At 64.4% G+C, this 55840-nt stretch carries 57 protein-coding genes (1 of these 57 running past the window's edge); 37 read left to right on the plus strand and 20 right to left on the minus strand.

The window, feature by feature from the left end; translation table 11 throughout:
- Positions 1 to 9: 9 nt before the first annotated feature.
- Positions 10 to 753, minus strand: coding sequence for an SDR family oxidoreductase (locus AC07P1_RS10490; protein ID WP_494695740.1), 744 nt, complete (start codon positions 751 to 753; stop codon positions 10 to 12).
- Between the two features lie 98 nt (positions 754 to 851).
- On the opposite strand from AC07P1_RS10490, the gene AC07P1_RS10495 reads away from it, so the two are divergent.
- Positions 852 to 1760: an AraC family transcriptional regulator gene (locus AC07P1_RS10495; protein ID WP_494695741.1), complete on the plus strand. Its 909-nt coding sequence runs from the start codon at positions 852 to 854 to the stop codon at positions 1758 to 1760.
- 24 nt (positions 1761 to 1784) lie between these two features.
- Here the strand turns inward: AC07P1_RS10495 and AC07P1_RS10500 are convergent, their stop codons facing one another.
- From AC07P1_RS10500 to AC07P1_RS10515, 4 genes are all read right to left on the minus strand, one after another.
- On the minus strand, positions 1785 to 3149 hold the full coding sequence (locus AC07P1_RS10500; RefSeq protein ID WP_494695742.1) for an amino acid permease: 1365 nt from the start codon (positions 3147 to 3149) through the stop codon (positions 1785 to 1787).
- 73 nt (positions 3150 to 3222) lie between these two features.
- Entirely contained in the window at positions 3223 to 4443 is a 1221-nt protein-coding gene (locus AC07P1_RS10505) for an ATP-binding protein (protein ID WP_494695743.1), read from the minus strand.
- Positions 4444 to 4454: 11 nt separating this feature from the next.
- Positions 4455 to 5348, minus strand: a complete 894-nt coding sequence (locus AC07P1_RS10510) for a tetratricopeptide repeat protein (RefSeq protein ID WP_494695744.1) — start codon at positions 5346 to 5348, stop codon at positions 4455 to 4457.
- Complete coding sequence (locus AC07P1_RS10515; protein WP_494695745.1) at positions 5345 to 5848, minus strand: hypothetical protein; 504 nt, start codon at positions 5846 to 5848, stop codon at positions 5345 to 5347. The genes AC07P1_RS10510 and AC07P1_RS10515 overlap by 4 nt, the downstream gene beginning before the upstream one ends.
- 115 nt (positions 5849 to 5963) lie before the next feature.
- Between AC07P1_RS10515 and AC07P1_RS10520 the strand changes: the two genes are divergently transcribed.
- From AC07P1_RS10520 to AC07P1_RS10530, 3 genes are all read left to right on the plus strand, one after another.
- Positions 5964 to 7223 carry a cyanophycinase gene (locus AC07P1_RS10520; protein WP_494695746.1) on the plus strand — a complete coding sequence of 420 codons (1260 nt, stop codon included), beginning with the start codon at positions 5964 to 5966 and terminating at the stop codon, positions 7221 to 7223.
- A gap of 10 nt (positions 7224 to 7233) precedes the next feature.
- A complete protein-coding gene (locus AC07P1_RS10525; RefSeq protein ID WP_494695747.1) occupies positions 7234 to 9585 on the plus strand; it encodes a GH92 family glycosyl hydrolase in 2352 nt (783 codons plus the stop codon).
- 147 nt (positions 9586 to 9732) lie between these two features.
- Positions 9733 to 10152 (plus strand): hypothetical protein, encoded by a 420-nt coding sequence (locus AC07P1_RS10530; RefSeq protein WP_494695748.1) that lies wholly within the window; start codon positions 9733 to 9735, stop codon positions 10150 to 10152.
- 70 nt (positions 10153 to 10222) lie between these two features.
- On the opposite strand, the gene AC07P1_RS10535 is transcribed toward AC07P1_RS10530, so the two are convergent.
- Positions 10223 to 10927, minus strand: coding sequence for a PEP-CTERM sorting domain-containing protein (locus AC07P1_RS10535; RefSeq protein ID WP_494695749.1), 705 nt, complete (start codon positions 10925 to 10927; stop codon positions 10223 to 10225).
- Positions 10928 to 11234: 307 nt separating this feature from the next.
- Here AC07P1_RS10535 and AC07P1_RS10540 point away from each other — a divergent pair, with 307 nt between their 5' ends.
- Together AC07P1_RS10540 and AC07P1_RS10545 are read left to right on the plus strand one after the other, a co-directional pair.
- Positions 11235 to 11687 (plus strand): hypothetical protein, encoded by a 453-nt coding sequence (locus tag AC07P1_RS10540; RefSeq protein WP_494695750.1) that lies wholly within the window; start codon positions 11235 to 11237, stop codon positions 11685 to 11687.
- Between the two features lie 59 nt (positions 11688 to 11746).
- Positions 11747 to 12214: a hypothetical protein gene (locus tag AC07P1_RS10545; protein WP_494695751.1), complete on the plus strand. Its 468-nt coding sequence runs from the start codon at positions 11747 to 11749 to the stop codon at positions 12212 to 12214.
- A 62-nt stretch (positions 12215 to 12276) separates the two neighbouring features.
- Here the strand turns inward: AC07P1_RS10545 and ppk2 are convergent, their stop codons facing one another.
- Positions 12277 to 13122: a polyphosphate kinase 2 gene (ppk2, locus tag AC07P1_RS10550; RefSeq protein WP_414646019.1), complete on the minus strand. Its 846-nt coding sequence runs from the start codon at positions 13120 to 13122 to the stop codon at positions 12277 to 12279.
- A gap of 256 nt (positions 13123 to 13378) precedes the next feature.
- On the opposite strand from ppk2, the gene AC07P1_RS10555 reads away from it, so the two are divergent.
- Positions 13379 to 13798, plus strand: a complete 420-nt coding sequence (locus tag AC07P1_RS10555) for a hypothetical protein (protein WP_494695752.1) — start codon at positions 13379 to 13381, stop codon at positions 13796 to 13798.
- Between the two features lie 62 nt (positions 13799 to 13860).
- Here AC07P1_RS10555 and AC07P1_RS10560 read toward each other — a convergent pair whose 3' ends face one another.
- Entirely contained in the window at positions 13861 to 14595 is a 735-nt protein-coding gene (locus AC07P1_RS10560; RefSeq protein ID WP_494695753.1) for a GntR family transcriptional regulator, read from the minus strand.
- Between the two features lie 227 nt (positions 14596 to 14822).
- On the opposite strand from AC07P1_RS10560, the gene AC07P1_RS10565 reads away from it, so the two are divergent.
- The 13 genes from AC07P1_RS10565 (at position 14823) to AC07P1_RS10625 (ending at position 26827) form a co-directional block, all read left to right on the plus strand.
- A complete protein-coding gene (locus AC07P1_RS10565; protein ID WP_494695754.1) occupies positions 14823 to 16457 on the plus strand; it encodes a methyl-accepting chemotaxis protein in 1635 nt (544 codons plus the stop codon).
- 108 nt (positions 16458 to 16565) lie between these two features.
- The gene (locus tag AC07P1_RS10570) at positions 16566 to 17525 is read left to right on the plus strand and encodes a helix-turn-helix domain-containing protein (protein ID WP_494695755.1); all 960 of its coding nucleotides are present in this window, start codon (positions 16566 to 16568) and stop codon (positions 17523 to 17525) included.
- Between the two features lie 288 nt (positions 17526 to 17813).
- Positions 17814 to 18542 carry an alpha/beta fold hydrolase gene (locus tag AC07P1_RS10575; RefSeq protein WP_494695756.1) on the plus strand — a complete coding sequence of 243 codons (729 nt, stop codon included), beginning with the start codon at positions 17814 to 17816 and terminating at the stop codon, positions 18540 to 18542.
- Between the two features lie 41 nt (positions 18543 to 18583).
- Positions 18584 to 18991 carry a DUF1330 domain-containing protein gene (locus AC07P1_RS10580; protein WP_494695757.1) on the plus strand — a complete coding sequence of 136 codons (408 nt, stop codon included), beginning with the start codon at positions 18584 to 18586 and terminating at the stop codon, positions 18989 to 18991.
- 82 nt (positions 18992 to 19073) lie between these two features.
- On the plus strand, positions 19074 to 19655 hold the full coding sequence (locus tag AC07P1_RS10585; RefSeq protein ID WP_494695758.1) for a YceI family protein: 582 nt from the start codon (positions 19074 to 19076) through the stop codon (positions 19653 to 19655).
- Between the two features lie 85 nt (positions 19656 to 19740).
- On the plus strand, positions 19741 to 20721 hold the full coding sequence (locus AC07P1_RS10590; RefSeq protein WP_494695759.1) for an amidohydrolase family protein: 981 nt from the start codon (positions 19741 to 19743) through the stop codon (positions 20719 to 20721).
- Between the two features lie 71 nt (positions 20722 to 20792).
- Entirely contained in the window at positions 20793 to 21887 is a 1095-nt protein-coding gene (locus tag AC07P1_RS10595) for a porin (RefSeq protein WP_494695760.1), read from the plus strand.
- Between the two features lie 84 nt (positions 21888 to 21971).
- Positions 21972 to 22451, plus strand: a complete 480-nt coding sequence (locus tag AC07P1_RS10600) for a cache domain-containing protein (RefSeq protein WP_494695761.1) — start codon at positions 21972 to 21974, stop codon at positions 22449 to 22451.
- A 143-nt stretch (positions 22452 to 22594) separates the two neighbouring features.
- A complete protein-coding gene (locus AC07P1_RS10605) occupies positions 22595 to 23530 on the plus strand; it encodes an alpha/beta hydrolase (protein WP_494695762.1) in 936 nt (311 codons plus the stop codon).
- A gap of 51 nt (positions 23531 to 23581) precedes the next feature.
- Positions 23582 to 24163, plus strand: a complete 582-nt coding sequence (locus AC07P1_RS10610) for a YceI family protein (protein WP_494695763.1) — start codon at positions 23582 to 23584, stop codon at positions 24161 to 24163.
- 74 nt (positions 24164 to 24237) lie between these two features.
- Complete coding sequence (locus AC07P1_RS10615; RefSeq protein ID WP_494695764.1) at positions 24238 to 25098, plus strand: intradiol ring-cleavage dioxygenase; 861 nt, start codon at positions 24238 to 24240, stop codon at positions 25096 to 25098.
- 49 nt (positions 25099 to 25147) lie between these two features.
- Positions 25148 to 25744, plus strand: coding sequence for a malonic semialdehyde reductase (locus AC07P1_RS10620; RefSeq protein ID WP_494695765.1), 597 nt, complete (start codon positions 25148 to 25150; stop codon positions 25742 to 25744).
- A 15-nt stretch (positions 25745 to 25759) separates the two neighbouring features.
- Positions 25760 to 26827 (plus strand): maleylacetate reductase, encoded by a 1068-nt coding sequence (locus tag AC07P1_RS10625; RefSeq protein ID WP_494695766.1) that lies wholly within the window; start codon positions 25760 to 25762, stop codon positions 26825 to 26827.
- Between the two features lie 99 nt (positions 26828 to 26926).
- On the opposite strand, the gene AC07P1_RS10630 is transcribed toward AC07P1_RS10625, so the two are convergent.
- From AC07P1_RS10630 to AC07P1_RS10645, 4 genes are all read right to left on the minus strand, one after another.
- Positions 26927 to 27496 (minus strand): YceI family protein, encoded by a 570-nt coding sequence (locus AC07P1_RS10630; protein WP_494695767.1) that lies wholly within the window; start codon positions 27494 to 27496, stop codon positions 26927 to 26929.
- Positions 27497 to 27546: 50 nt separating this feature from the next.
- On the minus strand, positions 27547 to 28413 hold the full coding sequence (locus tag AC07P1_RS10635) for a hypothetical protein (protein ID WP_494695768.1): 867 nt from the start codon (positions 28411 to 28413) through the stop codon (positions 27547 to 27549).
- Positions 28414 to 28602: 189 nt separating this feature from the next.
- Entirely contained in the window at positions 28603 to 29172 is a 570-nt protein-coding gene (locus tag AC07P1_RS10640; protein WP_494695769.1) for a cytochrome b, read from the minus strand.
- 23 nt (positions 29173 to 29195) lie between these two features.
- Entirely contained in the window at positions 29196 to 29993 is a 798-nt protein-coding gene (locus tag AC07P1_RS10645) for a dioxygenase family protein (protein WP_494695770.1), read from the minus strand.
- Between the two features lie 195 nt (positions 29994 to 30188).
- Here AC07P1_RS10645 and AC07P1_RS10650 point away from each other — a divergent pair, with 195 nt between their 5' ends.
- The 15 genes from AC07P1_RS10650 to AC07P1_RS10720 all read left to right on the plus strand — a co-directional run bounded on the left by AC07P1_RS10650 (position 30189) and on the right by AC07P1_RS10720 (position 43658).
- Positions 30189 to 31097: a LysR family transcriptional regulator gene (locus AC07P1_RS10650; RefSeq protein WP_494695771.1), complete on the plus strand. Its 909-nt coding sequence runs from the start codon at positions 30189 to 30191 to the stop codon at positions 31095 to 31097.
- 102 nt (positions 31098 to 31199) lie between these two features.
- Positions 31200 to 31655 carry a cache domain-containing protein gene (locus AC07P1_RS10655; RefSeq protein WP_494695772.1) on the plus strand — a complete coding sequence of 152 codons (456 nt, stop codon included), beginning with the start codon at positions 31200 to 31202 and terminating at the stop codon, positions 31653 to 31655.
- Positions 31656 to 31681: 26 nt separating this feature from the next.
- The gene (locus tag AC07P1_RS10660; RefSeq protein ID WP_494695773.1) at positions 31682 to 31855 is read left to right on the plus strand and encodes a hypothetical protein; all 174 of its coding nucleotides are present in this window, start codon (positions 31682 to 31684) and stop codon (positions 31853 to 31855) included.
- 225 nt (positions 31856 to 32080) lie between these two features.
- Positions 32081 to 32944 (plus strand): VOC family protein, encoded by an 864-nt coding sequence (locus AC07P1_RS10665; protein WP_494695774.1) that lies wholly within the window; start codon positions 32081 to 32083, stop codon positions 32942 to 32944.
- Complete coding sequence (locus tag AC07P1_RS10670) at positions 32941 to 33639, plus strand: class II aldolase/adducin family protein (protein WP_494695775.1); 699 nt, start codon at positions 32941 to 32943, stop codon at positions 33637 to 33639. Before AC07P1_RS10665 ends, AC07P1_RS10670 begins: the two co-directional genes overlap by 4 nt.
- Positions 33636 to 35123 (plus strand): 2-hydroxymuconic semialdehyde dehydrogenase, encoded by a 1488-nt coding sequence (locus tag AC07P1_RS10675; RefSeq protein WP_494695776.1) that lies wholly within the window; start codon positions 33636 to 33638, stop codon positions 35121 to 35123. Before AC07P1_RS10670 ends, AC07P1_RS10675 begins: the two co-directional genes overlap by 4 nt.
- A 7-nt stretch (positions 35124 to 35130) precedes the next feature.
- Positions 35131 to 35910 (plus strand): 2-oxopent-4-enoate hydratase, encoded by a 780-nt coding sequence (dmpE, locus tag AC07P1_RS10680; protein WP_494695777.1) that lies wholly within the window; start codon positions 35131 to 35133, stop codon positions 35908 to 35910.
- Positions 35911 to 35918: 8 nt separating this feature from the next.
- Positions 35919 to 36707: a 2-oxo-3-hexenedioate decarboxylase gene (gene dmpH / locus AC07P1_RS10685; protein WP_494695778.1), complete on the plus strand. Its 789-nt coding sequence runs from the start codon at positions 35919 to 35921 to the stop codon at positions 36705 to 36707.
- 18 nt (positions 36708 to 36725) lie between these two features.
- Positions 36726 to 36917 (plus strand): 2-hydroxymuconate tautomerase, encoded by a 192-nt coding sequence (gene thmT / locus AC07P1_RS10690; RefSeq protein WP_494695779.1) that lies wholly within the window; start codon positions 36726 to 36728, stop codon positions 36915 to 36917.
- A gap of 22 nt (positions 36918 to 36939) precedes the next feature.
- Positions 36940 to 37878, plus strand: coding sequence for an acetaldehyde dehydrogenase (acetylating) (locus AC07P1_RS10695; RefSeq protein WP_494695780.1), 939 nt, complete (start codon positions 36940 to 36942; stop codon positions 37876 to 37878).
- 1 nt (position 37879) lies between these two features.
- Positions 37880 to 38890 (plus strand): 4-hydroxy-2-oxovalerate aldolase, encoded by a 1011-nt coding sequence (gene dmpG / locus AC07P1_RS10700; RefSeq protein WP_494695781.1) that lies wholly within the window; start codon positions 37880 to 37882, stop codon positions 38888 to 38890.
- Between the two features lie 33 nt (positions 38891 to 38923).
- Complete coding sequence (locus tag AC07P1_RS10705; RefSeq protein ID WP_494695782.1) at positions 38924 to 40273, plus strand: MFS transporter; 1350 nt, start codon at positions 38924 to 38926, stop codon at positions 40271 to 40273.
- Positions 40274 to 40298: 25 nt separating this feature from the next.
- Entirely contained in the window at positions 40299 to 41390 is a 1092-nt protein-coding gene (locus AC07P1_RS10710) for a porin (protein WP_494695783.1), read from the plus strand.
- A 119-nt stretch (positions 41391 to 41509) separates the two neighbouring features.
- Positions 41510 to 42610 (plus strand): MBL fold metallo-hydrolase, encoded by a 1101-nt coding sequence (locus tag AC07P1_RS10715; RefSeq protein ID WP_494695784.1) that lies wholly within the window; start codon positions 41510 to 41512, stop codon positions 42608 to 42610.
- A 106-nt stretch (positions 42611 to 42716) separates the two neighbouring features.
- Positions 42717 to 43658: a LysR family transcriptional regulator gene (locus AC07P1_RS10720; protein ID WP_494695785.1), complete on the plus strand. Its 942-nt coding sequence runs from the start codon at positions 42717 to 42719 to the stop codon at positions 43656 to 43658.
- Here the strand turns inward: AC07P1_RS10720 and AC07P1_RS10725 are convergent.
- From AC07P1_RS10725 to AC07P1_RS10760, 8 genes are all read right to left on the minus strand, one after another.
- Positions 43655 to 44497, minus strand: coding sequence for a Rossmann-fold NAD(P)-binding domain-containing protein (locus AC07P1_RS10725; protein WP_494695786.1), 843 nt, complete (start codon positions 44495 to 44497; stop codon positions 43655 to 43657). The two genes, AC07P1_RS10720 and AC07P1_RS10725, sit on opposite strands and share 4 nt — an antisense overlap.
- A gap of 14 nt (positions 44498 to 44511) precedes the next feature.
- The gene (locus tag AC07P1_RS10730) at positions 44512 to 45561 is read right to left on the minus strand and encodes an alpha/beta hydrolase (RefSeq protein WP_494695787.1); all 1050 of its coding nucleotides are present in this window, start codon (positions 45559 to 45561) and stop codon (positions 44512 to 44514) included.
- Between the two features lie 49 nt (positions 45562 to 45610).
- Positions 45611 to 46735, minus strand: a complete 1125-nt coding sequence (locus tag AC07P1_RS10735; protein WP_494695788.1) for an MBL fold metallo-hydrolase — start codon at positions 46733 to 46735, stop codon at positions 45611 to 45613.
- Between the two features lie 86 nt (positions 46736 to 46821).
- Positions 46822 to 47391, minus strand: coding sequence for a TetR/AcrR family transcriptional regulator (locus AC07P1_RS10740; RefSeq protein WP_494695789.1), 570 nt, complete (start codon positions 47389 to 47391; stop codon positions 46822 to 46824).
- Positions 47392 to 47529: 138 nt separating this feature from the next.
- Positions 47530 to 48510 (minus strand): aldo/keto reductase, encoded by a 981-nt coding sequence (locus tag AC07P1_RS10745; RefSeq protein WP_494695790.1) that lies wholly within the window; start codon positions 48508 to 48510, stop codon positions 47530 to 47532.
- A 57-nt stretch (positions 48511 to 48567) separates the two neighbouring features.
- On the minus strand, positions 48568 to 50109 hold the full coding sequence (locus AC07P1_RS10750; RefSeq protein ID WP_494695791.1) for a class I SAM-dependent methyltransferase: 1542 nt from the start codon (positions 50107 to 50109) through the stop codon (positions 48568 to 48570).
- Between the two features lie 232 nt (positions 50110 to 50341).
- Positions 50342 to 51322 carry a 2-dehydropantoate 2-reductase gene (locus AC07P1_RS10755; RefSeq protein ID WP_494695792.1) on the minus strand — a complete coding sequence of 327 codons (981 nt, stop codon included), beginning with the start codon at positions 51320 to 51322 and terminating at the stop codon, positions 50342 to 50344.
- A 100-nt stretch (positions 51323 to 51422) separates the two neighbouring features.
- On the minus strand, positions 51423 to 52760 hold the full coding sequence (locus AC07P1_RS10760) for an MFS transporter (RefSeq protein WP_494695793.1): 1338 nt from the start codon (positions 52758 to 52760) through the stop codon (positions 51423 to 51425).
- 135 nt (positions 52761 to 52895) lie between these two features.
- Here AC07P1_RS10760 and cyoA point away from each other — a divergent pair, with 135 nt between their 5' ends.
- Together cyoA and cyoB are read left to right on the plus strand one after the other, a co-directional pair.
- Positions 52896 to 53891 (plus strand): ubiquinol oxidase subunit II, encoded by a 996-nt coding sequence (gene cyoA / locus AC07P1_RS10765; protein WP_494695794.1) that lies wholly within the window; start codon positions 52896 to 52898, stop codon positions 53889 to 53891.
- A protein-coding gene (gene cyoB / locus AC07P1_RS10770; RefSeq protein WP_494695795.1) for a cytochrome o ubiquinol oxidase subunit I crosses the window boundary here: on the plus strand, positions 53888 to 55840 show its 5' portion. It continues 60 nt past the right edge of the window; only the first 1953 of its 2013 coding nucleotides appear in the window; it begins with the start codon at positions 53888 to 53890; its stop codon lies beyond the right edge, outside the window. The genes cyoA and cyoB overlap by 4 nt, the downstream gene beginning before the upstream one ends.

Raw genomic sequence — 55840 nt, forward strand, 5'->3', positions numbered from 1 at the left:
TTGCTCCGTTCATCTCGACTGTGCCAGCGCCATCGCGTCGGCGCCCGCCGGGAACCGAAGCTGTCCGGTGGTGTCGTTCGCCGCCCGCCACACCATCCCGGCAACGTCCGACTCGGTCGTCACCGCCGCCGGCCGCGCGTATCCGGCGAAGATGGGCTCCGCGAACGGCATATAGGCTTCGGGTATCAGCCCCGCCATCCGCGCGCCGCCGTTGCTGGCGAAGTTAGTCGTCGGGCCGTAGCCTGGCTCCACCAGTTTGGCCTGCACGTTGAAGTACGCCAGCTCGAACGCGAGCGAGCCGGTGAACCCTTCGATGGCCGCCTTGCTGGCGGTGTACGCGGCGGCCAACGGCATCCGCGCCAAAGTCGCGCTGGAGGTTACGTTCACGATCACGCCGGACCTGCGCGCGCGAAATTGTGACAGCACCGCTTGCGTCATCGCCATTGTGCCGAAGGTGTTGGTCTCGAATACCTCGCGCACGGTGGTCATCGGCGTGGCTTCGAAGGCGCCGACGACGCCGATTCCCGCATTGTTGACCAACACGTCGATGGGCCCGCAGGCGTCGAGCACCGACGCGATGCTCTCTGGCCTGGTGACGTCGAGTGCCAGGATGCGCAGCCGGTCCGAGCGCGGCATCCCGTCCTCGTTCGGGGTGCGCATGGTGGCCAGCACGTTCCATCCCTGGGCGTGGAAGTGCAGGGCGGTCGCGCGGCCGTAGCCGGAAGAGCAGCCGGTGATCAATACTGTTTTCATATTGGTGTTCCTTGTTGGTTAGCAAGGCTTAACGATAGCGAAAATGTGCCGGACGAACTACAATCGAAAGTCCAGAATCCACGTTCGAGAGTCCAGACATGAGCGATCCTCTTTCGGATGTCATCGCGCTGCTCCAGCCGCGCGCGGTGTACTCCAAGTGCATCAGCGGCGCAGGCCGGTGGGGCGTGCGCTATGCCGACTTCGGTCAGCCGAGCTTCTGCGCCGTGCTCGAGGGTTCCAGCCTGCTCGCGGTCGATGGCCAGCAGGCGATCACGCTGCAGGCCGGCGACTTCGTGCTCCTGCCCGCCACGCCGGGCTTCACCTTGTCGGGTTTCGAGCCGGTGACACCAGTCCAGGTCGACCCCAAGGCGGCGCCGGCGCCAACGGATGAAATACGCCACGGCACGCAAGGCGGGCCGCCCGATGTGCGTTTGCTAGGGGGGTACTTCGTTTTCGATTCGCCCGATGCGGCGTTGCTCGTATCGCTGCTGCCGGCGCAGATGCACGTGCGCGGCGTCGAACGATTCGCCCTGCTTGTGCGGCTGGTCGGCGAGGAAGCGGTCCGACAGCGGACAGGGCGCGACCTGGTGCTCACGCGGCTGGTGGAAGTGTTGCTGATCGAGGCGCTGCGCTCGACGCCCGGGGAAGATGCGCCGCCGGGTCTGCTGCGGGGATTGGCCGACGCGCGGCTGGCGCAGGCGATGCGGCAGATGCATGACGATCCCGGACGTCCATGGACGATGGCGCAGTTGGCGAAGAACGCGGCGCTGTCGCGCTCGGCGTTTTTCGAGCGCTTCCTGCGCGCCGTGGGCATGCCGCCGATGGAATACCTGCTCGCCTGGCGCATGGCGCTGGCCAAGGATCTGCTGCGCCGCCAGGATCTTGGCCTGGCCCAGGTCGCCGAACGCGTCGGCTACAGTTCGGCGAGCACGTTCAGCATCGCGTTCAGCCGACATGTCGGCCGGCCCCCGAGCCGCTACGCGCGCGAGGGCGCGGCCCCTGGTTGAAAAATCGTCGGAACCGGTTGCTGCTCAGCTCCCGCCGGCCCGGCGCTGGCGCACCCAGTAGCCGGCGCTGAGCGCGATCAGCCACACCGGGATCAGATACACCGACAGCTGCAGGTCCGGCGTCAGGTACATGACCACTAGGATGCCGGCCAGGAAGGCCAGGCACAGGTAGTTGGTCAGCGGGTAGCCCAGGCTGCGGAACAGCGTGGTCTTGCCTTCGGCCTTCTTGTGCGCGCGGAAGCGCAAGTGGATCCAGCTGATCATGGCCCAGTTGATGATCAGCGCGGACACCACCAGCCCCATCAGGAAGCCGAACGCCTTGCCCGGCATGAAGTAGTTGACGGCCACGCAGACGCCGGTCGCCAGTGCCGACACGCCCAGCGCCGCCAGCGGCACGCCGCGCCGGTTCACGGTCAGCAGCAGGCGCGGCGCGTTGCCCTGTTTCGCCAGGCCGTACAGCATGCGGGTGTTGGCGTAGACGCAGCTGTTGTACACCGACAGCGCGGCCGTCAGCACCACCGCGTTTAGCACGTGCGCCACCATATTGCTGTCGAGCGCCTGGAAGATCAGCACGAACGGGCTGCCGCCGGTGACGACCTTCTGCCACGGGTACAGCGACAGCAGGATGCCCAGCGCGCCGATGTAGAAGATCAGGATGCGGTAGATGGCCTGGTTGGTGGCCTTGGGGATGGTGCGGGTCGGGTCGTCCGCCTCGGCGGCGGTGATGCCGATCAGTTCCAGGCCGCCGAACGAGAACATGATGACGGCCATGGCCATCACCAGGCCGCCGAAGCCGTTGGGGAAGAAGCCGCCGTGCTGCCACAGGTTGGCGATGGTCGCCTGCGGGCCGGCCTCGCCCGACACCAGCAGGTAGCCGCCGAACCCGATCATGCCGACGATGGCCACCACCTTGATGATGGCGAACCAGAATTCCATCTCGCCGAAGGCCTTGACGTTGGCCAGGCTGATGCCGTTGATGATGGCGAAGAAGGCCAGCGCCGACACCCACGTCGGTATTCCCGGCCACCAGTACTGGACGTAGATGCCGACCGCCGACAGCTCGGCCATGCTGACCAGCACATACAGCACCCAGTAGTTCCAGCCGGACAGGAAGCCGGCCAGGTTGCCGCAGTATTTGTCGGCGAAATGGCTGAACGAGCCGGCCACCGGCTCGTCGACCACCATCTCGCCGAGCTGGCGCATGATGAAGAAGGCGATGATGCCGGCCACGCCGTAGCCCAGCAGCACCGACGGCCCGGCCATCTGGATCGTCTGCGCGATGCCGAGGAAAAGTCCGGTGCCGATGGCGCCGCCCAGCGCGATCAGCTGGATATGGCGGCTTTTGAGGCCGCGCTTGAGTTCATTGCCTTGCTGGGTAGTGGTATCCACGGTGTCGGCGGTCATATTGGGTTGGGTGAGTGGGACTGGATAATGGGGCTGGATAAGCTGGATCGAACAAGCGTCAAACGAACTTGGTCTTCTTCAGGTACTTCTCGACGTCGCGGTAGCTGTCGTCGCTGCCGGCGTAGCGCACCAGGTTGCGGGCGGTCTTGAGCCATTCCACCGTCGACGGCTGCATCAGGTCGAGCGCGTAGGCGATATCGGCCGGGCCGATCGGCCGCTCCGGATTACCCGACAGGATGTCGTGCAGCGTGCTTTCCTTGGCCAGGTCGACCAGGCCGTCGATGTCGGCGCCGGAGAAGTGCGGCGTGGCCGCCACCAGCGCGTCGACGTCGACGCCTTCGACCGGGATGTCGCGCAGCTTGATCTCGACGATATGCTTGCGCGCCTCGGCGTCCGGCGGCGGCACGAACAGCTGGCGCGAGAAGCGTCCGGTGCGTTTCATGGCCTGGTCGACGTCCCACGGCATATTGGTCGCGGCCAGGAACAGCACGTCGCGGTTGTCGCGCTCGAAACCATCGAGCTGGGACAGGAATTCGTTGACGATGGTGCGGCTATGCTCGCTGTGCGCCTTCGAGCGCGAAAACGCCAGCGCATCGAGTTCGTCGAAGAACAGCACGCACGGTTTTTGCGCGCGCGCCTTCTCGAACAGCTGCGCCAGATTGCGTTCGCTCTCGCCCATCCACATGTTCAGCACTTCGCTGATGCCCACCGAGATGAAGGACGCCTTGCATTCGCCGGCGATGGCGCGGGCGATCATGGTCTTGCCGCAGCCGGGTGGTCCGTACAGCAGGATGCCGCCGCCGCCGCTCTTTTTAAACCTGGCGAACAGGCCGGGACGCAGGAACGGTTCGATGATGTGCAAGCGCAGCGTCTTCTTCAAGTCCTCCATGCCGCCGACGTCGGCGAAGCCGATCTGGCCGGCCGGCTGCGGCTTGAGCGCAATCACGTTGGCGGAGGCGCCCACCAGCGACAAGGCGGGGCCGGACGAGGGGCGGGCGCGCTGTTGCAGCTGTTCCAGCTCCTCCACGGACGCGAAGCCGTCGTGCTGGCGCGCGGCGGTGTAGGCGGCCAGCGCCTCGGCGTCGCGTTTCAGTGCCAGCAGGGCTTGCGCCTTGCCGCTGAGGGCGGCGGCGTCGGCGCGCTGGCGTTCGGCCAGTTCGAATTGGGTCAGCGCCGCCTGCGCGTCGCCCCCCGCCAGCAGCAGGCCGGCGTAGGCCAGGCGGTTGGCGACGTTGAATGGATCGCTTACCAGGGCGGTTTCTAGTTCTTCGCGGTGCATGGTCATTCCGTTCAAAGTCCGGCGCGGCGTTTGAGCCAGCGCGTGAGCAGGGAGGGGTAGACCCAGGAATACGCGCAGTATCCCAGGATCGTGTAGGTGGCGATATCGGCGGCCAGCGGCGCGTCGCGCCGGATCAGGTTCATGCCCAGCAGGGCGATGAAGTAGAGCGCGGCGGACGCGCCCCAGCCCCAGCGGTTCAGTGGCCACAGGGGCAGCATGCTCCAGTGGCTCAGTGCTTCCAGTTGCACCACCAGCTCGAGCACTTCGCGCGAGTGCGGGTAGAGTTTGAGCAGTTCGATGGCGATGCGCTTGGCGGCGCGGTAGCGGCCACGCCCGACCAGGTGCGTGATCAGCATGCGCGCCGTGCTCTCGCTCTCGGGATGCCCCTGCATCAGCGACGCCAGGCTGGCGCGCTCGGCGCCGGGGCGGCCGTCGATGATGTCGCCGATCAGGCAGGCGGTCAGCGCCAGTTCGTCGTTGGGGTCCAGGCGCAGCGCCTCGCGCGCCAGTTCCTTGGCTTTATCGATATGCATGGTGCGGTACATCAGCATCGCGTAGCGGGCGTATTCGTACGCCGCCTCCGGATACTCGCGCAGCAGATCGAGCAGCACCGCCTCGGCCTGCTCCAGTTCCTCGGCGTCGCGATGGATGTTGACCATCAGCGAACGCGCCAGGTAGTCGTCCGGGTGGCGCGCCAGGATCTGTTGCAGCGTATGGCGCGCGTCTTCCTTGTCGTCGGTGAGATAATCGACATGGGCCGAGGAGAACAGCAGGCGCGGGTCGTCGGGATACTGGCGCAGCGCGTCGGCCAGCAGCCCGCGCGCCTGCTGGAAGCGGCGGCGCTCGATCAGGCCTTCCAGCTGCAGCGCATAGGCGCGCGGTGTCAGTTGTGCGCCGTCGTTCATGCCAGCGCTCCCGCCATCAACGTCGCGATGCCGCGGATGCCGAAGTAGCCCGCCACCATGCAGGCGATGGCCGGTATCCATGGCGACGGCGGCTTGGTGTCGAACAGCGCGGCGGAGCGGTGTTGTTTCTTGTGCAGCAGGTAGAACACGCCGCAAAGTCCCATGGACAGCGCGCTTGACAGGGCGCGCATGGTGTCCTTGCCGAGGAGGCCGGCCAGGCCGGAGAGCGTGTGCGGGGCCGCGATCGCCGCGTAGAGCAGCGCGACCAGCAGCGCCAGGCCGGCGATGTAGACCGGGATGTCGGCGGCGCGCCGCAAGCGCCAGGAATTGAGCGAGGCATAAAGCAGGATCGCCAGCGGGCCGCCGAACACGGCGACCAGGAAGCTCGATCTGATCGAATACAGCGTGGCCGGCGGTGCGTGGGCCGACAGCGAGGGGGTGAGCAGGTGTTCGCGCATGGGGGTGATGGAAAAGGCAACCAGCCATATTACCAAATTCATACTCACCACCGCCAATAAATTTGGTACTCTTTCAACAATGTCATTTTAGATGCGTGTATCTATGGTTAGCAACATGGGGAGAAATATGTCGGGGATTGTTCATGCGGCGCGGCGCTTGGCCCGGAAATTGTGGCAAGCGCCGATGGCCGTGAAGGTGCCGTTGGCGTTAATGCTGCTGGCGGCCGTGCCGCTGGCGCGCGCGGTCGAGCCGCTGCGCACGCCGGTCAGGCAGCAGGACGAGTCGCCCAAAGGCTCGCTGCTGATCGCCGGCGGCGCGGTGCGCGGCGATAACGCCGTGATCTGGCAGCGCATGGTGCAGCTGGCCGGGGGCGCCGGCGCCCGCATCGCCGTGCTTCCCAGCGCCTCGGGTAATCCGGCGCGCGCCGGCGCCTATCTGGCGGAGGGGCTGAACAAGTACGGCGCGGCGGCCTTCGTGGTGCCGATCGCCGTGAAGATGAAAGAGCGCGACTACAAACGCGACGCCGAGGACGAAACGCTGGCCGCCTCGATCCGCGACGCCGGCGGCGTCTACTTCTCCGGCGGCGACCAGGCGCTGATCACGCAGGCGCTGGTGCGCCCGGACGGCACCCGCACGGCGGTGCTGGAAGCGATCTGGGACGTCTACCGGCGCGGCGGCGTCATCGCCGGCACCAGCGCCGGCGCGGCCATCATGAGCAGCACCATGTTCTACGACGCCAAGACCGTCTTCGGCACCCTGAGCGAGGGCGTCAACGGCCGCGAGCTGGCCACCGGCCTCGGTTTCATCGGCGACGACATCTTCGTCGACCAGCACCTGCTGGCGCGCGGGCGCTTCGCGCGCATGCTGCCGGCCATGCTGAAAAAGGGCTACAAGCTGGGCATCGGCATCGATGAAAACTCCGCCGTCATCATCACCGGCCGCCGCCACGTGGAGGTGGTGGGCTACCAGGGCGCGCTGCTGGTCGACCTGGCGCGGGCCAAGGTCGATCCCAAGGTCAAGGACTTCAACCTGTCCAATGTGCGTCTGAGCTACCTTGACCGCGACGACCGCTACGACTTGGCCACGCACAAATACACGCCGTCCGCCGACAAGATCGAAGGCAAGGTCGATCCGAAAAAGCCGTATCTGAAGGAGCCGGTGTATTCGACCGATGTCCTCGGCCACAACACCATCCTGATCCTGATGTCCAAACTGGTCGACAACAGCGAGACGCAGGCGATCGGCATCGCTACGGCCGGGCCGCTGGACCCGCGCCAGGACCTCGGATTCGAGTTCAAGCTGACGCGCGACGCCGGCACCACCGGCTACAGCTCCGCCACGATGGACGCCTACACGGTGCTGGACATGCGCCTCGACGTCAGGCCGCTGCAAGTGACACGCCCCTGGTATAAATAAAAGGAAACCGATGAACGCGATTACCTTGCTGCCGGCCGGCGCGCTGGCGCTGGCCCTGTTGATCCCCTCGATGTCGCAGGCCGCCACCGCGGCGGCGCCAGACAGTCCCGCCGCCGCCGTGAACGTCTTCATCGGCACCGGCGGCGACGGCCACACCTTCCCCGGCGCGGCCCGTCCGTTCGGCATGATCCAGCTCAGCCCGGACACGCAGGTGCGGCCGTTCCGCCAGAGCTATCCGTGGGCCGCCGGCTACCGTTACGAGGACGACAGCATCCTCGGCTTCTCGCACACGCACTTTTCCGGCAGCGGCCATTCGGACCTGGGCGACGTGCTGCTGATGCCCTACAGCGGCGAGACCAAGCTGGAACCGGGTTATCCCGAGCGTCCCTTCAGCGGCTACCGCTCGCGCTTCAGCCACAAGGACGAACGCGCGGAGCCGGGCTACTACGCCGTCAAGCTGCTCGACAACGAGGTCGATGTCGAACTGACCGCCAGCGAGCGGGTGGGCCTGCACCGCTACCGCTACGCCGCCGGCGCGCCGGCCAAGGTGATATTGGACCTGCGCAGCAGCATCTACGATTACAAGGCCAAGAACCTGTGGTCGCGCCTGCGCGTGCGCGACGATAAACTGATCACCGGCATGCGAGAGACGCGCGGTTGGGCGGCCGGACGCCAACTGTACTTCGCCATCGCGTTCTCGCAGCCGCTGACGGCGCGCGCGCTGCGCAACATGGAAACCGATATCGAATACAAGGGCTTCGCCAGTCCCGGCAGCGGCCCTGGCGCCGACCCCAACCTCAAGCCTTTCGTCGAGGGCAAGGCGCTGGTCGGCGCGCTCGAATTCGGCGTGCCGGCCGACGGCAAGCTGCTGGTGAAGGTGGCGATATCGGCCGTCAGCGAGGAGGGCGCGATCGCCAATCTGGCCGAGATGCCGGGCTGGGACTTCGACGCCGAACGCGCCAGCGCCTCGGCGGCGTGGAACCAGGCGCTGGGCGCGGTGGCGATCGAGGCGGCCGCGCCGATGAAAACCATGGTCTACACGGCGCTATACCACAGCATGCTGGCGCCCGGCCTGTTCATGGACCGCGACGGCCGCTATCGCGGGCCGGACAACGAGGTCCGCCAGGCCGACGGCTTCCGCTTCCATTCGACCTTCTCGCTGTGGGACACCTACCGCGCGCTGCATCCGCTGCTGACGTTGATCCAGCCGGAGCAGCGCAACGTCGATTTCGTGCGCTCGCTGATCGCCTCGCAAAAGGCCAGCCCCTACGGCATCCTGCCGGTGTGGCAGTACCACGGGCTGGAGACGTGGTGCATGATCGGCTACCACGCGGTGCCGGTCATCGCCGACGCCTACATGAAGGGGATGAAGGGCTTCGACGCCGAGGAGGCGCTCAAGGCCATGACCAGCAGCGCCGAGTATGGTCCCTACGGCGGCCTTCAGCACTACATGAAGCTCGGCTATGTGCCGATCGACCTGGAGCCGGAGGCGGCGTCGAAGACGGTGGAGTACGCGTTCGACGACTGGACCATCGCCCGCATGGCGGAGAAGATGGGCAAGAAGGATGTCGCCGCGCGCTACTACAAGCGGGCGCTGAACTATCGCAACTCCTTCGACGCCAAGACCGGCTTCCTGCGCGCGAAAAAGTCGGACGGCAAGTTCCGCGAACCGTTCGATCCGGTGCGCTCGAACTTCGGCAGCGACTACACCGAGGGCAGCGCCTGGCAATATTCCTGGTATTCGCCGCACGATAACGCCGGCCTGATCAAGATGCTCGGCGGCGATGCCGGTCTGCAAAAGAAGATCGACATGATGTTCGACGCCAAGGTCGACGACAACGTCTACGCGCACATGGAGGATATTTCCGGCCTGATCGGCCACTACGCACACGGCAACGAGCCGTCGCACCACGTGGCCTATCTGTACAACTACGCCGGCGCGCCGTGGAAGACCCAGCAGCGCCTGACGCAGGTGGTGGCGTCGCAGTACAACGCCACGCCGCAGGGCTTGTCGGGCAACGACGATCTGGGGCAGATGTCGGCCTGGCTGGCCTTCACGGCGCTGGGCTTCTATCCGGTGGCGCCGGGCAGCAACGAGTACGTGATCGGCCGTCCCTTCCTGGACAAGGCGGTGATGAATCTGCCCAACGGCAAGACCTTCACCATCCGCGCCGTGGGTATGAGCGCCGACAACGCCTATGTCGCCGGCGTGACCCTGAACGGCAAGCCGCTGGCGCAGACTTTCCTGCGCCACGAGCAAATCATGGCCGGCGGCGAACTGGTGTTTACGATGGACAAGGAACCGAACAAGGCGTGGGGCAGGGGCGCGGCGGCGCGCCCGTACACGCAAACGGCGTATTGATCCATCGACGAACAGCAGCCAATGTCGATCTGATCATATCGCTTTCCGTCGGGCTGGGTAAGCTGGACTTCTGCCATATCGGGCGGGAAGTTCTCTTCGTCACTATTGCTCGCGCTTGGTGACCACTCAACCTGGACGGAGGTTATGATGGATGAATTTGTCTACAGTCTGCTGTTGAAGGGTACGCAAGGATTGACCCTGCTTGGCACGTTGCGCTACCGCTTCACCGATCTCGCCGCCGACGCCCGCGCCCGCGACATGCAAGCGCTGATGGGCGCGACGATCGACCGGCCCACCATCGAGCTGTTCATCCTGCCGGCCGAGGGCACGATCTCGGTGCCGCTGCTGACCGGCCTGACGCCGGTGCCGATCGGCGGCATCGGCTTCGGCAGTCCGGCGGGCCTGCTGACGGTGCTGTTCTCCAGTACCGACGATACGCGCGGCCTCAGCCTGCAAATCAATCCGATCGACGCCACCCACATCGGCGGCGGCCTGACCTGGCAGCCAGGCCAGCCGGGCACGTTGGTGTTCAGTGTGCTGGGCACGCAGCTCGCATTCCCCGTGTGAAGCGGGAGCCGGGTGGGGACGGCGGGGGAGGGCGCCACGGGAGTGGCGCCCTTGTTGCATCTGGCGGTGCTCAGGCGCGGCGTTTGCGCAGCGCCGCGCCGATCACGCCGAGGCCCGCGAGCATCAGCAAGGCCGATTCCGGCTCGGGAACGGCGGACACCTGGACCCGCTGGATGGAGGTGAGCGTGCCCCAGAAGGAGATGCCGTACTCGTCGCTTTGACGGTACCAGCCGCCGCCGATGGTCGACACCAGGTCCTTGTACGCGATGTCGAGCGTCGACGGCAGCGCCGTCGAATTGAGATAGCCGCCGCTGGCGTCGGTGAAACCCAGCCCCGCGCCGCCGCTCAGATCGGGCTGCGCTTCCCCCTCATAGTTGGTGTTGTCCAGGGCGATCGAATCGTTGCCGGGCCCGTTCACCACGGTGACCGCGCCCGTGTGGGCGCTGGCGTAATTGTTCTGGCCCGACTTGAAGCTGTATTCCATGCTGAACGTGGGCAACGTGCTCATGCTGTAGGTGCCGTAGTCGAAGAAGGACGACGGGTTGGCCGTATCAAAGCTGATGCGTCCCGTCAGTTGGTCGTTCACCGCCATGTGATGGCCCGCCAGGTTGGCGCTATCGACATAGCCGCCCTGGCCTTTCGACAGAGCGAGCACGCGATCGACCACGGCGGTGAAAGTGTAGGTCACGGTCTCGGCGTGCGTCGGGCTGGCGGCCGACAGCAAGGCCAGCGCCACCGCGCCGACGCTTGCGTTCATCTTGGTTGTCCAGGTCATAGCCATTCCAATCTCTGTTGTGAAGTAGGGAACTTATTATAATAATTGCACTCAGGAATTGTAAATGTAAAAGCTCAAGCGTGCGGGCCGATACAACGCCGACCATGTCGATTTGATCACAATGTGTGGAAATGGCTGGCGAGGGGCTGGTGCGGGCGCCAACGGCGGGCCGCGACTGCAATATCGATCTGATCAGAATGCGTCCAGATTGGCCGGGTAAGCTGAACTACTGCCCCATCAGGCAGGGAAGTTCTCGCTGTCATTATCGTTAGCGCATCGTGGCAGCTCAACCCGCATGGAGGTTATGATGGATGAGATTATTTATGATCTGTTATTGAAGAGTCCGCTTGGTTTTGCGCTGTTAGGCACGCTTCGTTTCCGCGTCATTTTCGATGAACCGGCGTCCGGAAAAAGCATCGGCGACGTGTCCGCGCTGTTGACCGAGACGCTGGAGCGGCCCTTTATCACCATGAGCGCCCAGGAGCTGGAGGGCAGCATCTCGGTGCAATTTCTGACCGGCCCGCGTCCGTTGCCGGCCGCCGGCCGTCTCTTCGGCTTCGACATGACGCCGCTTCCCCTGAACGCCTTGTTAAACGGCGGCGACGCCACGCGCCAGCTGTTCCTGCAGTTCAGCTTCCTCGATGCCACGCATATCGGAGGCGGCATGCTGTGGCAGCCCAACACGCCGCAACAAATGAAGTTCAGCCTGCTGGGTACGCAGCGCCCGTTCGGCATGTCTGCCGACGACATCCCCCAATGAAATTCCCTTCGTCACCATTGCCCGCGCATGGTGGCCGCTCAACATGGATGGAGGTTATGATGGATGAGATTGCCTTTAATATGATATTGACGAGCAGGTTCGGCCTGAGCCTGCCCGGCACGCTGCGTCTTCGCTTCACCGACCTGGATGCGCTCATGCCCAACGGCGATATCGGCGCCGTGCTGGCGGCGATGCCGCAGCCGGTGGACATCGACGTGGCGGTGTTCCAGCTGGCGGGGACGATGTCGGTGCCGCTGCTGACCGGCGTGCGTCCCGTGCCGGTGGCCGGCATCGGCCTGGCCACGGCGGCCGGCCCCATCGGGTATGTGCTGGCCGGCACCGACCCGACGCGTCCGCTGCGGCTGCTGTTCAACAACCTGGACGTTCAGGACATCGCCGGCGGGCTGGTGTGGCGGGCGGGACAGTTCGGCCAGCAGATTTTCAGCTTGCTGGGCACCCAGCTTCCGTTCGGCCTGCGGGGCGACGCGGCCCCGCAAGAGGAGGCTCCTCAGGGCGAGACCGCTTGATGCTCAGGGACTGACTTCCGCCTCGTCCAACGATACGAAGGTGAGCCGGTTGCCGAACGGAGCTAGTATATCTCCGGCACGATGATTTCGGACGGCACCGGGCGGCGCACGTAATCGTCGTGGTACTCGCGCTCCGGCAGCTGGATCGCCGGATGTTCGACTTCGACGTAGGGCATCTGTCCCAGCAAGTGGTGGATGCAGTTCAGCCTGGCCTTCTTCTTGTCCACGCCTTGCACCACCCACCATGGCGCCTCCGGAATGTGCGTGCGCTCGAGCATGATCTCCTTGGCCTTGGTGTATTCCTCCCAGCGGCGGCGCGATTCCAGGTCCATCGGGCTCAGTTTCCATTGCTTGAGCGGATCGTGGATGCGGCCCAGGAAGCGCGCGTTCTGCTCCTCGTCCGAGATCGAGAACCAGTATTTGATCAGCTGGATGCCCGAGCGCGCCAGCATGCGCTCGAACTCCGGCACGGTCTGGAAGAACTCCTCGTATTGCTCGTCGCTGCAAAAGCCCATCACGCGCTCGACGCCGGCGCGGTTGTACCAGCTGCGGTCGAACAGGACGATCTCGCCGGCGGCCGGCAGATGCGAGACGTAGCGCTGGAAATACCACTGCGTGCGCTCGCGGTTGTTGGGGGCGGGCAGGGCGGCCACGCGGCACACGCGCGGATTGAGGCGCTGCACGATGCGTTTGATGACGCCGCCCTTGCCGGCGGCGTCGCGGCCTTCGAACAGGATCACCACCTTGTGGCCGGTGTGCACCACCCAGTCCTGCAGCTTGACCAGCTCGGCCTGCAGGCGGAACAGTTCGCGGAAGTAATGGCGGCGGGCCGCCTTGGCCGCCTCGCTGCGTTCCGTTTCGATGACCAGCTTGGTGACCGGATCGATCTCGCGGTCCTCCAGCTCCATCTCCAGTTCCTCGTCGTAGCTGTCGGTGAGCTCGCGGTGCACGCGCTCCAGCAATTCCTGCTCGTTCAATTTCACGCAATGCTCCTCAGTGTGGGTCGGGCACAGCTTACGCGTGGAATGTGACCTGGCGATGACGTATCAATATCGCCCCGATGTCGATCTGATCATGGTGCCGTCCGCACGGCTCGGTAAGCTGAAATCCTGGCTCGCTCGTGAGGCAGGCATGTTTGCGGTGACTTTACCTACGGAGGTTGTGATGGATGAGCTGGTCTATAACTTGTTATTGAAGAGTCCGCACGGTTTGACGCTGCTGGGCACCTTGCGCTATCGCTATACCGACCTGGACGCGCTCAAGGCGGGGGAGCTGTCAGCCCTCATGGAGCAGGCGCAGCAGGTATCCACCGCCGAGTTCACGCTCTTTAAGATTCAGGGTACGTTGTCGGTGCCGCTGCTGACCGGCTTCTCGCCGGTGCCGATCGACGGCATCTCGTTCGTCAGCTTCCTGGGGCCGACGCTGACCAATCTGTTCAGCAGCACCGATCCCTCGCGCAGACTCGACATGCAGTTCAACTACATCGATAACAACCACATCGCCGGCGGCCTGCTGTGGCGCCCCAACACGCTGCGCCAGCAGGTGTTCAGCATCCTGGGCAAGCGTTTACCGATGGGCATGTGAAGCGCCCGCGATGGCCCGGCCATGGGAACAGGACTTGGCGCGCAAACCCGCTCGGGGTTGATTTATCGCCGTACTCCGCACGTCGCCGCGCCGGTGAACACTTCCGATGGCAGCAGTTTGACCGCATCGAACGTGGTCGCAATATGCTCGCTCAGGATTGCGGTGGCCCGCTCCGCATCGCGCTTCAGTGTGGCGTCAACGATGAGCTGGTGCTCCTGATGGACGTCGCGCGGTATCGGCTGCCGAGTGACCGACAGGCGGCGATAGCGCTCAGCCTGGCGATATAACATCCCGAGGAAATGAAGCGTCCAGCGCGACGTGCACGCGCTTAGCAGTGCTTGGTGGAATTCGCGATTACGGTCTTCCCATTCACGGAACGCTTCGGCCGGGTGTTTGGTAAGCCGTTCTTCAGCGAGGCTAAGGCGGTGGAACGCGGCCAGGATCTGGCCCTCCCATACGTCGTCACCATTCCGGATGGATTGCCGTAACGCCTCCGTTTCCAGCAGGATGCGGGTTTGCGTGATGTCCAGAAAATCGGGGATCGACATCGCTTGCACGCGGAAGCCACGCTGTCCCTGCGCGACCACCAAGGCATCGGACACAAGCAGGCCCAACGCTTCGCGCAAAGTGCCGGCGCTGACGCCATAGGCATCTTTCAAGTGCTCGACGCGCAGTTTCGAGCCCGGAGCAAGCCTGCCTTCAATGATATCGCGCCGCAATTCGGTGTAAGCGGACTCGACGAGGGTCTTCGTGATCGGGACTTCCGTAGCGGTGTTCATCTTTTGCAAGGCGTCCATGGGCATATGGCTTTAGAAGTGTTGTCCGTAAGTTGGATTTTAATAGAAAATAAGAAAAAATCAATAAAATATAAAATCTCGAGATTTTATATAATGTATGAAATTTATTGTTGACAACAATATTTTCGGCATCTATTCTAAAAAAGAAGGCTGCGGCGAGTCGACCGCGCCCAGGCCGGACGGGAGAGAATGTTTTTATGAGGATGTGCACCATGTTTTTCGCAAGTATGAAAATCGGCACCCGGTTGGCGCTCGGGTTCGGCCTGGTGGCGCTGTTGCTGGCCGCCGTCGCAATCCTCAGTGTCGTCCGCTTGAACACCAATGCGGCAACGACGGATGAAATCGTCGGCGATCTGCACGTCAAAGCAGTGTTGGCGCTCACGATCAAGAGCGACATCAATGTCGCCCTGCGCGACCTTCGCGACGCCGAGCTCGCCAGAACGCCGGAGGACGCGAAGAAATTTTTGGACAGGCGGGACGAGCTGATCAAGAAGACCAGCAAAAACATCGAAGTGCTCGGCAAGATGATCAACTCTCCCGCCGACGCCGCGATCTTCAAGGCGTTGAACGAGGCGCGCAGCGCTGCCCGCCAGGTGAGTGGCCAAATCGAGAAATTGATCAAGGAAGGATCGAAGGAGCGGGCGATCGAATTGCTGTTGACCGAGGGGGTGACGACGCAGGATGCCTTGTCCGCCGCGCTCGACAATCTGGCCGACGCCCAAGGCGGACGGATGGACCGTATCGGGAGGAAAGCGCTCGAGCAGGCACGGTCCACGACAACATTGGTGACAACGATATCCGTCGCCGCTTTGCTGATCGCAATTACCGCTGGCGTCGTCATCACGCGCGGCTTGTTGACCGAGCTTGGCGGCGAACCTCGTTATGCCACGGAGATCGCGAAAAGCATCGCCTCAGGCAATCTCGCCGTCGAAGTTGAAACCAAGGGCAACGATCGCGCCAGCCTGTTGTTCGCGATGAAGTCCATGCGCGACAGCCTGGTGAGGATCGTTAGCGAAGTGCGCGACGGCGCCGATGGCATCGCCTCCGCTTCGCACCAGGTCGCCGCCGGCAACGCCGACCTCTCCTCGCGCACGGAAGAACAAGCCAGCGCCCTGGAAGAAACCGCCTCTTCCATGGAGGAATTGACGTCGACGGTGCAGCAAAATGCCGACAATGCGCGTCAAGCCAACTCGCTCGCGGCCACCGCGTCGGAGGTGGCGGTCAAGGGCGGCGCCGTGGTATCGGAAGCGGTGCGCACCATGGCCGAGATCAATGGATCGGCGCGCCAGATCGTCGACATCATCGCCGTGATCGACGGCATCGCGTTCCAGACCAACATCCTGGCCTTGAACGCGGCGGTGGAGGCGGCACGCGCCGGCGAGCAGGGCCGGGGCTTCGCGGTGGTGGCGTCGGAGGTGCGCACCCTGGCGCAGCGTAGCGCCACGGCAGCCAAGGAAATCAAGGCCTTGATCGATAACTCGGCGGAGAAGGTCGAGGCGGGCAGCCGGTTGGTCGATCTTGCGGGCGCGACTATGCAGGAAGTGGTGCGGAGCATCCAGCGCGTCGCCGACATCATGGGCGAGATCAGTACGGCCAGCCAGGAACAGGCGACGGGCATCGCCCAGGTACAGCAGGCGGTGGTGCAAATGGACCAGGTGACGCAGCGGAATGCGGCGCTGGTGGAGCAATCGGCCGCGGCGGCCGAGGCGATGCGGGACAAGGCGGGCGAACTGGCGCGGGTGGTGGACGTATTCAAGCTCAAGGGCACGCAGGCGGCACCGGTCAGGCAGGCCGGGCGTCTGGTCTCATCGGGCCATCCGGCGGCGTTGTCGGCGCGGCCAACGGGCCAAATGTCGGCCTGACCGCGCGGCCACGTTTTGGCCGGCGATAGTGGCGATAGTGGCGCAAGGGTGTATGCTTGAAGGTAAGACTGAAAATGGAAAAGCATGAATTTTTCAGGAGGCTAAGCGATGCCTATTGATGATCCGTCACAAAGAATCTGGTCCACCGAGCTGCTGCCGCCGGGCTTGCGGCTGGACTATTGGATCGGCGCCATCTGCGAGGCTTTCCTTGAAATGCACGCCTCGACGTATAACACCGAGCACTTCCATGCCCGTTTGGAGGCGGTCCCACTGGATGCCCTGGTGGTGAACTGTATCACCCACTCGCCCCAGCGCGTCTATCGGCGCAAGGCCGACATCGCCCGCGGCCGGGACAACTACAGTTACCTGATTTGCAACAAGACGTCGGCCTGGCAGGTTTCGCAGGACCAGATCGCTTCGCGGCTGCTGCCGGGTGACATGGTCGTGGTCGACTCCCGCAGCTGCTACGAACTGCATTTCCCCGAGTCGGCCAACACGATATCGGTGCAGTTGCCAACGGAGTGGCTGGAAACCTGGCTTCCCATCCCGCAACAGCTACTGGGCCGTCGGCTCGACGGGCAGCAAGGGTGGGGACTGGCCTTGCGCAGCCTGCTACAACAACTGACGCCGGAGAGCGTCGGCGGACTGGTCTTGCCGGGACAACTCATCGCGGACCAGATCGGCGCGCTGCTGTCGCTGACGTCGCACGCGCATGCGCCGGCGGAGATCCGCCCCAGCCGCGGTGACGCGCTGGTGGAAAAAATAAAACAAGCGACCCGTTCCCGCTGCGCCGAGCCCGGCCTGGTGGCGGCGTCCATCGCCGACGACGTGTGCGTCTCCGTGCGCACCCTGCATCGCCACCTGGCCGTCGCCGGCCTCACCTTTGCCGAGTTCCTGATGGCGGAACGCATCGCCTTGGCGCACCGCATGCTCACTTCGCCGGTTTTTGTCCGATTGAACATCGCTGAAATCGGCTATCGGGTCGGTCTCACCGACCCCTCCCATTTCGCGCGCGCCTACAAGCGGCGCTTCGGGGTCAGCCCGGCCCGGGGACGCGTCGACAGCTGACGGCCCCCGTCGTTGAATGCCGGTCATCGGCGTCTTCTCCGCACCCTCCCGACGCGGACCGGTCCGCTACAACGGCCGGCCGAGCCCGCTCCCGTCCGATACGCCCGTTCCCCCGGTGGCATGGCCGTTGGCCATGCCGACGCCGAGGTCCCGCCACGCCCCGTCGTGTGGGGTGAATAGGGGCTGGATCTGGCGCGATACGTCCACCGGGCTGTCAGTCGGCGGCCATTCAGCGGCGCGCCGCCGCGTTATGCTGAAGCTCCCTTACATCATGAAAGACAGACCATTATGAGCGACACCTACGTCCTCGTGCACGGTGCCTGGCACACCGGCGACGACATGGAAGCGACGGCCGAGCACATCCGTCAAGCCGGCCATACGGCACACTGCCCCACGCTCGCGGGTAACCGCCCTGAAGACGACCGCAGCAAAATCGGGCTGGAGGAGGCGGTGCAATCGCTGGTGGACTATATCGTCGACAACGACCTGCATGCCGTCAGGCTGATGGGCCACAGTTACGGCGGCATGGTCATCGCCCAGACGGTCGACCGGATTCCGGAACGCATCGCGCGGCTGGTCTTCTGCAACGCCTTCGTCCCTTTCGACGGCGACTGCCTGCTGGACCTGGTGCCGCCGCACTACAAGGGGATGTTCGAGGATGTCGCGGCCCGGAACGGCCAAGCCGTCATGCTGCCGTTCGCGATCTGGCGCGAGGCGTTCATCAACGACGCGCCGATCGATCTGGCCGAAACCACCTATGGCCAGCTCAACGCGCACCCCTATCTGACATTCAAGACACCGGTGCGACTGAAGACGCCGCTGGCCGATCTGCCGGTGGGCAAGTCCTACGTCAACTGCCAGCAGGACATCGCGCTGCCCGCCAGCCTTCCGTGGCATCCGCGTCTTTCCGAGCGCCTCGGCCTGTACCGCCTGGTCGAGTGCCCGGGCAGCCACGAGCTGCTGTTCACCGATCCTGCGCGGTTTGCGCAAGCCATTGTCGAGGCCGGCCGGGACTAAGGCCGCCGGCCTCGTGCTTTTAATTATTACTGGAGGAAATCATGTGCTGGATAAGCAAATTGCGCTGGCTGACGGGGGCGCCGATCGCGCATGCCGCCGGTGCCGGCTATGGCATCTTGCCACAGACCGGCGCGGCGCCGGCCGCAACGCCGGGGCCGCTGCCGGCATATTATCTGGCCGAATTCGACCTCAAGGACGCCGAAGCCATCAAACCGTATCTCGAGGGCGCCGCCCAGACGGCCCTCGCGCATGGCGGGGTCTACCTCGCGCGGGGCGGCCATACCCTGGCCCTGGAGGGTGACGCGCCCAAGCGCATCGTCCTCATCAAATTCAAGAGCCTGGCCGCCGCCCAGGCCTGGTACGACTCGCCGGAATACACCGCGTTGCGCCCGTACCGCCAGCGATCGGGCATCACCCGCAACTTCGTGGTGGAAGGTTTTCCGGACTGACGAACGCCATGCGGCGCGGCTGTGATCCCGGCCTATGTGTGCTGCTCCTTTTCGCCACGCAATCACTCACCAAGAGGTATTCATGAAGAAGTTTCTCGCCATTCTCAGCGTCGCCGCCGTGGCGGCCGCTGTTGCCGTTCCGGCCTTGGCCGCCCCCGTCACTTACGTGGTCGACAGCACCCACACCTATCCCCGTTTCTCCTACAGCCACTTCGGCTTTTCCACCCAGCAGTTTCAGTTCAACAAGACCTCGGGCACGATAGTCTACGACCCCGAAGCCCGGACCGGATCGGTGGACATCACCATCGACATGAAGGCCATGGTGGACACGGGCTTCGAGCTTTGGAACAGCCGCATCCGGGGGGAGGATTATTTCGACGTCGCCCAATACCCCACCGCCACATTCAAATCCACGGCCGCCAGGTTCGATGGCGACAAACTCGTGGCCGTGGAGGGCGCGCTGACCCTGAGGGGCGTGACCAGGCCGGTGACGCTGCAAGTGACGTCGTTCCAGCGCATGGCCCATCCCATCGTGAAGAAGGACGCCATCGGCGCCAATGCCACCACCACCATCAAGCGCAGCGACTTCAACATGGGCAAGTACGTTCCCGCCGTCAGTGACGAGGTAACCATCACGCTCGCCGTGGAAGCGTGGCAGCAGTAAGGGGCGCGACCGCACCGCGTCATGCCGGGCCGTCGTCCGGCGGTTTTACATCTGAAAATTTAACGCGTCTCAACGAGGAAAAAGAATGCAAGGCAAAATAGGATTAGAAGAGCATTTCGCCATACCCGACACATTGGAGGACTCCGCCGGCTTCGTGCCGCCGGACTATTGGAAAGTGCTGAGCGGGCGTCTGCTCGACATCCACGAGCTGCGCCTGCGCGAGATGGACGCCAACGGCATGGAGATGATGATCCTGTCGTTGAACGCGCCGGCGGTGCAGGCCATCCCGGACCGCGCCAAGGCCTGTGAAATCGCGCGGCGCGCCAATGATTTCCTGGCCGAGCAGGTGGCCCGGCGACCGGACAGGTTTCAAGCCTTCGCGGCATTGCCGATGCAGGACCCGGAACGCGCGGCGGAGGAACTGGAGCGCTGCGTCAAGGAGCTGGGGTTCAAGGGCGCGCTGGTCAACGGCTTCTCGCAGGTCGACACCCCGGACAACTGCGTGTATTACGACGCGCCGCAGTATGCCGGCTTCTGGGCGCGGGCCGAGGCGCTGGGCGTGCCGTTTTATTTGCACCCCCGAAATCCCATTGCCGCCTGGTCGCAGATCTACAACGGGCATCCATGGTTGTTGGGGCCGACTTGGGCCTTTGCCCAGGAGACGGCGGTCCACGCGTTGCGCCTGATGGCGTCGGGGCTGTTCGACCGGCATCCGACGCTGCAGATCGTTCTTGGGCACATGGGGGAGGGGTTGCCGTTCAATATCTGGCGTGTGGACAATCGCAACGCCTGGGTCGACGTGCCCAAGGGCTACCCGGCCAAACGCCCGCTTGGCGACTATTTCCGCGAGAACTTCCATCTCACGACATCGGGAAATTTCCGCACCCAGACCCTGGTCGACGCGATGCTGGAGGTGGGCGCGGACCGCATTCTGTTCTCCACCGACTGGCCGTTCGAAAACGTCGACCACGCGTCGACGTGGTTCGACGAGACGAGCATCTCGCCGGCCGATCGCGTGAAGATCGGCCGCACCAATGCCATCAAGCTGTTCAAGCTTGATCTGTAAGAAAAACTAAAAAAATACGCGTGGTTTGACGGTGGCGGCGATCCGGCCGCCGCCCAAAGGGAGGAGACACCATGAAAAAAAAATATATTGCGGCAGCGGTCATGATGGCGGCGGCGACGCCCGTCCAAGCGCGGGGTTCCAACGTCGAGGTCTACGGACTGATCGATACCGGCGTCGAGTACGTCACGAACGTGGGGCCGGCGGGCGACGGGCTGGTGCGCATGCCGAGCAACACCGGCTCGTTGCCGTCACGCATCGGTTTCCGCGGCAGCGAAGATCTGGGGGGCGGCCTCAGGGCCGTGTTCACCCTGGAAAACGGTTTTGGCGCCGATAACGGCATGCCGGGACAGGGCGGCCGCCTGTTCGGCCGCCAGGCCTTCATCGGCCTGTCCGGCAACTGGGGCGCGGTGACGCTCGGCCGCCAATACACGATGCTGGCCTATTCGCTGCTCGACAGCGACATCCTGGGGCCCAACGTCTATAGTCTCAATTCGCTCGACAACTATCTTCCGCACGCCCGCGCCGACAACGCCATCGGCTATCGCGGCGGCGTCGGCGACTTGACGCTCGGGGCCACCTACAGCCAGGGGCGCGACACGGTCAACGCCGGCCCGGCGCCGGCGGGGACGAACTGCGCGGGCGAAAGCGCGAGCGATAGCAAGGTCTGCCGCGCATGGTCGGCGATGGCGAAATACGACAACGCGTCCTGGGGCGCGGCCGCCGCGTACGAGCGCCTCCACGGCGGACCGGGGGCGTTCGGCGGCTTGTCCGCCGGCCTGGCCGACAGCCGCGCCGTGCTCAACGGCTACGTCAAGTTCGGCCAGGCGAAATTGGGCGGCGGCCTGATTCGCCGGAACAACGAGGCCAGCGCCACGCCCAAGAGCGATCTCTACTATATCGGCGGCGCCTACGTATTGACACCGTTCCTCACGCTCAATGGCGAACTGATGAAGCTGGACATGAAAAACAGCGCGAACCAGGCGACGTTGTTCGTGGTGCGCGGGATCTACTACCTCTCCAAGCGCACGGCGGGATATGTGACGGCCGGGCGCATCTCGAACGGCGGTACGTTCAACCTGTCCGTCAGTACCGGCGCGGCGGGCAGCAATCCGGCCGCCGGCGCATCGCAGACCGGTGTCATGGTCGGCATGCGGCATACGTTTTGAGCGGGGGGAGGGGCGCGGGCCTGCGCCCTGCGCCCTTCCTTCCGCGCTGCCGTCAGCTTCACCCACCACAACCAAGGGATAATCATGAACAAAACATTGGCATCCGCTGTCGCGTTGACTTTACTTCAGTCCGTTACCGCCGTCGCCGCCGAGCGTGGCACCGCGGCCGAAGCCGAGGCGATGGTGCGCAAGGGCGTCGCGTTGATGAAAAACGCGGGGCTGGACAAGACGCTCAAGCAGATCAACGATCCATCCGACAAGGTTTTCAAGGACCGCGACCTGTTCGCCTTCGTGTACGATTTTCAGGGCGTCATGCTGGCGATGGCCGTCAATCCTAGAATGGTCGGCAAGAACATGATCGAGCTGAGGGACGCCGACGGCGTGCCGCTGGCGCGCGGCGTGATCGACATGGTCAAGGCCAAGAAGAAGGGCTGGTACGGGCCGTTCAAGTTCGTCAATCCGCAGACCCAGGCTTACGAATACAAGAAATCCTACTGCGAACAGGGTGTGGGGGAAACTCTGGTTTGTGCGGGTATCTATTTCGGCGCCGACAAGGCCGGGTAGCGGTGGCGGGCGCCGTTCGGTGCGCACCGCACGGCGCCTGCACCAGGTTGGCAGCATCCGACTATCGTCCTGGCAGTCTTGGGCCAGCACGCGCATCCATCCCCCCATAGACTGCTGGTACCCCAACAATCAAGGAGACCAGCATGGATCGAAGGACCTTCGCCACCAACATTTCCGCCGGCATCGCCGGCGTCGCGCTCGCCGCCTGCGGCGGCAGCAACGCCGGCGCCACGGGCAAGCCCACCTTCGTGTTCGCGCACGGCGCCTGGCACGGCGGCTGGTGCTGGTCCGAGGTGGCGCGGCTGCTCGCCGAGCGGGGTTATCAGAGCGTGATGCTGGACTTGCCCGGCCACGGCCTCGACGCGCGCTTCCCCGCCGCCTACACGGCCCGGCCGCAAAACACGGCGGCGCTCGCCGCCGAGGTGTCGCCGCTGGCCGCGCTCACCCTCAACGACTACCGCGACAGCGCGCTCAAGGTGATCCGCGCCCTGGTCGCCGCCGGCAGCGGCCCGGTGGTGCTGGTGGGCCACAGCCTGGGCGGCGCGACGCTGAGCGCGGTGGCGGAGGCCGAACCATCGTTGATCCGCCGGCTGGTGTACTTGACAGCCTTCGTGCCGGTGCTCTTCCCGACGGTGATCCAATACCTCCAGCAGCCGGATTTCGCCGCGTCCGAAGTGCCGCCGCTGTTCGTCGCCGACCCCGCCGCCGTGACGGCCACGCGCATCAACCACGACTCGGCCGACGCCGGCTACGTGGCCAGGGTGAAGAGCGCCTTTTATCACGATGTCGGCGACGCCGCCTTCGCGGCGATCGCCAACCTGCTCACGCCCGACGAGCCGCTGCGGGCCCTCACCACGCCGATCAATGCCACCGTCGCGCGCTGGGGAAGCGTGCCGCGCGCCTTCATCCGCTGCACCGGCGATCGCGCCATTCCGATCGCGGTGCAGGACAAGATGATCGCGGAGGCCGATGCCTTCACCCCTGGCAACAGGTTCGCCCAGAGGACGCTGGCGACCAGCCATTCGCCGTTCGCCTCGGCGCCGGCGGAGCTGGTGGCGGCGTTGACGTCGATGGACTAGGGCCGCCCAAATTGCCCACACCCCTCTTTGTTACAACAATCGGAATTGAAAATGAAACGCTTATCCGCACTGCCATCCCTTTTCATGCTGACCATCGGAAGTCTGTATTCCCATGCCGCGCTCGCGGCGTGGGAGCTGGACCCCTCGCACACGCACGTCAGCTTCCAGGTCAGCCATCTCGGCGTCACGCATACCCCGGGGGTTTTCCGCAAGGTGGAGGGGAATGTGACGTTCGACGACAAGAAGGTCGAGGCGTCGAGCGTAACCATCGCGATCGACGCGGCGTCGATCGACACCGTCAACGCGCAGCGCGACGCCGACCTGCGCACCGAAGCCTGGTTCGACGTCGAGAAGAATCCAAGGATTACCTTCACCTCGACTTCGGTGCGCCGTATCGATGACAAGAACTACGTCATTTCCGGCAACCTGACCATCCGCGGAAAGACCCGCCCGGTCGACTTCAACACCGTTCTGACGAACCGCGCCGTGAATCCCTTCGCGAAGCTTCCGGTGGTCGGTTTTGTCGGCAGCGCCAAGATCAAGCGCAGCGACTTTGGCATGACGCAGTATCTCGCGGCGATCGCCGACGAAGTCGATCTGAAGATCGCCCTCGAATTGGTGCAAAAGCCCTGAACGCAGCGATACGCGGACAGATATGCCGCGCGGCCCCGCGGCATTCGAACAACTGGCAATTCCTGGAGATAAGTATGCGTAACCTAAACGAAGACAATATCACGCAGGCGGTGATCGCGCGCCTGGCGAATACGCCCGACCCGCGCCTTAAGCAGGTGCTGACCCCGCTGGTGCGACACCTGCACAGCTTTGCGCGCGAGATCAGGCTGACCGAAGAGGAACTGATGGCGGGCATCCGCTTTCTGACAGCGGTCGGGCAAAAGTGTGACGACCAACGACAAGAGTTCATCCTGTTGTCGGACACGCTGGGCCTGTCGATGCTGACCGTCGCCCTGAATCACGTCAAGCCCGACGGCTGCACCGAGGCGACGGTGTTCGGCCCGTTCCACGTGCAGAACGCGCCGGAGTACCCATGCGGGGCCGACGTGTCGAACGGCGCCAAGGGCGAGCCCTGCTTCGTCGGCGGGACCGTCCGCGGCGGCGACGGCGCGGCGATCCCGGGCGCCCGCATCGAAGTCTGGCAGGCCGATGCCGACGGTTACTACGATGTGCAGTACGAGGACTTGCAACACCACCAGGGACGGGGTGTCTTGCATGCCGACGGGGCGGGGCGGTATCACTTCCGTTCCATCGTGGCTGAGGCCTATCCGATACCGCACGACGGGCCGGTCGGCGACATGCTCAGGGCCACCGGACGCCACCCCTGGCGTCCCGCGCACCTGCATTTCATGATCTCGGCCCCCGGCTATCAAACGCTGACCACCCACGTCTTCCGCGACGGCGACCCCTACCTCGATTCCGATGCAGTGTTCGGCGTGCGCTCGTCGCTGATCGCGCAATGGTTGCGGCATGATCCCGGGCGCCGCGATGACGGCACGATCCTCGATACGCCTTATTACACATTGGATTTCGACTTCGTGCTCCACACCGCCTGACCGGCCGGCGCGCGGATTCAGCGTTTCAACCAAGCCCAGGAGTTTCTACATGCCCGAACAACATACCACCGACCCGTGCGCTTCGGGACGGTTGCCCGATCCGGGCTGCCGCCATGCCGGCACGCGCCACGGCTGGAGTTCCCAACTTGTGTCCGATGTATTGCTGCAACGGGTGTACGAGTTGGCAACAATCGTCCCGAGCTCGATGAACTTCCCGCCCGCGCGCTTCGTGTTCTTGCGAACGCCGGAAGCGAAGGGGCGGCTGCTGCCCGCGCTGAGGCAGGGCGACGTCGACCAGACCAGGGACGCCCCCGTCACAGTCATCGTCGCCTATGCGGCCCCCTTCCATGACGACATGCAGAACATCGGGCGCGTGGCCGAGCGCGGGAAGTGCGCTTCCGACAACGCTCCCGCCGCCCCGCGCAACGCCTCGCACAAGGCCGCGTACTTTTTGGTGGCCGCGCGCGCGTTGGGCCTCCACTGCGAGCCGTTGGGCGGCTTCGACGCCGCCAGCGTCAACGCCGAGTTCTTCCCCGACGGCTGTCACCAGGCGGACTTCCTGTGCAACCTCGGCAAGGGCGATCCGGCGCAACCGTTCGACCCCAAGCCGCGCCTTCGTTTCGATGATGCCGCTCAACTACTCTGACCCTGTGAAAAAAACATGCTCTCATTTGTCTATCAGAACCTCATTCCGCGCGTGGTATTCGAGTCCGGCGCCCTGCGCCACCTGGAGCGCGAGGTCGACCTGCTCGGCGCCGCCAAGGCGCTGGTGCTGTCCACCCCCGAGCAGCGCGCGCTGGCCGAGATGGTGGCCGAGCGCCTGGGCCCGCGCTGCGCCGGCGTCTACGCCAGGGCGGTGATGCACGTGCCGATCGAAAGCGCGCGCGAGGCCCGTGACGAGGCGCGGCGCCTTGGGGCCGACTGCGCGATCGTCATCGGCGGCGGTTCCACCACCGGCCTGGGCAAGGCTATCGCGCTGGAATCCGGATTGCCTATCCTCGCCATCCCGACCACCTACGCCGGTTCGGAGATGACGCCGATCTACGGCATCACCGAAGCGGGCGTGAAGAAGACCGGGAGGGACGCGCGCGTCCTGCCGCGCACGGTGATCTACGACCCCGAGCTGACGCGCACGCTGCCCTTCGCCATGTCGGTGAGCAGCGGTATCAACGCCATCGCCCACGCCGCCGAAGGCCTGTATGCGCGGGACGGCAACCCGATCATGGCCATGCTGGCCGAGGAGGGCATGCGTGCGCTGGCGCAAGGTTTGCCGCTGCTGCGAGGCCAGCTGGACGACATGGACGGGCGCGGCCGCTGCCTGTACGGCGCATGGCTCTGCGGCACCGTGCTCGGCGGCGTCGGCATGGCCCTGCACCACAAGCTGTGCCATACGCTTGGCGGCGCCTTCAACCTGCCGCACGCCGAGACGCACACCATCATTCTGCCGCATGCGCTGGCCTACAACGCCGCCGCCGCGCCCGAAGCGATGCGGCGCACCGCGCGCGCCCTCGGCAGCGAGACCGCCGCCGGCGGCGTGTGGGACCTGGCGCATGGACTGGGCGCCCCGGTCGCGTTGCGCGAACTCGGGCTCAAGCCGGAGGATCTGGACGCCGCCGCCGTCCTGGCGACGACCAACGCATATCCGAACCCTCGGCCATTGGAACGCGGCGCCATCCGCCAATTGCTGCAGCAGGCCTACGAGGGCGTGCGGCCGGATACGCCGGCCTGAGGAGTGTCGATGCGGCGCGCGAAACGGTGCGGTTCGCCGCCGCCGGATGAGCAGGCGACCGGGCATGCGCCCGGTTGCCCGGTTTTGAGGAGCGGCCGGTTAGTCGCGAATCGCTTCCAGACCGATGCTGATGTTCACGTCATCACTGACGTTCGGCGCGAAGCGGCCGACACCGAACGCGGTGCGCGAGATCGAGGCCGTCGCGTTGCCGCCCACCGCCTCCCGATTTTGAAGACCGCCGTGCGGGCCATGCTTGTATGCGGTGACCGTGAACGTCACCGGCAGCGTGACGCCGTGTATCGTCAGGTTGCCGTTGATCGCCACCGGCCGGTCGCCGTCGAACACGATCTGGGTGGACTTGAATGTTGCGGTTGGAAACTTACCGACATCCAAAAAATCCGCGCTCTTGAGATGCTTGGTCAATATGGGGTGGCCGCCGTCGACCGAGTCCATGTCGATGTCGAACTCCGCCGTACCGCTTTTGGCGTCGAAGTCCAGGACGAGCTTGCCACTCATTTTCTCGAAGCGGATCATTTGGGAGGAAAATCCAAAGTGGGTATAGGTAATGCGCGGCATCGCGTGGGTCGGATCGACATTGAATGTGATCGGCGCGGCGACCGCGGTGGCGGAGAGGGTTGTGGCGGCAAGCAGGATTGCGATGAATTTCATGGTAAAGCCTTGGTGGGTTGGTGAGGGTGTGTGGGGGAGGCGTTCAGGCGCTACAGCACGCCTTTGAACATGAGAAAGGGCACATTCGATTTGTAGGTGTTCCTCCCGAAGTTGATCAGCGGCGAATTATTGTGTCGCGTTTGTTCGAGGCGTATTCCCAGCTGATAGTCGGAATTGCCGCCGAGTTCCCACAGCAGATCGTGGCGTAGAAAATATTCGGTGCCATGTCGATTGTCCTTTCCGTTGCCGCTGGTATTGATGAACGAAAAGAAACTGTAGTGGAAACGCTCGGATCCGATATCGAGCGGCTTGGATATCAAGTATGTACGCCACATCAATTTGTTTTTATCGAGCGTATAATTTTTGCCGGTATTGGTGTTGAAGGTGCCCGGTTCGACATTCCATTTCGAGTCCTGGGTCATCAAACCCGACTCGAACCAGTCGAAGCCGGGGACGTAAAAGTTGAATGAAAGACCGACGCCGGCGGACTGAAACCGCGCGTAGCTCGACAACCTTCCCAGGAAGATCAACGAGACATCGGAGAGCGGGCCCATGGTGAAGCTGCGGCCGGTCACTTTCGACAGGCTGACGGCGGGGGTGACGGCCGTATACATGTCGAAAGCGCTGCCCTTGCTTTCAAACGGCGGCAAGGCGCCCACGCCGTTTCCATGAAACGTTTCCAGATCGAAGTAGAAGTATCCCCACTTGGTCGATCCGAAATGCTCGTATTGGAGATTTTGCATGGTGCCGGTGTCGGTCCCCGCTCCGGTGATGGCATTTAATTTCGCGCGATCCGTCGCCAGAAAAGATATCTGGTTGATCTGGAAGCTTTCCTCGCCATGCGCCGCCGACGGCAGCAGCGCGGCCGCGGCTGACAGGACGGCGACAGCTACCGCTTGGGCTGGATTTTTTTTCATAAATTGTCTCTTGTATAGTTATGGTATGGCGTTTAAACCATTGTTTAAGGGGCCTTAAGCGTAACGCCGCGGCGGGCCGATGAATGGCCGCTGACTGATAGCTTGGTGGCCGTATCGCGACATCGCCAAGTCGCCCTCTTCATCGAACTGACCGCGTTTTCCGGGCTGGACTCCTTCTAATGTCTTTGTTCAGGGTTTGTCCGTTTTTCGGACCGGTAGCATGCTGCCAAGTATTCCATCCCGGTCGATCAGATGATGTTTGAAAGCCGCGGCGATATGGCCGAGGACGGCCAGTCCCAGACTCCACGACAACAACTGGTGGACCAATTTGGCTAAATCGTAGTATTCCGGAGCGGGGGCGGTCAGTGGCGGCAAGGGGATCAAGCCCAGCATCAAGATCGGCTTGTCCGCCACTGAACTCCACAGCCAACCCGATAACGGCAGCGCGATCAACGCCAACGCGTACAACACCAGATGGCCCAGATGTGCGACGCGCCGCATCGTTGGCGAAACCGTCGGCGGCAGATCGGGAATGGGATGTGTCAGGCGCCAAACGATGCGCAGCGCGGTCAGGAATATTATGGTGCTCGCGATTTCCTTGTGCAGGGTGGTCAACCCGTGGTGGACGTTCCATTGTTCACGCATGTGGACCGCGGCGAAGCCGATCGGCCAGGCCGCGATCCACAGGGCGGCCATCACCCAATGCAGGCATTTCGAGAATGGATGGTAGGACGGTGATGTGGCAGGTTTGAGATGCATGATGAAAATCCGGTAAGGTGGTTTTATCGCGACAATGAAATGGCTTGCCCGAACAGGAACGAGTCCATCGCTAGCATGCCGTGGGAAATGCCGCCCTCCAGCACGGTGACGGGAAGACGATTGGTCGCCGCGCCGGCGGCGACCAGCAGCGGCAAGTAGTGCTCGGGTGTCGGGTGCGCCCGGCGCGCGTGCGGCGCGATCGTCATCGCCCGCCGCAGCCGATCGTGGTCGTCGGCGATCACCGCCGCGGCGATCCAGGCGGCGAATTCCGCGACGTAGTCTTCATCGCGGCCACGCTGGTGGTGATAGTCGTGCAGGTTATGCGTGAGGCTGCCCGAACCGACGACCAGCACGCCCTCCGCCGCCAGCGGTTGGAGTGCCCGCCCGAGCGCGAACGCGGAGTCGGCGTCGATCCCTATAGGCATGGAGATTTGTAGCACCGGCACGTCGGCTTGCGGGTACAAGTGCATCAGCGGCACCCACACGCCGTGATCGAGGCCGCGGATGGCATCGCCCTCGGCTGGATAGCCGGCGGCGCGCAGCACCTCGAGCGCGCGGGCCGCCAACGCCGGATGACCGGGGGCCGGGTAGCTGAGCCGGTACAGTGCGCGGGGAAAACCGCCGAAGTCGTGGATCGTGGACGGCCGGGGCGACATGGTCACCAGCGGCACCGGCGTCATCCAGTGGGGGGAGATCACCAATACGGCGCGCGGCCGCGGTAGCGCGCGCCCGAGCGCGGCGAGGCCGGTTCCGGCGATGCCGGGTTCAAGCGCGTAGGTTGGCGCGCCGTGCGAGATGTACAAACTGGGAAAAAGTTCCATGCTGATGCTCGTTGTGGGTGTGGCGGAAGGTGGATCGGAGTATAGGATCGGGCGGCATCCAGATAAACAGCCCATCGCGGGATCTACCATTCCTTGAATCGAGACAATGACGCGGGCCGATGCCCGGTCGACATATCCTGTATGCTGCCGGGAATCCTCAACCCGAGTTAAAACCACTCCATCGAGCGAGACAACATGGACAAATTCCTGGAGATGCAGACCTTCGCCGCGGTCGTCGATGCCGGCAGTTTTGTCAGGGCGGCAAGTGCGCTGGCGATGTCCAAGGCGGCCGTGTCGAGGTATGTCGGTGATCTGGAAGCGCGGCTGGGCGTCAGGCTCTTGCACAGAACGACGCGACGCTTGTCCTTGACCGAAGAAGGCGAGGTGTTCCATGCGCGGTGCAAGGAAGTGCTGTCCTTTATAGACGAGGCGGAGGCGGAGATCAGCTCGGGGAACACCGATGCCAGCGGCCGGATCCGCGTGAACGCGCCGGTGACTTTCGGCATACACCATTTGGCGCCACTTTGGGGAAAGTTCAGAACCCTGCAGCCCAGGATCACGCTCGATGTCACCCTGTCCGACCGCGTGGTCGATCTGGTCGACGAGGGCTTCGACCTGGCGATCCGCATCGCCGTACTGCCGAATTCCATGCTGGTCAGCAGGCGCCTGTCGACCACCCGCATGGTGCTGTGCGCGTCGCCGCGATATCTCGAGGCGCGCGGCACGCCCCGGCATCCCACCGAGTTGCTCGATCATTCGATCATTGGTTATAACTACTGGTCGACCGGGAACGAATGGCAGTTCGATGGCCCACACGGCAAAGTCAGTGTGCGCACCCAGCCCTGTTTTCAGACCAACAGCGGCGACACCAACCTCGCGGCGGTATTGTCACATCAGGGCGTGACCTTGCAGCCGACGTTCCTGGTCGGAGAGCATCTTCGAACGGGCGGACTTGTCGAACTCATGCCCGAATTCCGATCGGCGGAACTGGGCATCTATGCCGTTTATCCGAGTCGCAAGCATGTGCCGGCCAAAATAAGATTGCTGATCAACTGGCTGGTCGACGCGTTCCGGACCAATCCATGGCCCGACCACCATCCATAAAAAAAACGGATACGCCCTATCCAAAATATTTACTGTTCAGAAGCCGACGGCTGTTCCATACTGGGGATCGCGACAGTGTAGTGAAAAATACGGGAGACCATCATGAAACGCAGGACTATCCTTGCATTGTGTCTGACGCTGGCCGTTGTGCCGGCCATCGCCGCCGAGCGGCGCGCCACCAAGGACGAGGCGGTCGCTTTCGTCGACCGGGCGGTCGCCCATATCAAGGCCAACGACACGGCCAAGGCCTTGGCCGACTTCAACGATCCCAAGGGCAAGTTCATTGAAGGCGAGCTGTACGTGGTGGTGGTCGATCTGCGGGGAAACGTGCTGGCGAACGGCGCCAACCGCAAGCTCGTCGGAAAGAACCTGCTGCAGATCAAGGATCTCGATGGCAAGTACTTCGTCAAGGAGCAAATCGAGATCGCCAACACCAAGGGGACGGGCTGGATAGAATTCCGCTGGAATAATCCTGTCACCAGCAAGATGGAACTGAGGCAGTTTTACCTTGTCCGCAACGACAACTATTTCGTCGGTTCGGGCGTCTTCAAACCCTAGCCGCCCGTCATTCGATTCGAACATCAATGAATAATACCGACGTCGACGATTTGCAATTCATCCTGGCGGTGGCGCGTCGCGGGGCCCATGCCATGTTGCTGCGCCATCTGGACAAGGCCGGCGATGTCGCCGCCGCCCCTTCCGGTGACCGCGCCGCTGCATCGGCCCCCGCGGATGTCCCGCGTGACGAGGCGCGCTGACCGCCGCGCCCGCTCCAGCTTTTCCTCCCCCCCCCCTTTTTTTTCTCACGTGCGCGGAATCCTGCGTGCGCCACGATACCGCCGTGCGGACCTGTCGCCGGCCTCCGACGGCCATGCGCCACTATAAAAAAAGCAAATACCGCCAATCCAAAACATTCGCTATTCACATGCCGATGCCTTCTCTACAGTGGAGTCATAACAGCAAGCATCTGAAAAGGAGACGGCATGATCAACTTGCATGACATACGCTATGTCAGACTGGGCACACGCGACCTGGCGGGCGCCGAACACTACGCGACCACGGTCCTTGGGCTGCAGGTCGCTCGCCGCGAAGGCAAGGCCTTGTACCTGCGCTCGGACAGCCGGGACCACACGCTGTGTTATTTCGAAGGCGATCCCGGCGACCACACCACGGCTTTTGAGATCGAGGACGCCGGCGCCTTCGACGCGGCGGCCGCCACGCTGGAAGCCAACGACTTCCGCATCCACGTGGGCACGGCCGACGAATGCGAGCAGCGCCATGCGCGCGGCTTCCTGACCTTCAAGGACCCGACCGGCAACAAGATCGACCTGGTGCTGGCGCCGCACCACAGCGGCCAGCGCTACTTCCCGACGCGCGACGTCAAGATCACCGGCTTCAGCCACGTCGGCCTGCGCACCACCAACGCCAAGCGCGACGAGGCCTTCTGGACCACGCTGTGCAGCGCCAAGGTGAGCGACTGGATCGGCGACGCGCCCTTGCTGCGCATCGACGATATCCACCACAAGATCGCGCTGTTCCCGTCGACCTACGCCGGCATCCAGCACATCAACCACCAGGTCGAAAGCATCGACGAACTGATGCGCGCCTACTACATCCTGATGGAGAAGAAAATCGCGATCCGCTTCGGCCCGGGACGCCATCCGACCTCCGGCGCGATGTTCCTGTACTTCGAGGGCACGGACGGCTTGACCTTCGAATACTCCACCGGCGTGCGCACCATCACCGAGGAGGACGAGCGCACTTATGTTCCGCGCCAGTTTCCGTTCGTGCCGGACTCGTTCTGCCAGTGGGGTTCGCGGCCCGACATCCCGGAGTTCAAGAAATGAGCCGCGCCGCCCAACTGAAGGTGCGGGTGGCGGCGCGGGCGCTGGCGCGCGCGGGCCTGGTGCACGCCTATGGCCATTGCAGCATGCGGCTCGACGCCGGCCATTTCCTGGTCTGCGCGGCCAAACCGATGGCGCTGATCGGGCCGGGCGACGAGGGCGTCATCGTGCCGGTGCATGGCGAACTGCCCGACGGCGTGCTCGGCGAGGTGCGCATCCACCAGCACATCTATCGCCAACAGCCGGAAGCCGGCGCCGTCATCCGCAGCATGCCGCCGACGGTGATGTCGCTGTCGGCGGCGCGCCGCACGCCGCGCCGGCTGCACGGCATGGGTGCCTATTTCGCCGATCCGGTGCCGCTGTGGGACGACCCGCAACTGATCCGCACCGAAGCGCAGGCGGCCGCCGTGGCGCTGGCCATGGACGGCGGCAACGCCGTCGTCATGCGCGGCAACGGCCTGGTGATCGCGGCGCCGTCGCTGGAGCGGGCGGTGGTGCTGACCTGGTACATGGAGGACGCCGCCAGCACCGACTGGCAACTGCGCGCCGCCGGCCTCGACGCCCAGGCGGCCGTGCTCAGCGAGCAGGAGGCGCGCGCGCGCGCGGTCGGCACCGGCCGCATCTATGAACGCATGTGGGATTACCTGACCGACGGCGATCCCGAACTCTCACCCTCCACGACACAGGAATCGCAATGAGCACAATCAACACGATGGGTACGAAGAGACCCGCCGGCTTCCCCAACTTCATCGACGGACAATGGGTCGAGAGCGAACGCCGCTTCGAGAACCGCAATCCGGCCGACAACTCCCTGATCGGCATGGTCAGCGAGGCCGGCCGCGCCGAGGTGGACGCCGCCGTGCGCGCCGCCCGCGCCGCGCTGGACGGCCCCTGGGGCAGGATGTCGACCGCCAAACGCGCCGAGCTGATGCACGCGGTCGCCGACGGCATCATGGCCCGCTTCGGCGAGTTCGTCGCCGCCGAGGTGGCCGACACCGGCAAGCCGTACGCGATGGCCAGCCACCTGGACGTGCCGCGCGGCGCGGCCAACTTCAAGGTGTTCGCCGATGTCGTCAAGAACGTCGCCACCGAGAGCTTCGAGATGGTGGCGCCGGATGGCGGCGACGCCCTGAACTACGCGGTGCGCGTGCCCAAGGGCGTGATCGGCGTGATCTGCCCGTGGAACCTGCCGCTGCTGCTGATGACCTGGAAGGTCGGCCCGGCCCTGGCCTGCGGCAACACCGTGGTGGTCAAGCCGTCCGAGGAGACGCCGGCCACGGCGGCGCTGCTGGCCGAGGTGATGAACGAGGTCGGCGTGCCGCCCGGCGTCTACAACGTGGTGCAGGGCTACGGCCAGGATTCGGCCGGCGCCTTCCTGACCGCGCATCCGGACGTCGACGCCTACACCTTCACCGGCGAGACCGGCACCGGCGAGGCCATCATGGCCGCCGCCGCGCGCGGCATCCGGCCGGTGTCGATGGAACTGGGCGGCAAGAATCCGGGCATCGTGTTCGCCGATTGCGACTTCGACGCGGCGGTGGCCGGCATCCTGCGCTCGGCCTTCTTCAACAGCGGCCAGGTGTGCCTGGGCACCGAGCGCGTGTACGTGCAGCGGCCCATCTTCGAGCGCTTCGTCGCCGCGCTCAAGGCCGGCGCCGAGGCGATGCGCCCCGGCGATCCGAACGACAAGGACACCAACTTCGGGCCGCTGGTGTCGCAGGAGCACCGCGGCAAGGTGCTGGGCTACTACCGCCGCGCGGCCGAGGAGGGCGCCACCGTGGTCACCGGTGGCGGCGTGCCCGACATGCCGGCGGCGCTGGCCGCCGGCGCCTGGGTGCAGCCGACCATCTGGACCGGCCTGCCGGAAAGCTCGGCGCTGATCCGAGAGGAGATCTTCGGGCCGTGCTGCCACGTGGCGCCGTTCGACACCGAGGAGCAGGCCGTGGCGCTGGCCAACGACACCCGCTACGGCCTGGCGGCCACCGTCTGGACCAGGGACGTGGGCACCGCGCACCGCATGGGCAAGCGGCTCAAGGTCGGCATCTGCTGGATCAATTCGTGGTTCCTGCGCGATCTGCGCACCGCGTTCGGCGGCTCGCGCCAGTCCGGCATCGGCCGCGAGGGCGGCGTCCATTCGCTGGAGTTCTACACCGAACTTCGTAACGTTTGCATCAAACTTTGAGGACACTATGAACCAGCAAGAAATCGAAACCCATGGCGCCCAGTTGTATGAAGCGCTGCTGGAGCGCGCGCCCGTCGCGCCGCTGTCGGAGCGCGTGCCCGGCATGACGCTGGAGGACGCCTACGCCATCCAGCAGGACCTGCTGCGCCGCCGCCTGGAACGGGGCGAGCGCCTGATCGGCCACAAGATCGGCGTCACCAGCAAGGTGGTGATGGAGATGCTCAAGGTCGGCCAGCCGGACTTCGGCCACCTGACTTCGGCCATGGTCCACAACGACGGCGCGGTGCCGATCGACAGCCTGATCGCCCCCAAGGCCGAGGGTGAGATCGCCTTCATCCTCAAGCACGACCTGGCCGGCCCCGGCGTGACCGAGGCCGACGTGCTGCGCGCCACCGCCTGCGTGCTGCCGTGCTTCGAGATCGTCGATTCGAGGGTGCGCGACTGGAAGATCGCGATCCAGGACACGGTGGCCGACAACGCCTCCTCCGGCTGCTTCGTGCTGGGCGACGGCGCGGCCGATCCGCGCGCGGTCGACCTGGCGACGGTCGGCATGACGCTGGAGAAGAACGGCGAGGTGGTCGCCACCGGCGCCGGCGCGGCGGCGCTGGGCCATCCGCTGGCGGCGGTGGCCTGGCTGGCCAACACGCTGGGCGAACTGGGGCAGACGCTGCACGCCGGCGAAGTGATCCTGTCGGGATCGCTGGCGGCGATGGTGCCGGTGGCGCGCGGCGATCGCCTGCGCATGAGCCTCGGCGGGATCGGCTCGGCCGAAGTACGTTTTTACTAGGGACACCAATGAAACTGACACCACACACCATCGCCGCGCTGGCCGCGCACCTGGAGCGGGCCGAGCTCGACGTGACCGCCGTGCGCAAGATCACCGACGACCATCCGGACATGGACTGGGACGACGCCTACGCGATCCAGGACCTGATCCGCGCCGCCAAGGCGGCGCGCGGCGTGCCGGTCGCGGGCCTGAAGATGGGCCTGACCTCGGCCGCCAAGATCCTGCAGATGGGCGTCAAGGAGCCGATCTACGGCTTCCTCAACGGCGACCATGAATTCAAAAGCGGCGCCGACATCAGCATGGAAAAACTGATCCATCCGAAGGTGGAGGCGGAAATCGGTTTCGTGCTGAACCGTCCGCTGCGCGGTCCCGGCTGCCATATCGGCGACGTGCTGGCCGCCACCGCCTACGTGGTGGCCGCCGTCGAGGTGATCGACTCGCGCTACGAGCACTTCAAGTTCGACCTCAAGAGCGTCATCGCCGACAACACCTCGGCGGCGCGCTATGTGCTCGGCGCCAGCTACCACGACGCGGTCGGGCTGGACCTGAAAAACCTCGGCATCGTGCTGCGCAAGAACGGCGAGGTGGCGGCCACCGCCTCCGGCGCCGCCGTGCTGGGCCATCCGGCCGCCAGCGTGGCCATGCTGGCCAACATGCTGGGCGCGCGCGGCCGGGAGATCCCTGCCGGCGTGCTGATCATGACCGGCGGCGCCACCGAGGCGATACGGGTGGAGGCGGGCGACCGCGTCACCGTCGACTACCAGTGGCTGGGCAGCGTGTCCATGCAATTCACCTGAACCGGAAAGGAATCGACCATGCCCATTATCCACGTCCATTTGATGGAAGGCCGCAGCGACGAGCTCAAGGAGGCGCTGATCGGCGCCATCACCGACGCCACCGCCGCCACGCTGGGCGCCAAGCGCGACAGCGTGCGCGTGCTGCTGCACGAACTGCCGAAGAACCATTTCGGCATCGGCGGCCAGAGCGCCAAGGCGCTGGGCCGCTGACACCACACACAGGGGGACCATCATGAACAAAAAAATCAAGGTAGCGATCATCGGCTCCGGCAACATCGGCAGCGATTTGATGATCAAGGTGATGCGCCACGGGCGCCACCTGGAAATGGGGGCGATGGTCGGCATCGACGCCGCCTCGGACGGCCTGGCGCGCGCCACGCGGCTGGGCGTGCCGGTCACGCACGAGGGCATCGAGGGCCTGCTGGCGATGCCGGGCTTCGCCGACATCGGCCTGGTGTTCGACGCCACCAGCGCCGGCGCCCACCACCGCCACAACGCGCTGCTGCAACAGCACGGCAAGCAGGTGATCGACCTGACGCCGGCCGCCATCGGTCCCTACGTGGTGCCGGTGGTGAACCTGGAACAGCAGCGCGGCGCCCGCAACATGAACATGGTCACCTGCGGCGGCCAGGCCACGATCCCGATCGTGGCGGCGGTCTCGCGCGTGGCCAAGGTGCACTACGCCGAGATCGTGGCGTCGATGTCGAGCCGCTCGGCCGGCCCCGGCACCCGCGACAACATCGACGAGTTCACCGAGACCACCTCGCGCGCGATCGAGTCGGTGGGCGGCGCCACGCGCGGCAAGGCCATCATCGTGCTCAACCCGGCCGAGCCGCCGATGATGATGCGCGACTCGGTGTACTGCCTTTCCGACCTCGCCGACCAGGCGCGGATCGAGGCGGCGGTGCTGGAGATGGTCGAGCAGGTGCGGCAATACGTGCCCGGCTACCGCCTCAAGCAGCGCGTGCAGTTCGAGGAGTTCGGCGCCGGCCGCGAGCTCAACATCCCGGGACTGGGCCTGCTGGGCGGCCTGAAGACCTCGGTCTTCCTGGAGGTGGAGGGCGCCGCGCATTATCTGCCCGCGTATGCCGGCAACCTCGATATCATGACCAGCGCGGCGCTGGCCTGCGCCGAACGCTACGCCGAGCATCTGCACTACCTGGAGAACTGACATGAACGACAAGAAGCTATATATCTCCGACGTGACGCTGCGCGACGGCAGCCACGCGGTACGCCACCAGTACTCGCTGGCGCAGGTGCGCGAGATCGCCGGCGCCCTCGACCGGGCCGGCGTCGACAGCATCGAGGTCGCCCACGGCGACGGCCTGCAGGGTTCCAGCTTCAACTACGGCTTCGGCGCCCACACCGACCTGGAGTGGATCGCGGCGGCGGCCGACGCCGTGCGCCAGGCCAGGATCGCCACCCTGCTGCTGCCCGGCATCGGCACCATCCACGACCTGAGGAACGCCCACGCGGCCGGTGTCCACGTGGTGCGCGTGGCGACCCACTGCACCGAGGCCGACATCGCGCGCCAGCACATCGCCTGCGCCAGGGAGCTGGGGATGGACGCCGTCGGCTTTCTGATGATGAGCCATATGATCTCCCCGGCGGAGCTGGCGCAACAGGCCAAGCGCATGGAGTCGTACGGCGCCGGCTGCGTGTATGTGGTCGACTCCGGCGGCGCGCTGACGATGGACCAGGTGCGCGCGCGCTTCCGCGCCTTCAAGGACGTGCTCAAGCCGGAGACGCGGACCGGCATCCACGCCCACCACAACCTGAGCCTGGGGGTGGCCAACAGCGTCGTCGCGGTCGAGGAGGGCTGCGACCGCGTCGACGCCAGCCTGGCCGGCATGGGCGCCGGGGCCGGCAACGCGCCGCTGGAGGTGTTCATCGCCGCCGCCGCGCGCCTGGGCTGGAACCACGGCTGCGACCTGCTGGCGCTGATGGACGCGGCCGACGACATCGTGCGGCCGCTGCAGGACCGTCCGGTGCGGGTCGACCGCGAAACGCTGGCGCTGGGCTATGCCGGCGTGTACTCGAGCTTCCTGCGCCACGCCGAGGCGGCGGCGGCGCGCTACGAACTGAAGACCGTCGACATCCTGATCGAGCTTGGCCGGCGCCGCATGGTCGGCGGCCAGGAGGACATGATCGTCGACGTCGCACTGGATTTAAGCCGGCGTTGACCGGCCTTAACGAAAAACCAAGAGGAGACAAAAATGACTATAAAAAATACAGTAACGGTCGACCAGATCATCGGCGCCAGCAAGTTGTCGGGCTACCAGATTCTGGTGCTGGTGTTGTGCTTTGTGGTGGTGGCGATCGACGGCTTCGACACCGCCGCTATCGGCTACATCGCGCCGGCGCTGACTCAGGAATGGGGGCTCAAGCCGGCGCAATTGGGCCCGGCGTTCGGCGCCGGACTGTTCGGCCTGATGATCGGCGCCTTCCTAATGGGTCCCATCGCCGACCGCATCGGGCGTAAGGCCGCCATGCTCATTAGCGTAGCCGTGTTCGGCGCCGGCACGCTGTTTTCGGCCACCTCGAGCTCGCTGGAGATGTTGACCTTGATACGATTCCTGGTGGGCATCGGCCTCGGCGGTGCCATGCCCACCTGCATCGCGCTGACGTCCGAGTATTCGCCGCAGCGCCAGCGCGTGCTGCTCGTGACGCTGAGCTTTTGTGGCTTCACGCTCGGTTTCGCGCTAGGCGGCGCGTTGTCGGCGCAGATCATCGTCCATTACGGCTGGCGCGCGGTACTGGTGGTGGGCGGGGTGGCGCCGTTGCTGTTGCTGCCGGCATTGTGGCTGTGGCTGCCCGAGTCGGTGCGCTACCTGGCTGCCGACCCCACACGTCAGCGGGCGCTACACAAGATCGTGCGCCGCATCGCCGGTGACAACCGCTGGGACGACCATGAGATCGTGGCCGGCGACGCGGTTGGCAAAACCAGCTCGCCGATCGCGCTGCTGTTCGTCGACGGCCACGCCAAGGCCACCCTGCTGGTGTGGGTGGCGTATTTCTGCTCGCTGTTCGTGTTCTATCTGCTGTCGAGCTGGCTGCCGACCATCATGCGCGGCGCCGGCTACTCGATCCCCGACGCCGCCCGCATCGCCGCCATGGTGCCGCTGGGCGGCACCATCGGCGCGGTGCTGCTGGCGCGCCTGATGGACAAGGTCAATCCCTGCCTGGTGCTGTCGCTGACCTACCTGTTGTCGGGGGCGGCCATCGCCGCGCTGGGCCATGTGATCGCCGAGCCGGGCTGGCTGGCCTTCGTCGCCTTCGTGGTCGGCTTCGGCGTGGTCGGCGCGCAGACCGGCATGAACGCCTTCGTGGCGGGCATTTATCCGACCCCGGCGCGCGCCACCGGCATCAGCTGGGCGCTGGCGGTGGGGCGCATCGGCTCCATCGTCGGCTCCATGATCGGCGGCGCGCTGATGGCCGCGTTCGCCGATCCGGCGTCGTTGTTCCAGATGGTCGCCATCCCGACCGCGCTGGCCGCCGTGGCGCTGTACGCCATCAACGCCCGCTACCGCAAGCCGGCCGGCGGCGCCGTGGTCAACGCCCATTGAATACCAAATAAAAATGGAGACAACAATGAAAACCAGCATACGCCGGGCGCTTGCGCTGCTCGCCGTCTCGACCGCGTCGAGCGCCATGGCGCAAAGCTCGGTCGTCTTGTACGGGCTGCTCGATACCGGCCTGGTCCACACGACCAACGCCAGCGCCGCCGGCGCCTCGGCGACCAGGATGCCGTCGCTGACCGGCTCCTTCCCGTCGCGGCTGGGCTTTCGCGGCACCGAGGACCTGGGCGGCGGGCTGCAGGCCGTCTTCACGCTGGAAACCGGGATCTTGCTCGACAGCGGCGGCATCAGCCAGGGCAACCGCCTGTTCGGGCGCCAGGCCTCGATCGGCCTCAAGGGCGATTTCGGCACCGTGACCCTGGGCCGCCAGATCAACATGACGTTTATCTCCATCCTCAAGTCGGATGTGATGGGGCCGAACCTGTTTTCGATCAGCAGCATCGACGGCTACTTTCCGAACGCCCGCAGCGACAACGCGGTCGGCTACCTCGGCAACTTCAAGGATCTGGTGGTAGGGGCCACCTACAGCACCGGCCGCGACACGTCGGCGGCCGGCGGACCGGGCGCCACCGGTTGCCCGGGCGAGGTCGCCGGCAACGGCAAGGCGTGCCGCCAGGTCACCGCCTTGCTGGGCTACGAGAAGCCGGCGTACGGCTTCAACGTCGTCTACGACATCTTGTATGGCAACACCGGCGCGGCCGGCGGCTTGACCGGCAGCGACAACAGCGACCGGCGCATCGGCGTGCATGGCTATGTCAAGACCGGCGCGGTCAAACTGGGCGGCGGCATGGTCGACCGGACCACGCGCGCCGTCGCCGGGCTGTCCGAATCGGACTTGTACTATGCCGGTGTCACCTATGCCTTGACGCCGCTGCTCACCTTCGACACCCAGGTAGCCCGCCGCGACCTGAAACGCAGCGACGCGGACGCCACGATGCTGGTCGCCAGGGTGACTTACAACCTGTCGAAACGCACCGCCGTGTACGGCGGGCTGGGCAGGATGAAAAATTCGGGGCTATCGGCCATCGCGCTCGACGCCGGCGGCACGGTCGGCGCGGGCATGACGCAGAACGGGGTGATGACGGGCCTGCGCCATTCCTTCTGATCGGGCGGTATCGGTTCTGGAGGTGCCCGGCTGGGCATTTCCAGTCAAATAGACGTTGTTTTCAAGTGTGTTCATGAATGTTGAAAAATGTGTATCTCAGAGCCGGGGTTGGAGCGCTGTTGCTGCTGGCCGTGGGTCTTTTGCAGTCCTGCTCAACTTTCGTGCCGAGCTTTGGCGGGCTGCCCGACGGCCGCAGACTCGAACGGATCGCCGCGTCGCCGAATTACGCCAACGGCGCGTTCCGCTACCCCGGCACGACGGCGTCATGGACCGGCGCCGGGTCGCCGTCGCCCGTGAAGGAAACCCCGTCCGGCGTGGACGAACGGCTCAGGCCCGACCATCCGTTGCCCATCGTGCGCACCGATTTGTCGGCGCTGGATATCCGCCGGGATGTGGTGGTTTGGCTTGGTCATTCAAGTTATTTCATCCAACTGGCCGGCAAGCGTATCCTGGTCGACCCGGTGTTCAGCTCACACGCTTCGCCCGCGCCGTCGATCGCGCGCGCGTTCGACGGCGACGCCCTGTTTTCCACCTTTCCCTTCCGCGCCGACCAGATGCCGGAGATCGACTATGTGCTGATCTCGCACGACCACTGGGACCACCTGGATTACGCCACGCTTACCGCGCTCAATTCCAAGGTGAAGGCGATCGTCACCCCGCTGGGCGTCGGCGCCCATCTCGAGCGCTGGGGCTACGCGCCGTCCAGGATTCATGAGGGCGACTGGAACGAGCAAGTCACTCTCGAGCCCGGCTTGACCATCCATATCCTGCCGGCGCGCCACTTCTCCGGCCGCGGCCGGCGCGGCAATCAAACCTTGTGGGCGGGTTTCCTATTGGAGACGCCCAAGCGGAAGATCTTCTATAGCGGCGCTGGCGGCTATGGCCCCCATTTCGCCGACGTCGGTAAACGGTTCAAGGGTGTCGATCTGGCGCTCATGGAAAGCGGCCAGTACGACGCGCGTTGGCCCCGGGTGGACATGACGCCGGAGGAGGCGGTACAAGCGGCGCTGGACGTGCGCGCCAAGGCTGTGATGCCCGCCGGTTCGGGACGTTTCGCGCTGGCCCACCACGCGTGGGACGAACCCTACGAGCGCATCTCGGCGGCGAGCCAGGGAAAACCGTTCCGGCTGCTCACGCCGATGATGGGCGAGGTGGCCGAACTGGATAATGCCAGCCAGTCTTTTTCCCCCTGGTGGAAAAAGCAGGCGGCGGGAAAATGATGCCGGCCGGGGAGCGTTGTTTTCAGATGTTTTTGCCGTGGCCGGCTGGTATATTTTCCCGTTCGGAAATAGACTGGCGGGATGATCAGAAACCCACCACTGCGCCATGAAAACGGATCTTAATTTGCTGCGCCTGCTGGTGGCGGTATACGACACCGGCAGCGTCACCGCCGCCGCCGCCCAGTTGAAGATGAGCCAGCCGGCCGCCAGCGCCGCGTTGGCGCGCCTGCGCGAATCGCTCGGCGATCCCTTGTTCATCCGCCAGGCCGGGGCGATGCTGCCGACGCCGCGCGCGCAGCGCGTGATCGGCAAGACGCGCGAGGTCATCGGCCTGATCGACGCCGATATTTTACGCAGCGCGGCCTTCGATCCGGCCCAGTCGCGCGACGAGTTCGTTTTTTGCCTGAGCGCGATCGGCGAGATCGTGTTCCTGCCGGCGTTGTTTAATTATTTGCGCAAGGCTGCGCCGCAGGCCAGGGTGCGTTCGGTCAGCCTGCCGCCGCCGCAACTGGAGGAGGCGTTGAACCGGGGCGAGGTGGACCTGGCGCTGGGCTACTTCCCGGATATCAAGCAGGGCAATATGTTCCAGCAGCGCCTGTTCTCCCACAGCCTGGTGTGCATGGTGCGCACTGGCCACGCGATCCAGGGGCCGCGCATGACCCTGGACCAATTCACCGAGGCCGAGCACGCCTTCGTCCAGGATGGCGGGCGCAGCCAGGAGATGTTCGAGGCGGAACTGGTGTCGCGCAAGATCGTCCGCAACATCGTGCTCAGGACCTCGCACTATATGAGCATTCCGACCATCATCGCCGATTCGGACCTGGTGGTCGTGTTGCCGCGTCCGGTCGGCAACGCCTTCGCCGACTCGAGCAAGGTGCGGGTGGTGCAGACCCCGGTGGAGATCCCATCCTACGACTTGAAGCAGCATTGGCATCGCCGTTACCACGACGACGCCAAGTTGATCTGGTTGCGTTCGGTGGTGACGCAACTGTTCGCCGACCAGGACGCGCGGGCCGGCACGCCGCCCGCCCCGGCGCCGATGGACTAGTCGTCCGCCGGCGCGCCGGCGCCGCCCGGGTTCCAGACGCCGCCGGCGGCGGCCCGGCGGGCGTAGTCGGCGAAGTCCCTGGGCTCCCTGGCCAGGACTTGCCGCACGCCGTCGGTGGCGGCGGCGAACCGGCCGCCGACGATGTCCGTATACATGTCGGCGTACTCGGCCGGCAGGCCGCTGGCGCGCAACGACGCGCGGCACTGGTCCATGGTGACGGCGTCGAAGCGTATCCCGCGGCCGGTGGCCGCCGCCAATTCACCGGCGACGTCGGCAAAGCTCAGCGGACGCGGGCCGGTCAGCTCGTAGGTCCGTCCGATGTGGCGCTCGTCGAGCAAGGCGGCCACGGCCACTTCGGCCACGTCCCCGACATCGACGAAGGGCTCGCTGGCATCGCCCACCGGCAACGCGATGCGCCCGGCCAGCACCGCGTCGAGCAAGAATCCCTCGCTGAAGTTCTGGTTGAACCAGGCGGGGCGAAGGATCGTCCAGTAGGCGCCGGACGTCCTGACGCCGTTCTCCACCAGGGCGTGCATGCGCTCGTCGCCACGCCCGGACAGCAGCACTTGCCGGCGTACGCCGTGGGCGACGGCGAAGCGGGAGAACGCGCCGATGCGCTCGCCGGCTTCCGGGTCCGTGAAGTCGGGATAGGTGATGTAGGCGCGGTCGACGCCTTCGACCGCGCGCGCCCAGGTCGCCGGGTCTTCCCACACGAAGGGACGATAGGCGCGGCGCGAACCGATGCGGATGGATCGGCCGAGGGCGGCAAGCAGTTCGACCACCCGGCTGCCGGTTTTGCCGTTGCCGCCGATGACCAGGGTTGGGGATAGAGATTGCATGGACGGCTCCCGCGTCACTTCAAATAGGTTTGGTAGAACCGCGCGAATGTCTCGACCGCGCGGTCGACGTATTTGGGATTGTCATACAGGTCGAAATGGGAGGCGCCGTCCATCACCAGCAGGTCTTTTTGGGACGAGGCGGCACGCTTGTACAACTCGTGCCCATCGAGATTGGAACCGAAGGCGCCCGGCTGGCTGCCGACGACGATTTGCAACGGCTGGGTGAGCAGCATTTCGGTGAGATAGAAGGCATCGTAGGCCATCACCGCGTCCATGCTGACAAAGCGTATCTTGTTTTGCCAGTTCGGGTGCTGCCCCCGGGGCGTGCGATAGTACTGGTAGGATTCGCGCACGTCGATGTCGGCCGCGTCCTTGCTGTCGTCGGCTATCCACGGCAGTATCATCGGCTGCGCGCCGCGCGCCTCGGCGGTGCGTTGCTTGGCGATCGTATCGAGGGTGGCGATGGTCGCCTCGCCGCCGGCGGCGCGATTTTCCCGGCCGCCGTTGACGGGCACCGCCACGCCGACGGCCTTGAGCCGGCGCTCCGTCATCGCCGCGCTGACCGCGTAGCCGCCGCCGGCGCAGATGCCCAATACCCCGATGCCTTGTTCATTCACATACGGCAGGGTGACCAGGTAGTCGACGGCGCCGCGGATGTCCTCGACGCGCGCGATCGGATCTTCCTTGTAGCGGGGATGGCCGCCGCTCTCGCCCTGGAAAGAGCCGTCGATGGCGATGGTGATGAAGCCTTTCGCCGCCAGTTTCGCCGCGTACAGCCCCGCCGTCTGTTCCTTGGCGCCGCCGGCCGGCGGAATGGTGATGATCGCCGGATAGGATTTGTTTTTGTTGAACCCCGCCGGGTAGTGGACGTTGCCGACGATTTTGGTGCCCATCATGTTCTTGAAGGACACTTTTTTGACGGCTGCCGGCTGGCCGGCCGGCGTGGCCGTTTGCGCGTAGGCGGCGGTGTGCGCCGATGAAAAGATCAACGCCGAGGCCATCGTCAGCGTCAGGGTCTTCAATGTGGCGTTGACTAGCTTGTTGCTTTGGTTTGGGTTTTGCATGGCAGCTCCTATTCGGTTGGATGAAAAACTACGGTGAAACGGGGGGAGGTTACTTTTCTTGCGCCTTGCTTTTCCACCAGGGCGAAAAAGAACCGGCGGCGTTATCCAGTTCGGCCACCTCGCCCATCATGGGCGTGAGCAGCCGGAACGGTTTGCCCTCGCTGGCGGCGGAAATGCGTTCGTAGGGCTCGTCCCACGCGTGGCCGGCCAGCGCGAACCGGCCAGCGTGCGCCGGCATCACCGCTTTGGCCCGCACGTCCAGCGCGGCTTGCACCGCTTCCTCCGGCATCATGTGGACCTGCGCCCAGTGGGCGTCGTATTGGCCGTTTTCCATGATCGCCAGGTCGACCCCGGCGAACCGTTTGCCGATGTCGGCGAAATGGGGGCCGTAGCCGCCGTCGCCGCTGTAGAAGATCTTGCGCCCGGGCGTCTCCAGCAGGTAGCCGGCCCACAGGGTTTGATTGCTACGCCAGCCGCGGCCGGAGAAATGGCGCGCCGGTAAGACATGGATGGTCAGGCCCGGTTCCAGCGTGATTTGCTCGTTCCAGTCGGCCTCGTGGATCTTGGCCGGCGCGTAGCCCCACCGCTCGAGATGCGCGCCGACGCCCAGCGGGGTGATGATGGCCTTGACCTTCGGGTTGAGCGCGGCGAGCGTGGCGTAGTCCAGATGGTCCCAGTGATCATGGGAGATCAGCACGTAGTCGATCTCCGGCATGCGGGCGGCGGAGAAGGGGAAATCGGCAAACAGGGCGTCGCTGTCGAACGCGCGCGCGATCGCCGGCACCGGCGAGACATGCGAACTTAACACCGGATCGAGCAGGATGCGCTTGCCGGCGAGCTGGATGTAATAAGTCGAGTGGCCAAGCCAAACCACCAAATCCTTGCGGATATCGAGCGCCGACAGATCGGTGTGGACGATGGGCAGGGAGTGGTCCGGTCGGACTGGTTTGCTTGCGCCGAACAGCGTTTCCTTCAAATACGAGCTTGAACCTCCGCCGGTCCACAAATCCGTCGGCAGGTAGTACTGGAACTCGCCATTGGCGTAATTGCGGGACGAGGTGGTCCGTTCCAGTCTGGAGCCTTCCGGCAGCTTGCCAAAGCTGGGCAGGAACGATGTGCAAGCCGGTAAAAGACCGACGGCCAGCAGGAGCAGCAGCGCGGCTCCGGTTCGCAAACATATGTTTTTAACTGTCATATCAACCATTCATTGGGCGTGATTGCTCACTCATTTAAAGGCCGCGGTGCTATAACCGCGGATACTCAGGTGTCGCCATACATTTTCCACATCGCGGAAAATCCGCTGACCTTATACATTTCCGCCTCCTGTGGCGCGCGGGCGGCAAAGGCCATGGTGGTGTCGGCAATCGCGATGAAGACCGCTTCCGCGAACTCGCCATCGCACCGGAACAGGGCGTTGTCGGAAAAACCGGTGGCGACGTCCAGGTCGGGGAAATATTCGTTCGCCTTGGCCAGGGTCGCGGGCGTGAGAATCGATGAAATCGCGATTTGATTCACCGCTTTGCTCAGCACCTCGTTGGCGATTCCCCAGTCGATATAACTATCCCACATCAGGCGCACACGGTCGCGAAATGGCGCGGCGGGGGCGTACGTGCGCATCATCGCTTCGCCCATTCCCTGTTTGATGTGGAGGTAAAGCTCGTTCAGCAGCTCATCCTTGTTGGCGAAATATCTGAACAGGGTACCCTCGGCCACGCCCGCCTTCTTGGCGATCAACGAGGTCGGAGCGGACGCCAGCCCGTGCCCGGCCACAGCCTCCGCGGCGGCCGTCAAAATGGCCAAACGTTTTTCTTCACTTTTCGGACGAGCCATGGGTCTTTTCCCGCCGACGCAAGGTCTGGGCGCTTGGGTAATGATAGTAATCACTCATTATAACCTTCATGCAATTGCCCCGCCAGTCGGTTTCCTGGGGGAGCCGATTGGCCGGCGATTTGCGCTGGCCGCCACCTGTTAGAAATAGGTCGGCATGCGCGTCGCGTACGGTTGCTCGAGTGCCGCGAGTTCCTCGCAGGTCAAATCCAGATCGAGCGCCGCCACCGCGTCGGCCAAGTGTTGGGGTTGGGTCGCGCCGACAATCGGCGAGGTCACGACGGGATTGTTTAACACCCAGGCCAATGCGACGGTGGCCATGGACACGCCGCGCGTCGCCGCGATCCTTTCGACCGCGTCGACGATCGCGCGGTCGCTGTCGAGGTACAACGGGCGGTCGGCCATATCCTTTGCCGGGTTTTCCTTGCCCCTGGTGGTGCCGGTCCGGCCCCAGGGACGCGCCACCAGGCCCGCCGCCAGCGGACTCCAGGGGAGGGAACCCACGCCCTGGTCCGCGAGCAGGCCGAACATTTCCCGTTCCTCCTCCCGATGCACCAGGTTGTATTGGTGCTGCATGGTCGCGAAACGTGTCCAGCCATTGTGCGCGGCGGCGGTTTGCATCTTGGCGAATTGCCATGCCCACATGGAGCAGGCGCCGATGTAGCGGGTCTTGCCGGCTTTTACCAGGTCGTGCAGCGCTTCCATCGTCTCTTCCACCGGCGTGGCGGGATCGAAGCGGTGGATCTGATACAGATCCACATAGTCGGTGCCGAGACGCTTCAGCGAGGCGTCCATCTGCTCCATGATCGCCTTACGGGACAGGCCCGAGCCGCCGGGGCCGCCGTGCATGGGAAAGTGGAGTTTGGTCGCCAGCACAAGGTCGTCGCGTCGCGCGTAATTGGCGATGGCGCGCCCGATAATTTCCTCCGAAGAGCCGAATCCGTAGACGTTTGCGGTATCCCAAAAATTGATACCAAGATCGAGTGCCTGTTTCAAGACCGGCTGCGAGTCTTTCTCATCCAGTGTCCAGGTGCCCTGCAGGGCTGGCTGACCAAAGCTCATGCAGCCCAGTGCGATGCGGCTTACCTTTAAGCCGGTACTGCCAAGTTGTGTATAGTGCATGGTTTTTCCCAAGGTTAGGTTACTGCGTGGTTTTTACGACTTGCTTTGCAAATGTGCTTACACTATTTTGAGGTGCCGCCAGACGGGAAGTTTTTCTACCCAGAATTTTTCAGCGATTCTCTTGAGCTCCGGCAAGCTGTCCACTGCCGCCCCGAGCGTGGGGCCCTCCCGTAGCATGCGCCTGCGGATAGGGGCCATCGTCTGCCATGCCAGGCGCGCGATTGCGGAGGGCGTCTGATCTTCCGGATTCAGGACCATGCAGAGGTAGAACAGCCGCTCGATGAAATTCGCCGTGACGCCGCTGCCCAGCAACGGCGCGCAAAGTGCCTCGTGCTCGTCGCCGTAGCGTACTTGCGCGGCCAGTGTGTGGTTCAGACGCCGGGCGGCATCATCGGACGAGGTAGTGTTTCGAGCGAAATAGAATTCCACCTGATTGGACGCGCACAGCAGCACACCGATCTGCGCCAGCTCATCCATCCCCAATCGCGCCAGCGTGGGGAGTTCCGCAAGTTCGCCCAGCGTGTGCGGCCGCGCGGCCAAAGCGTCGAGGACCGCGTTATACAAATCGGCGTTGCCGTTGAATTCCCCGAGCGAAAGCTTGATTTCGCATGTGGCTCTTGCGCGCGGGATCGTCAAGACGAGCCCTACGTTTTCCAGCATCTCCGCTTGCCGCACCTTGCTCATGGGCTGCGGGCCACGCACGAACACGTCCTTGCGGAAGGAAGTGTTCAGGAGATAGTCTTTTAATGTCTCGCGCATGTTCGGGTTCGGGATCCGGGCGAGTAGCGCTTGCCTGTGCTCGTTCAGGTACAGGTCGGGATAAGCGAAGGGGAGATCGGCCGACCCTGCGAATGCCAGCTTGGCGCCGGCCAGATCCCGCGCCACGTCGGCGTGGAATAGCGGTTGCCAGTGTTGATGCATGTATTCATGCACCAGATAGTTCGGTTTTGCCGTGCGCAGGCTATCCCTGTGGGTCCGCAGCCCCGGATTCTGTATAAGGTAAGCTGCCTGTGCATGGTCAAGTTCGTTGATCAGTTCAGTCCCGCCTTTCATTTGAAGCTCGCTATGATTGGGAAACAGGTCCGCGTACTCCTTCAGCAGACGTTGTAGCGGCAGCGCGGGCGCCCAGCCGGGCATCGAGTTGTAGCTGACGTAGACGATGCCGCCGGGCTTCAGGTGGCGGTCGATAAACCGGATGATATTGCGCCGGTTTTCCTCGCTCACCCAGGTATAGATGCCATGCAGGGTGATGAAATCGAACTTCGGCAGGTCCAGGCCACCGCTCGCCAATTCCTCGAAGCTGTTTTCCAGGAACGTAAGGTTTGGCAATCGCGCTTCCATCGCGAGGCGGGTCGCGCCGCCCACGTGGGAAGGATTAAAGTCGGCGGCGAAAAACCTCCCCTCCGGGTTGCCGGCCGCGAGCATTTTCGCGGTCAAGCCACGGCCAAACCCCAGTTCGAAGTAGTGGAACCGCTCGGTTATCGCCACTGGTTCGATGCCATTGAGCAGACAGACCAAATTCAGCCATGCCGGGCTTTGCTCGCGATAAAAGCCGGCTGTATATTCAACGTCCGAGGCATATCCCGCAGTCCAATCCATATGATTTCCCATTGTGTGGTCCCATGCGTTTGAGCATCACGCCAAGCGCGCTACTTGCGTTGGCGGTTAATTAATGACCGAGTGATCACTCATTATAGATGTACAGCATGGCGTTGGCAAGTGATATCGGCGCTGTCTGTATGTGGCGGCCATCCGCGCTCATCCTCGGCGCGTACGCATGTTGCCAGTGGGGGGCGATCCGTTACACCGATCACCCCATCCCGAGGGCATTTTAATGTGGATACAGGCCGTGCACCCGGCCGAACAACCGGGTCAGGCCGAGCAGGGCGTCGATGTGGGGCGTGGGCAATTGCAGCCGCTGGCCGATTTCGCGCACGGCGCCCACCAGCGCGTCCAGTTCCAGCACGCGGCCGGCGTCGGCGTCCTGCAGCATCGAGCTTTTGAAGGCGCCCAGCTTGCGCGTGACCTGGTGGCGCTGCTCCGGCGTCTCGTCGATGTGGCAGCCGATGCGGTCGCCGATCAGCGCCGCCTCGCGCATGGCCGCGCGGCAGAACTCGGCCACCAGCGGATCGTCGAGGATGCGGTCGGCGGTGGCGCCGGTGATGGCCGACACCGGGTTCAACGTCATGTTGCCCCACAGTTTGTACCAGATGTCGTAGCGGATGTTGTCGGAGACGGTGACGTCGAACCCGGCGCCGCCCAGCAGCGCGCCGAGCTGCCGCGCGCGGGGCGACTCGCCGCCGCCGGGCTCGCCGATGATCAGGCCGTTGCCCATCTTGTGGGCGACCAGGCCCGGCTCCGGCGACGAGGTGCTGGCGTGCACCACGCAGCCGAGCACCTGGGCGTAGGGCAGGGCGGCGGTGATCGTGCCTTCCGGATCGACGCTGGCCAGCGGCTGGTCGCCGATGGCGGCCACGCCCTGGCCGAACCACCATGGCACGCCGTTCATGGCCGGCAGGATCACCGTCTCCGGTCCGATCAGCGGACCGATCTCGCGCGCCACGGCCGTCAAACCCTGGCCCTTGACGGCGACGATGACCACGTCCTGGCGTCCCAGCTGCGACGCATCGTCGCTGGCGCGGGCCGGCGCCGTGGTCAGCACGTCGCCCTGGCGCAGCCGCCAACCGTTTTCTTGCAGCGAAACGAGTGCCGCGCGGCGCGCCAGCACACTTAAATCACACGCGGCCGCAGCCGCCAGACGGGTGCCGATGAAACCGCCAATGGCCCCGGCGCCGACGATACATACTTTCATGTTGTCTCCTCTGAAAGAAAAGGGGCCGCGATGTGCGGCCCCGCCTCCTGAAGCAGGTGTTATTACATCTTATTATTTGCTAAGTATATATCACTCTATATCAATTGCGAATATCAAGCCTGCGGTTCAGGCTCAGCGCGGCAAGCGAGGCCACGGCGCCCGACAGCAGGTACAGGCCGACGTAGGCCAGGCCGAAGTGCGCCGACACGCCCAGCGCCACCAGCGGCGCGAAACCGGCGCCGACCAGCCAGGCGATATCCGACGTCAACGCCGCGCCGGTGTAGCGGAAGCGCTGTTCGAAGTTGGCGGTGACGGCGCCGGCGGCTTGCCCGTAGGACAGGCCCAGCAGCGCGAAGCCCACCAGGATGAAGATGTCCTGGCCGATTTCGCCGCCGTCGATCAACGACGGCACGGCCGCGCTGAAGACAGCGATCATGATGGCCAGGGTGCCCAGCGTGCGGCGACGGCCGTAGCGGTCGGCCACCAGGCCTGAAATAATGATGCCGATCGTCATCAATACCACGCCCACCATCTGTACCTGCAGGAAGCCGGACACCGAGCGCGGCGAATACAGGCTGATCCAGGACAGCGGGAACACCGTCACCAGGTGGAACAGCGCGTAGCTGGCCAGCGCGGCGAGCGCGCCGATCAGGACGTTGCGGCCCTGTTTGCTCAGCAGTTCGACCACGCTGACCGGCTCCAGCTGGCGCTCGTCGAGCAAGTGCGAGTATTCATGGGTGGTCACCAGGCGCAGGCGGGCGAACAGCGCGACCACGTTGATGGCGAAGGCCACATAGAACGGATAGCGCCAGCCCCAGTCGAGGAAGTCCAGCGAGCTCAGGGTGGCCATCATGTAGGCGAACAGGCCGGCCGCGATCAGGAAGCCGATCGGTGCGCCCAGTTGGCCCAGCATGGCGTACCAGCCGCGCTTGTTTTCCGGCGCGTTGAGGGCCAGCAGCGACGGCAGCCCGTCCCACGAACCGCCCTGGGCGATGCCCTGGCCGATGCGCAGCAGCGACAGGATGACGATGGAGGTCGTGCCCAGCGACGCGTAGTCGGGCAGGAAGGCGATACCGGCGGTGGAGACGCCCATCACCATCAGCGCCAGCATCAGCTTGGCTTCCCTGGTGAACCGGTGTTGTACTGCCATAAACGCCACAGTGCCGAGCGGCCGGGCGATAAATGCTAGCGAGAAAATCGCGAAAGCGTATAGTGTTCCGTCAAGGCGGCTCTCGTACGGGAAGAACACCGACGGGAACACCAGCGCCGAAGCGATCGCGTAGACGAAGAAGTCGAAGTATTCGGAGGCGCGGCCGATGACCACGCCGATGGCGATTTCGCCCGGTGAAATATCCCCATCCCTGGCATTGATGTTACGCGCGCCCTGGCTGGTTTGATGCTCTGGGACGACGCCCGTTAATGTAGTCGTATTGGCCATGGTCTCGTCTCGTAAGTAAATTAGTTTTTATTACGATCATGTCCCCGGACCACTAGGACAAAGTGTCCAATGGCAAGAACATTCCGTAATAGGTACAGTAGCATGTTATCCATATTCTGTGACGTAAATTACCGCATGATTCCTCCTATCGCACGTCGTGGGCTATTCCTCGCACCGTTGTTGTGGCTTGCCGGCTGCAACACGGTCGTGTTGAACCCGTCCGGAGATATCGCGGCTCAGCAGGGAAACCTTGTCATTGTTTCCACATTGCTGATGCTGTTGATTATCGTACCCGTTATGATTTTGATCTGTCTGTTCGCTTGGCGCTATAGGAGGTCAAATACTTCCGCCAAATACGAACCGAACTGGGATCACTCGACCAAGCTCGAATTGCTGATCTGGGGCGCGCCGCTCTTGATCATCATCGTGCTGGGCGCGATCACCTGGATCTACACCCACTTGCTGGACCCGTACCGGCCGCTGAGCCGCATCGACGCCGACCGTCCGATCGCCGCCGGCGTCAAGCCGCTGGAGATCCAGGTCGTGGCGATGGACTGGAAGTGGATGTTCATCTATCCGGAGCAGGGCATCGCCACCGTCAACGAACTGGTGACCCCGATCGACGTGCCGGTGCGCTTCAAGCTGACCTCGTCGACGGTGATGAACGCGTTCTACATCCCCGCGCTGGCCGGCATGATCTACACCATGCCCGGCATGGAGACGCAGTTGAACGCCGTGATGAACAAGGTGGGCGTGTACGACGGCTTCTCGTCGAACTACAGCGGCGCCGGCTTCTCGCAGATGCGCTTCAAGTACCACGGCGTGAGCCAGGGCGACTTCGACGCCTGGGTGGAAAAAACCCGCGGCGCCACCGGCGCGCTGACCCGCGCCGAGTTCGTGGCGCTGGACAAGCCGACCATCAAGCACCCGATCATGCACTTCGGCAATGTCGACAAGGGTCTGTACGACCTCGTGCTGAACCGTTGCGTCATCGAAGGTTCGGTCTGCATGAACACCCTGATGCACCAGGACGCCACACGCATCAAGGCGGCGGCCGCAGTCAAAGCGCTGGACAAAGACGTCTGTGAGACCGACGTTGCCGCCACCGCCCAACCTATCCGTAAAGAATGACCATGTCCGAACACACCTTGACACCCAACCACCCGATCCTGGGTCGCCTGTCGTGGGAATCGATCCCGCTGCATGAGCCGATTCTGATCGGCACCTTCGCCATGGTGGCGCTGGGAGGCCTGGCCTTCCTCGCCGTCATGTTCAAATTCCGCCTGTGGGGCCCGCTGTGGAAGAACTGGATCACCAGTATCGACCACAAGAAGATCGGTATCATGTACATGATCCTGGGTATCATCATGCTGCTGCGCGGCTTCGCCGACGCGCTGATGATGCGCGCCCAGCAAGCGATGGCCTTCGGCGACAACGCCGGCTTCCTGCCGCCGCACCACTACGACCAGGTCTTCACGGCCCACGGCACGATCATGATTTTCTTCGTGGCCATGCCTCTGGTTACCGGCCTGATGAACTACGTGGTGCCGCTGCAAATCGGCGCGCGCGACGTTTCGTTCCCGTTCCTGAACAACTTCTCGTTCTGGATGACCACCTTCGGCGCCATGCTGACGATGGTGTCGCTGTTCGTCGGCGAATTCGCCAAGACCGGCTGGCTGGCGTTCCCGCCGCTGTCGGGCATCATGGCCAGTCCGGACGTGGGGGTCGACTACTATATCTGGTCATTGCAGATCGCCGGGGTGGGGACGACCCTGTCCGGCGTCAACCTGATCGCCACCATCGTCAAGATGCGCGCGCCGGGCATGGACCTGATGAAGATGCCTGTGTTCACCTGGACCGCGCTGTGCACCAACGCGCTGATCGTCGCGTCGTTCCCGGTCCTGACCGTGACCCTGGCGATGCTGTCGCTCGACCGCATGGTCGGCACCAACTTCTTCACCAACGACCTCGGCGGCAACCCGATGTTGTACGTCAACCTGATCTGGATCTGGGGCCACCCCGAGGTGTACATCCTGATCCTGCCGGTGTTCGGCGTGTTTTCGGAAATCGTCTCGACCTTCAGCGCCAAGCGCCTGTTCGGCTACACCTCGATGGTGTACGCCACCGTCGTGATCACCATCCTGTCGTACCTGGTATGGCTGCACCACTTCTTCACCATGGGCTCCGGGGCCAGCGTCAACTCGTTCTTCGGCATCACGACGATGATCATCTCGATTCCGACCGGCGCCAAGATCTTCAACTGGCTGTTCACCATGTACAAGGGCCGTATCCGCTTCGACGTGCCGATGCTGTGGACCGTGGGCTTCATGCTGACCTTCGTCATCGGCGGCATGACCGGCGTGATGCTGGCCGTGCCTCCCGCCGACTTCGTGCTGCACAACTCGCTGTTCCTGATCGCCCACTTCCACAACGTCATCATCGGCGGCGTGGTGTTCGGCCTGTTCGCCGGCATGAACTACTGGTTCCCGAAAGCGTTCGGCTTCAAGCTCGACGAGTTCTGGGGCAAGGTCTGCTTCTGGTGCTGGCTGATCGGCTTCTGGGTCGCCTTCACGCCGCTGTACGTGATGGGCTTCATGGGCGTCACCCGCCGCATGAACCACTTCGAAGATCCGTCGCTGCAAATCTGGTTCGTCATCGCCGCCATCGGCGCGCTGATCATCGCCGGCGGTATCGGCGCCTTCCTGATGCAGATCTATGTGAGCTGGCGCGACCGCGAGAAACTGCGCGACGTCACCGGCGACCCATGGGGCGGCCGTACGCTGGAGTGGGCGACCTCGTCGCCACCGCCGGACTACAACTTCGCGTTCACGCCGGTGGTGCATGACAGCGACAGCTGGGCCGACATGAAGGCGCACAACTACAAGCGTCCGACCAAGGGCTTCGTCGACATCCACATGCCGAAGAACACGGCCGCCGGCTTCATCATTTCGGCACTGTCGTTCGTCATGGGCTTCGCCCTGGTCTGGCAGATGTGGGCGCTCGCGATCATCGGCTTCGTCGCCATGATGGCCGCCATCATCACCCACACCTTTAACTACAAGCGCGATTTCTACATCAAG

The sequence above is a fragment of the Duganella sp. GW821-FHT07F09 genome (assembly GCF_059418705.1).

Coding starts and splice junctions, on each gene's coding strand:
- AC07P1_RS10620 (WP_494695765.1), top strand. CDS start 25,148: ATGCCCGAACAACATACCACCGACCCGTGCGCTTCGGGACGGTTGCCC.
- AC07P1_RS10560 (WP_494695753.1), bottom strand. CDS start 14,595: ATGGACGCCTTGCAAAAGATGAACACCGCTACGGAAGTCCCGATCACG.
- AC07P1_RS10665 (WP_494695774.1), top strand. CDS start 32,081: ATGATCAACTTGCATGACATACGCTATGTCAGACTGGGCACACGCGAC.
- AC07P1_RS10640 (WP_494695769.1), bottom strand. CDS start 29,172: ATGCATCTCAAACCTGCCACATCACCGTCCTACCATCCATTCTCGAAA.
- AC07P1_RS10635 (WP_494695768.1), bottom strand. CDS start 28,413: ATGAAAAAAAATCCAGCCCAAGCGGTAGCTGTCGCCGTCCTGTCAGCC.
- AC07P1_RS10730 (WP_494695787.1), bottom strand. CDS start 45,561: ATGCAAAACCCAAACCAAAGCAACAAGCTAGTCAACGCCACATTGAAG.
- cyoA (WP_494695794.1), top strand. CDS start 52,896: ATGATTCCTCCTATCGCACGTCGTGGGCTATTCCTCGCACCGTTGTTG.
- AC07P1_RS10605 (WP_494695762.1), top strand. CDS start 22,595: ATGGATCGAAGGACCTTCGCCACCAACATTTCCGCCGGCATCGCCGGC.
- AC07P1_RS10610 (WP_494695763.1), top strand. CDS start 23,582: ATGAAACGCTTATCCGCACTGCCATCCCTTTTCATGCTGACCATCGGA.
- AC07P1_RS10565 (WP_494695754.1), top strand. CDS start 14,823: ATGAAAATCGGCACCCGGTTGGCGCTCGGGTTCGGCCTGGTGGCGCTG.
- AC07P1_RS10710 (WP_494695783.1), top strand. CDS start 40,299: ATGAAAACCAGCATACGCCGGGCGCTTGCGCTGCTCGCCGTCTCGACC.
- AC07P1_RS10590 (WP_494695759.1), top strand. CDS start 19,741: ATGCAAGGCAAAATAGGATTAGAAGAGCATTTCGCCATACCCGACACA.
- AC07P1_RS10650 (WP_494695771.1), top strand. CDS start 30,189: ATGGACAAATTCCTGGAGATGCAGACCTTCGCCGCGGTCGTCGATGCC.
- AC07P1_RS10510 (WP_494695744.1), bottom strand. CDS start 5,348: ATGAACGACGGCGCACAACTGACACCGCGCGCCTATGCGCTGCAGCTG.
- AC07P1_RS10645 (WP_494695770.1), bottom strand. CDS start 29,993: ATGGAACTTTTTCCCAGTTTGTACATCTCGCACGGCGCGCCAACCTAC.
- AC07P1_RS10490 (WP_494695740.1), bottom strand. CDS start 753: ATGAAAACAGTATTGATCACCGGCTGCTCTTCCGGCTACGGCCGCGCG.
- AC07P1_RS10670 (WP_494695775.1), top strand. CDS start 32,941: ATGAGCCGCGCCGCCCAACTGAAGGTGCGGGTGGCGGCGCGGGCGCTG.
- AC07P1_RS10630 (WP_494695767.1), bottom strand. CDS start 27,496: ATGAAATTCATCGCAATCCTGCTTGCCGCCACAACCCTCTCCGCCACC.
- dmpE (WP_494695777.1), top strand. CDS start 35,131: ATGAACCAGCAAGAAATCGAAACCCATGGCGCCCAGTTGTATGAAGCG.
- AC07P1_RS10660 (WP_494695773.1), top strand. CDS start 31,682: ATGAATAATACCGACGTCGACGATTTGCAATTCATCCTGGCGGTGGCG.
- AC07P1_RS10585 (WP_494695758.1), top strand. CDS start 19,074: ATGAAGAAGTTTCTCGCCATTCTCAGCGTCGCCGCCGTGGCGGCCGCT.
- thmT (WP_494695779.1), top strand. CDS start 36,726: ATGCCCATTATCCACGTCCATTTGATGGAAGGCCGCAGCGACGAGCTC.
- AC07P1_RS10720 (WP_494695785.1), top strand. CDS start 42,717: ATGAAAACGGATCTTAATTTGCTGCGCCTGCTGGTGGCGGTATACGAC.
- AC07P1_RS10675 (WP_494695776.1), top strand. CDS start 33,636: ATGAGCACAATCAACACGATGGGTACGAAGAGACCCGCCGGCTTCCCC.
- AC07P1_RS10725 (WP_494695786.1), bottom strand. CDS start 44,497: ATGCAATCTCTATCCCCAACCCTGGTCATCGGCGGCAACGGCAAAACC.
- AC07P1_RS10540 (WP_494695750.1), top strand. CDS start 11,235: ATGGATGAGATTATTTATGATCTGTTATTGAAGAGTCCGCTTGGTTTT.
- AC07P1_RS10695 (WP_494695780.1), top strand. CDS start 36,940: ATGAACAAAAAAATCAAGGTAGCGATCATCGGCTCCGGCAACATCGGC.
- AC07P1_RS10615 (WP_494695764.1), top strand. CDS start 24,238: ATGCGTAACCTAAACGAAGACAATATCACGCAGGCGGTGATCGCGCGC.
- AC07P1_RS10600 (WP_494695761.1), top strand. CDS start 21,972: ATGAACAAAACATTGGCATCCGCTGTCGCGTTGACTTTACTTCAGTCC.
- AC07P1_RS10495 (WP_494695741.1), top strand. CDS start 852: ATGAGCGATCCTCTTTCGGATGTCATCGCGCTGCTCCAGCCGCGCGCG.
- AC07P1_RS10625 (WP_494695766.1), top strand. CDS start 25,760: ATGCTCTCATTTGTCTATCAGAACCTCATTCCGCGCGTGGTATTCGAG.
- AC07P1_RS10555 (WP_494695752.1), top strand. CDS start 13,379: ATGGATGAGCTGGTCTATAACTTGTTATTGAAGAGTCCGCACGGTTTG.
- ppk2 (WP_414646019.1), bottom strand. CDS start 13,122: ATGGAGCTGGAGGACCGCGAGATCGATCCGGTCACCAAGCTGGTCATC.
- AC07P1_RS10525 (WP_494695747.1), top strand. CDS start 7,234: ATGAACGCGATTACCTTGCTGCCGGCCGGCGCGCTGGCGCTGGCCCTG.
- AC07P1_RS10515 (WP_494695745.1), bottom strand. CDS start 5,848: ATGAATTTGGTAATATGGCTGGTTGCCTTTTCCATCACCCCCATGCGC.
- AC07P1_RS10755 (WP_494695792.1), bottom strand. CDS start 51,322: ATGAAAGTATGTATCGTCGGCGCCGGGGCCATTGGCGGTTTCATCGGC.
- AC07P1_RS10655 (WP_494695772.1), top strand. CDS start 31,200: ATGAAACGCAGGACTATCCTTGCATTGTGTCTGACGCTGGCCGTTGTG.
- AC07P1_RS10535 (WP_494695749.1), bottom strand. CDS start 10,927: ATGACCTGGACAACCAAGATGAACGCAAGCGTCGGCGCGGTGGCGCTG.
- AC07P1_RS10745 (WP_494695790.1), bottom strand. CDS start 48,510: ATGCACTATACACAACTTGGCAGTACCGGCTTAAAGGTAAGCCGCATC.
- AC07P1_RS10570 (WP_494695755.1), top strand. CDS start 16,566: ATGCCTATTGATGATCCGTCACAAAGAATCTGGTCCACCGAGCTGCTG.
- dmpH (WP_494695778.1), top strand. CDS start 35,919: ATGAAACTGACACCACACACCATCGCCGCGCTGGCCGCGCACCTGGAG.
- AC07P1_RS10575 (WP_494695756.1), top strand. CDS start 17,814: ATGAGCGACACCTACGTCCTCGTGCACGGTGCCTGGCACACCGGCGAC.
- AC07P1_RS10760 (WP_494695793.1), bottom strand. CDS start 52,760: ATGGCCAATACGACTACATTAACGGGCGTCGTCCCAGAGCATCAAACC.
- AC07P1_RS10530 (WP_494695748.1), top strand. CDS start 9,733: ATGGATGAATTTGTCTACAGTCTGCTGTTGAAGGGTACGCAAGGATTG.
- AC07P1_RS10740 (WP_494695789.1), bottom strand. CDS start 47,391: ATGGCTCGTCCGAAAAGTGAAGAAAAACGTTTGGCCATTTTGACGGCC.
- AC07P1_RS10580 (WP_494695757.1), top strand. CDS start 18,584: ATGTGCTGGATAAGCAAATTGCGCTGGCTGACGGGGGCGCCGATCGCG.
- AC07P1_RS10750 (WP_494695791.1), bottom strand. CDS start 50,109: ATGGATTGGACTGCGGGATATGCCTCGGACGTTGAATATACAGCCGGC.
- AC07P1_RS10595 (WP_494695760.1), top strand. CDS start 20,793: ATGAAAAAAAAATATATTGCGGCAGCGGTCATGATGGCGGCGGCGACG.
- AC07P1_RS10705 (WP_494695782.1), top strand. CDS start 38,924: ATGACTATAAAAAATACAGTAACGGTCGACCAGATCATCGGCGCCAGC.
- AC07P1_RS10505 (WP_494695743.1), bottom strand. CDS start 4,443: ATGCACCGCGAAGAACTAGAAACCGCCCTGGTAAGCGATCCATTCAAC.
- AC07P1_RS10545 (WP_494695751.1), top strand. CDS start 11,747: ATGGATGAGATTGCCTTTAATATGATATTGACGAGCAGGTTCGGCCTG.
- dmpG (WP_494695781.1), top strand. CDS start 37,880: ATGAACGACAAGAAGCTATATATCTCCGACGTGACGCTGCGCGACGGC.